Source organism: Pseudomonas khavaziana (assembly GCF_036704165.1).
Lineage (GTDB): Bacteria > Pseudomonadota > Gammaproteobacteria > Pseudomonadales > Pseudomonadaceae > Aquipseudomonas > Aquipseudomonas khavaziana.
This window is the reverse complement of the sequence record NZ_CP129946.1, coordinates 2423751-2481214: the sequence shown is the minus strand read 5'-3', so window position 1 is coordinate 2481214 and position 57464 is coordinate 2423751. Positions and strand designations below refer to the sequence as shown.

Annotated in this window: 53 protein-coding genes and 1 tRNA gene (2 of these 54 cut by a window edge); 31 read left to right on the top strand and 23 right to left on the bottom strand. The window is 59.8% G+C overall.

Annotated elements, in window-relative coordinates:
* From tssF to QYQ93_RS11075, 15 genes are all read left to right on the top strand, one after another.
* A protein-coding gene (tssF, locus tag QYQ93_RS11145) for a type VI secretion system baseplate subunit TssF (RefSeq protein ID WP_338476915.1) crosses the window boundary here: on the top strand, positions 1–1446 show its 3' portion. The gene continues 321 nt to the left of window position 1, outside the view; only the last 1446 of its 1767 coding nucleotides appear in the window; its start codon lies off the left edge, out of view; its stop codon occupies positions 1444–1446.
* Positions 1410–2432, top strand: coding sequence for a type VI secretion system baseplate subunit TssG (gene tssG, locus QYQ93_RS11140; protein ID WP_338476914.1), 1023 nt, complete (start codon positions 1410–1412; stop codon positions 2430–2432). Before tssF ends, tssG begins: the two co-directional genes overlap by 37 nt.
* Positions 2429–3778, top strand: coding sequence for a type VI secretion system lipoprotein TssJ (gene tssJ, locus QYQ93_RS11135; RefSeq protein ID WP_338476913.1), 1350 nt, complete (start codon positions 2429–2431; stop codon positions 3776–3778). Before tssG ends, tssJ begins: the two co-directional genes overlap by 4 nt.
* Positions 3779–3815: 37 nt before the next feature.
* Positions 3816–5162: a type VI secretion system baseplate subunit TssK gene (gene tssK / locus QYQ93_RS11130; protein WP_338476912.1), complete on the top strand. Its 1347-nt coding sequence runs from the start codon at positions 3816–3818 to the stop codon at positions 5160–5162.
* Complete coding sequence (icmH, locus tag QYQ93_RS11125; RefSeq protein WP_338476911.1) at positions 5155–6000, top strand: type IVB secretion system protein IcmH/DotU; 846 nt, start codon at positions 5155–5157, stop codon at positions 5998–6000. Before tssK ends, icmH begins: the two co-directional genes overlap by 8 nt.
* A gap of 105 nt (positions 6001–6105) precedes the next feature.
* Entirely contained in the window at positions 6106–6627 is a 522-nt protein-coding gene (locus QYQ93_RS11120; protein ID WP_338476910.1) for an Hcp family type VI secretion system effector, read from the top strand.
* Between the two features lie 76 nt (positions 6628–6703).
* Positions 6704–6961, top strand: coding sequence for a PAAR domain-containing protein (locus QYQ93_RS11115; protein WP_338476909.1), 258 nt, complete (start codon positions 6704–6706; stop codon positions 6959–6961).
* A gap of 26 nt (positions 6962–6987) precedes the next feature.
* Positions 6988–9018, top strand: a complete 2031-nt coding sequence (locus tag QYQ93_RS11110; RefSeq protein WP_338476908.1) for a type VI secretion system Vgr family protein — start codon at positions 6988–6990, stop codon at positions 9016–9018.
* 350 nt (positions 9019–9368) lie between these two features.
* A complete protein-coding gene (locus tag QYQ93_RS11105; RefSeq protein ID WP_338476907.1) occupies positions 9369–9950 on the top strand; it encodes a hypothetical protein in 582 nt (193 codons plus the stop codon).
* Positions 9947–13273, top strand: a complete 3327-nt coding sequence (locus tag QYQ93_RS11100) for a T6SS effector BTH_I2691 family protein (RefSeq protein WP_338476906.1) — start codon at positions 9947–9949, stop codon at positions 13271–13273. The genes QYQ93_RS11105 and QYQ93_RS11100 overlap by 4 nt, the downstream gene beginning before the upstream one ends.
* 158 nt (positions 13274–13431) lie before the next feature.
* Entirely contained in the window at positions 13432–14232 is an 801-nt protein-coding gene (locus QYQ93_RS11095) for a DUF6708 domain-containing protein (RefSeq protein WP_338476905.1), read from the top strand.
* A gap of 85 nt (positions 14233–14317) precedes the next feature.
* Positions 14318–15091 (top strand): DUF6708 domain-containing protein, encoded by a 774-nt coding sequence (locus QYQ93_RS11090; protein ID WP_338476904.1) that lies wholly within the window; start codon positions 14318–14320, stop codon positions 15089–15091.
* Between the two features lie 85 nt (positions 15092–15176).
* Positions 15177–15980 carry a DUF6708 domain-containing protein gene (locus QYQ93_RS11085; protein WP_338476903.1) on the top strand — a complete coding sequence of 268 codons (804 nt, stop codon included), beginning with the start codon at positions 15177–15179 and terminating at the stop codon, positions 15978–15980.
* A 128-nt stretch (positions 15981–16108) separates the two neighbouring features.
* Positions 16109–16576: a hypothetical protein gene (locus QYQ93_RS11080; RefSeq protein WP_124377384.1), complete on the top strand. Its 468-nt coding sequence runs from the start codon at positions 16109–16111 to the stop codon at positions 16574–16576.
* Positions 16577–16588: 12 nt separating this feature from the next.
* Positions 16589–16780, top strand: coding sequence for a hypothetical protein (locus tag QYQ93_RS11075; RefSeq protein ID WP_124377383.1), 192 nt, complete (start codon positions 16589–16591; stop codon positions 16778–16780).
* Between the two features lie 590 nt (positions 16781–17370).
* On the opposite strand, the gene QYQ93_RS11070 is transcribed toward QYQ93_RS11075, so the two are convergent.
* Positions 17371–17631 carry an XRE family transcriptional regulator gene (locus tag QYQ93_RS11070; RefSeq protein WP_124377382.1) on the bottom strand — a complete coding sequence of 87 codons (261 nt, stop codon included), beginning with the start codon at positions 17629–17631 and terminating at the stop codon, positions 17371–17373.
* A gap of 416 nt (positions 17632–18047) precedes the next feature.
* Here QYQ93_RS11070 and QYQ93_RS11065 point away from each other — a divergent pair, with 416 nt between their 5' ends.
* A complete protein-coding gene (locus tag QYQ93_RS11065) occupies positions 18048–18347 on the top strand; it encodes a hypothetical protein (protein WP_043050238.1) in 300 nt (99 codons plus the stop codon).
* An 87-nt stretch (positions 18348–18434) separates the two neighbouring features.
* Here the strand turns inward: QYQ93_RS11065 and QYQ93_RS11060 are convergent.
* The 5 genes from QYQ93_RS11060 to QYQ93_RS11040 all read right to left on the bottom strand — a co-directional run bounded on the left by QYQ93_RS11060 (position 18435) and on the right by QYQ93_RS11040 (position 22147).
* Positions 18435–18510 (bottom strand) — tRNA-Gly (locus QYQ93_RS11060).
* A gap of 60 nt (positions 18511–18570) precedes the next feature.
* Positions 18571–19131 carry a CDP-diacylglycerol--glycerol-3-phosphate 3-phosphatidyltransferase gene (pgsA, locus tag QYQ93_RS11055; protein ID WP_043050237.1) on the bottom strand — a complete coding sequence of 187 codons (561 nt, stop codon included), beginning with the start codon at positions 19129–19131 and terminating at the stop codon, positions 18571–18573.
* 32 nt (positions 19132–19163) lie between these two features.
* Complete coding sequence (gene uvrC / locus QYQ93_RS11050) at positions 19164–20987, bottom strand: excinuclease ABC subunit UvrC (RefSeq protein WP_043050236.1); 1824 nt, start codon at positions 20985–20987, stop codon at positions 19164–19166.
* Between the two features lies 1 nt (position 20988).
* The gene (uvrY, locus tag QYQ93_RS11045; protein WP_003190387.1) at positions 20989–21630 is read right to left on the bottom strand and encodes a response regulator transcription factor GacA; all 642 of its coding nucleotides are present in this window, start codon (positions 21628–21630) and stop codon (positions 20989–20991) included.
* 151 nt (positions 21631–21781) lie between these two features.
* Positions 21782–22147 (bottom strand): helix-turn-helix domain-containing protein, encoded by a 366-nt coding sequence (locus QYQ93_RS11040; RefSeq protein ID WP_043050234.1) that lies wholly within the window; start codon positions 22145–22147, stop codon positions 21782–21784.
* 82 nt (positions 22148–22229) lie between these two features.
* Here QYQ93_RS11040 and QYQ93_RS11035 point away from each other — a divergent pair, with 82 nt between their 5' ends.
* The gene (locus QYQ93_RS11035; protein WP_046072005.1) at positions 22230–22469 is read left to right on the top strand and encodes a DNA-binding protein; all 240 of its coding nucleotides are present in this window, start codon (positions 22230–22232) and stop codon (positions 22467–22469) included.
* Between the two features lie 35 nt (positions 22470–22504).
* Here the strand turns inward: QYQ93_RS11035 and QYQ93_RS11030 are convergent, their stop codons facing one another.
* Both QYQ93_RS11030 and QYQ93_RS11025 read right to left on the bottom strand, forming a co-directional pair.
* Positions 22505–22951 carry a GNAT family N-acetyltransferase gene (locus tag QYQ93_RS11030; protein ID WP_043050232.1) on the bottom strand — a complete coding sequence of 149 codons (447 nt, stop codon included), beginning with the start codon at positions 22949–22951 and terminating at the stop codon, positions 22505–22507.
* Positions 22952–23701, bottom strand: coding sequence for a carbon-nitrogen hydrolase family protein (locus QYQ93_RS11025; protein ID WP_338476902.1), 750 nt, complete (start codon positions 23699–23701; stop codon positions 22952–22954). It abuts the gene before it with no gap.
* A gap of 617 nt (positions 23702–24318) precedes the next feature.
* On the opposite strand from QYQ93_RS11025, the gene QYQ93_RS11020 reads away from it, so the two are divergent.
* Entirely contained in the window at positions 24319–25401 is a 1083-nt protein-coding gene (locus QYQ93_RS11020) for a 3-deoxy-7-phosphoheptulonate synthase (RefSeq protein ID WP_043050230.1), read from the top strand.
* Positions 25402–25628: 227 nt separating this feature from the next.
* On the opposite strand, the gene QYQ93_RS11015 is transcribed toward QYQ93_RS11020, so the two are convergent.
* The 7 genes from QYQ93_RS11015 to QYQ93_RS10985 form a co-directional block, all read right to left on the bottom strand.
* Positions 25629–26051 carry a chemotaxis protein CheY gene (locus tag QYQ93_RS11015; RefSeq protein WP_043050229.1) on the bottom strand — a complete coding sequence of 141 codons (423 nt, stop codon included), beginning with the start codon at positions 26049–26051 and terminating at the stop codon, positions 25629–25631.
* 134 nt (positions 26052–26185) lie between these two features.
* Positions 26186–29758, bottom strand: a complete 3573-nt coding sequence (locus QYQ93_RS11010; protein WP_043050241.1) for a transporter substrate-binding domain-containing protein — start codon at positions 29756–29758, stop codon at positions 26186–26188.
* 43 nt (positions 29759–29801) lie between these two features.
* Positions 29802–30428 carry a response regulator transcription factor gene (locus tag QYQ93_RS11005; protein ID WP_043050228.1) on the bottom strand — a complete coding sequence of 209 codons (627 nt, stop codon included), beginning with the start codon at positions 30426–30428 and terminating at the stop codon, positions 29802–29804.
* A gap of 287 nt (positions 30429–30715) precedes the next feature.
* Positions 30716–31432, bottom strand: coding sequence for an MgtC/SapB family protein (locus QYQ93_RS11000; RefSeq protein WP_043050227.1), 717 nt, complete (start codon positions 31430–31432; stop codon positions 30716–30718).
* A gap of 129 nt (positions 31433–31561) precedes the next feature.
* The gene (gene mgtA / locus QYQ93_RS10995) at positions 31562–34267 is read right to left on the bottom strand and encodes a magnesium-translocating P-type ATPase (RefSeq protein WP_338476901.1); all 2706 of its coding nucleotides are present in this window, start codon (positions 34265–34267) and stop codon (positions 31562–31564) included.
* A gap of 617 nt (positions 34268–34884) precedes the next feature.
* Positions 34885–35229, bottom strand: coding sequence for an antibiotic biosynthesis monooxygenase family protein (locus QYQ93_RS10990; protein WP_043050225.1), 345 nt, complete (start codon positions 35227–35229; stop codon positions 34885–34887).
* Entirely contained in the window at positions 35226–36386 is a 1161-nt protein-coding gene (locus QYQ93_RS10985) for a cytochrome P450 (RefSeq protein WP_043050224.1), read from the bottom strand. Before QYQ93_RS10985 ends, QYQ93_RS10990 begins: the two co-directional genes overlap by 4 nt.
* 74 nt (positions 36387–36460) lie before the next feature.
* Between QYQ93_RS10985 and QYQ93_RS10980 the strand changes: the two genes are divergently transcribed.
* The gene (locus tag QYQ93_RS10980) at positions 36461–37198 is read left to right on the top strand and encodes an ArsR/SmtB family transcription factor (protein ID WP_043050223.1); all 738 of its coding nucleotides are present in this window, start codon (positions 36461–36463) and stop codon (positions 37196–37198) included.
* Between the two features lie 12 nt (positions 37199–37210).
* Here the strand turns inward: QYQ93_RS10980 and QYQ93_RS10975 are convergent, their stop codons facing one another.
* Positions 37211–37810, bottom strand: a complete 600-nt coding sequence (locus QYQ93_RS10975; RefSeq protein WP_338476900.1) for a GNAT family N-acetyltransferase — start codon at positions 37808–37810, stop codon at positions 37211–37213.
* Positions 37811–37821: 11 nt separating this feature from the next.
* The gene (locus tag QYQ93_RS10970; RefSeq protein ID WP_046071995.1) at positions 37822–38166 is read right to left on the bottom strand and encodes an FKBP-type peptidyl-prolyl cis-trans isomerase; all 345 of its coding nucleotides are present in this window, start codon (positions 38164–38166) and stop codon (positions 37822–37824) included.
* Between the two features lie 397 nt (positions 38167–38563).
* Between QYQ93_RS10970 and QYQ93_RS10965 the strand changes: the two genes are divergently transcribed.
* Positions 38564–38809: a DUF6124 family protein gene (locus tag QYQ93_RS10965; protein WP_057024179.1), complete on the top strand. Its 246-nt coding sequence runs from the start codon at positions 38564–38566 to the stop codon at positions 38807–38809.
* A 667-nt stretch (positions 38810–39476) separates the two neighbouring features.
* Here the strand turns inward: QYQ93_RS10965 and QYQ93_RS10960 are convergent.
* Both QYQ93_RS10960 and QYQ93_RS10955 read right to left on the bottom strand, forming a co-directional pair.
* A complete protein-coding gene (locus tag QYQ93_RS10960; protein WP_338476899.1) occupies positions 39477–40097 on the bottom strand; it encodes a hypothetical protein in 621 nt (206 codons plus the stop codon).
* Positions 40098–40175: 78 nt separating this feature from the next.
* Positions 40176–41144: a hypothetical protein gene (locus tag QYQ93_RS10955; protein ID WP_043050217.1), complete on the bottom strand. Its 969-nt coding sequence runs from the start codon at positions 41142–41144 to the stop codon at positions 40176–40178.
* A 203-nt stretch (positions 41145–41347) separates the two neighbouring features.
* On the opposite strand from QYQ93_RS10955, the gene QYQ93_RS10950 reads away from it, so the two are divergent.
* Both QYQ93_RS10950 and QYQ93_RS10945 read left to right on the top strand, forming a co-directional pair.
* The gene (locus QYQ93_RS10950) at positions 41348–42844 is read left to right on the top strand and encodes a PAS domain S-box protein (RefSeq protein ID WP_043050216.1); all 1497 of its coding nucleotides are present in this window, start codon (positions 41348–41350) and stop codon (positions 42842–42844) included.
* A 102-nt stretch (positions 42845–42946) separates the two neighbouring features.
* Positions 42947–43219 carry a DUF1652 domain-containing protein gene (locus tag QYQ93_RS10945; RefSeq protein WP_043050215.1) on the top strand — a complete coding sequence of 91 codons (273 nt, stop codon included), beginning with the start codon at positions 42947–42949 and terminating at the stop codon, positions 43217–43219.
* 35 nt (positions 43220–43254) lie between these two features.
* Here the strand turns inward: QYQ93_RS10945 and QYQ93_RS10940 are convergent, their stop codons facing one another.
* The 3 genes from QYQ93_RS10940 to QYQ93_RS10930 form a co-directional block, all read right to left on the bottom strand.
* On the bottom strand, positions 43255–43563 hold the full coding sequence (locus QYQ93_RS10940; RefSeq protein ID WP_043050214.1) for an RcnB family protein: 309 nt from the start codon (positions 43561–43563) through the stop codon (positions 43255–43257).
* Positions 43564–43814: 251 nt separating this feature from the next.
* Positions 43815–44306 (bottom strand): REP-associated tyrosine transposase, encoded by a 492-nt coding sequence (locus tag QYQ93_RS10935; RefSeq protein ID WP_422394045.1) that lies wholly within the window; start codon positions 44304–44306, stop codon positions 43815–43817.
* Positions 44307–44514: 208 nt separating this feature from the next.
* A complete protein-coding gene (locus QYQ93_RS10930; protein WP_235387848.1) occupies positions 44515–44925 on the bottom strand; it encodes a DUF4440 domain-containing protein in 411 nt (136 codons plus the stop codon).
* Here QYQ93_RS10930 and QYQ93_RS10925 point away from each other — a divergent pair.
* From QYQ93_RS10925 to QYQ93_RS10910, 4 genes are all read left to right on the top strand, one after another.
* Entirely contained in the window at positions 44924–45481 is a 558-nt protein-coding gene (locus tag QYQ93_RS10925; protein ID WP_338476897.1) for an XRE family transcriptional regulator, read from the top strand. The genes QYQ93_RS10930 and QYQ93_RS10925 overlap by 2 nt on opposite strands.
* An 11-nt stretch (positions 45482–45492) precedes the next feature.
* Positions 45493–46839, top strand: coding sequence for a glutamine synthetase family protein (locus tag QYQ93_RS10920; RefSeq protein ID WP_338476896.1), 1347 nt, complete (start codon positions 45493–45495; stop codon positions 46837–46839).
* A gap of 21 nt (positions 46840–46860) precedes the next feature.
* Entirely contained in the window at positions 46861–47961 is a 1101-nt protein-coding gene (locus QYQ93_RS10915) for a DNA alkylation repair protein (RefSeq protein ID WP_338476895.1), read from the top strand.
* Between the two features lie 147 nt (positions 47962–48108).
* Positions 48109–49965: a DUF3857 domain-containing transglutaminase family protein gene (locus QYQ93_RS10910; RefSeq protein WP_338476894.1), complete on the top strand. Its 1857-nt coding sequence runs from the start codon at positions 48109–48111 to the stop codon at positions 49963–49965.
* Between the two features lie 133 nt (positions 49966–50098).
* On the opposite strand, the gene QYQ93_RS10905 is transcribed toward QYQ93_RS10910, so the two are convergent.
* A complete protein-coding gene (locus QYQ93_RS10905) occupies positions 50099–50992 on the bottom strand; it encodes a LysR family transcriptional regulator (protein WP_043050208.1) in 894 nt (297 codons plus the stop codon).
* A gap of 129 nt (positions 50993–51121) precedes the next feature.
* Between QYQ93_RS10905 and QYQ93_RS10900 the strand changes: the two genes are divergently transcribed.
* From QYQ93_RS10900 to QYQ93_RS10875, 5 genes are all read left to right on the top strand, one after another.
* Positions 51122–52789: a GMC family oxidoreductase gene (locus QYQ93_RS10900; protein ID WP_043050207.1), complete on the top strand. Its 1668-nt coding sequence runs from the start codon at positions 51122–51124 to the stop codon at positions 52787–52789.
* A 113-nt stretch (positions 52790–52902) separates the two neighbouring features.
* Entirely contained in the window at positions 52903–54525 is a 1623-nt protein-coding gene (locus tag QYQ93_RS10895) for an MFS transporter (protein ID WP_043050206.1), read from the top strand.
* Positions 54526–54744: 219 nt separating this feature from the next.
* Positions 54745–56694, top strand: coding sequence for a DNA topoisomerase III (locus tag QYQ93_RS10885; RefSeq protein ID WP_338476893.1), 1950 nt, complete (start codon positions 54745–54747; stop codon positions 56692–56694).
* Between the two features lie 129 nt (positions 56695–56823).
* Complete coding sequence (locus QYQ93_RS10880) at positions 56824–57264, top strand: CBS domain-containing protein (RefSeq protein WP_043050205.1); 441 nt, start codon at positions 56824–56826, stop codon at positions 57262–57264.
* A gap of 8 nt (positions 57265–57272) precedes the next feature.
* Positions 57273–57464, top strand: the 5' end (the start) of a protein-coding gene (locus tag QYQ93_RS10875) for an NAD-dependent protein deacetylase (RefSeq protein ID WP_043050204.1). 651 nt of this gene lie beyond the right edge of the window; 192 of the gene's 843 nt are visible here — the first part of the coding sequence; its start codon is at positions 57273–57275; the stop codon falls past the right edge of the window.

The following is a 57464-nucleotide window of genomic DNA, read 5'->3' as shown; positions in this document are numbered from 1 at the left end:
CCGCTGTTTGCCAAACCGATGGATGGCATCTCTTGCCAGTTTCGTACCTGCACTGACGTCAACCTGTACCCATTGGCGTTGCAGGAAGTCAGCGATGCCCACAGTCGCGAAGCCTCGGTGATGCGCATCGACCTCAAGGTGTTGACCGAGCAACCGCTGACCAGCATGGCCTGCGACCAGCTGGATTTTCATCTGGGCGGGGACAACGCCACTGCCATGACGTTGTACCTGTGGCTCGCCCACTACTTGGACAGCGTCACGTTGCACATTGATAAGCAAAGCTATCGCCTGCCAGCCAAGGCTATCGGCTTTCCCGGTTTCACACCCGACGAGGCGCTGCTGCCCTACCCGCGCAATGTGTTCGATGGCTACCGGATCCTGCAGGAGTATTTTGTGTTCCCGCAGCGTTTTCACTTTTTCAGCCTGACCCAACTGGCGCGCGTCTGGCCGGCGATCAGCACCACCAGCCTACGCTTTGAATTTCAGTTCAGCCGGCCCATGCCGCCTGATATCCGCCTGCGCACCAGTGACCTGCACCTGTACTGCGCGCCGGCGGTCAACCTGTTCCGTCACGACGCCAATCCGATTGCGCTGGATGGGCGCAGCCTGGAACGGCGTATCAGCCCCAGCGGCAACCGCCCCGAAGCCTTTGAAATTTTCAGCGTCGACAAGGTGGCCGGTTGGGATGCCGCCGACAAGGAGCGCAAGGGCGATCCGTTGCGGCGCTTTACCCCGTTCGAGTCGTTCCAGCATGAGATCGAACACGCGCGGGGCCGCACCGCCCTGTATTTCCGCACGCATATCGAAGATTCCCATGGCCGCGAGGGCTTGCGTCATCGCATCGCTTTCGTGCGCGGCGATGAAAGCCTGTACATCGGCGAGCATGAAGCAGCATCCATCGAGTTGACTTGCAGCAACCGAGATTTACCGCAGTTGCTGGGCGTGGGAGATGTATCGCTGTCCACCGAAGTCACGCCCTCGTTCGCCACCTACACCAACCTGATCGCACCGACCCGAAGCTACCGGCCGGTGCTGGATGCCAGCCTGCACTGGACGCTGATTTCCAACCTGTCGCTGAACTACCTGTCGTTGCTGTCGGCCGAGCCGCTCAAGGCGGTGATCCGCGCCTATGACTTCGCCGCCCTGCACGACCTGCAACAGGCCCGCGCTACCCGCAAGCGCCTCAACGGTATCCAGAATGCCGTGACCACCCCCATCGACTGGCTGATGAAGGGCCAGCCGGTACGTGGCGTGCAGACCCGTTTGCAACTGGACCAGAACGCCTTCCTCTGCGAAGGCGAGCTGTACCTGTTCGCCAGCGTGCTTTCGCACTTCTTCGCCCTCTACGCGAGCATCAACTCCTTCCACCGTCTGGAAGTGATCAATACCACTAACAACGAGTGCTACGAATGGCCACTGTTGACCGGCAGACAACCCGTGATCTAGCCGATGCGCTGCTGGCCGACGCGCGGAACTACTCGTTTCACCGTCTGCTGGAGCATCTGCACGCCTTGCACGGCGATGACCTGGAGGCGCAGCCCTTGAGTGCGGCGGCGAGACGCCGTGTGCGCCTGCAAAGTCATGCGGGGCTGGGTTTCCCGGCCTCCGACGTGGTCGAGGCGGCACGCATTGAGGAGGACTGCGAAGAGGTGCGCTATCGCTTGCAGACCAGTTTCTTTGGCCTGCACGGTACCGACTCGCCCTTGCCCGGTTATTACCTGGATCGCCTGGCCTACGAGCAGGCCCAGGAGCGCGGGATTCGCCCGGCGTTCATGGATTTTTTCAATCATCGCTTGCTGACCCTGCTGCACACCAGCTGGCGCAAGTACCGCTACTACATCCGCTTTCAGGCCGAGGCCAGCGATCGCTTTTCGCGCTACGTATTCTCCATGGTCGGGCTGAACGACAACGACCTGCGCGGTGCGACGCCGTTGCCATGGGGTCGCCTGCTGAGCTTTGCCGGGTTGATCGCCAACCGCAGCCGCTCGCCCTCGGTGGTGTCCGGCATTGTCGAGCATTGCTTTGATCTGCACGGCGTGTACATCCGCGAGTTCGAGGTGCGCTCGGTAAATTTGCCGCAGCGTCAGCGCCTGGCACTGGGCAAGGGCAACGGCACCCTGGGCAGCGATTTTGTGGTGGGTGACCGCAGCAAGACCCGCGCCAGCAAGTTCACCCTCGTCATTCCCAACCTGACCCAGACGCGATTTCGGCAGTTTTTGCCCAGCGGCGATCAGTTCGGGCGATTGCGCCAATTGATGGATTTTCTGCTGCGCGATGCCACCGCCTACGACCTGGAACTGGGGCTGCGCGAAGAAGATGTACCACCGTTCAACCTGCAACGCGCCAGCGGCACCCATCTGGGCTGGACCAGCTTTATCGAACATCAAGAACACCGTCATCCCGCCGTGGTGCGGATTCGGGGGCGCGCATGAAGCTGACCCTGGTTATCAACAATCCCGCGCAGTTGCTGCACGGGTATTTGCCCCTTCACCGGTTTGGCCCCCAGGGCGGCAGCATCGGCAGTGCCGCGGTGGACTGGCGCCTGGAAGATCGCCACAACAGTGTACGCCCCAACCACTGCGACATCCGCGTCATCGAAGGGCGCTTCTGCGTGATCGACCGCAGCGGTAGAACCTACGTCAACGGCCACGATCTGCCGCTTGAGCGCCATGTTGCGATCAGCCTCAACGACGGTGATCGGCTGCAGATTGGTGCGTATCAGGTTGCGGTGCAGTTGGGTGAGCACGCCCCAGGGCAGCATTCGCTCGATGAGCTTCTCGGCGAGCATCCTGAGGGCATGCACGTGTGGCACCAGCAAGATCTGCCGAATCGGCCACAGGTGGATAAGCGACCTGCCACCTGCCCGGGGTTCGAGCGTCTTTGCCAAACCGTGGATTTAACCGAGCAAGGCGACCCGCTGCGAGCGATGCATAAGGCGCCGCCGTCCGAAGCGCTGGCGGATATTCGCGCGCCTGCACATAAGCGCAGCGTCAGCCTATTCAGCAACCTGCGCCTGGGCACCTTATTGCTCGCCTGCCTGGCCCTCGGCGGCTGCACCATGCTCGGCAAAATCGGCCAAGTGATCTGGACGCCGTCGATCCCGGTCGGCGGCCCCGACGATCAGCCCAGCCGCTACTCCCTGAGCCTGTACGCCAGCGACGACGTCAACCCACGCCTGATCAGCACCGGCACGGCACTGGATGAAGACGCGAGCCGCTCGCCCTACACCCTCAACGTGCAGGCAACCAGCCCGCAGGCGCTGACGGACAAGGTACAAACCCTGCTCAACCACCTTTACGAAAGCGTGCCGGCCCAGTCGCCACTGAGCGAGGAGCCAGCAACCATCGTGCCGATGTCGCCTATCGAAGACGCGCTGTTGGGCGACTACGACGCCCAAGGCGTCAGCCTCACCACGCCCTGGGGCAACCCGGCGCTGGCGCATGTTGCCACGCCCATTGCCTTCAAGGTCTTGCAGTTGACCGACGACTCGCTGCTGGTCAACGCCAGCCCACAAGCCATGGCCGACGACCTGAAAAAAGCCCTGGGCAGCACCTACATCCGCGCCGACGACTACCTGCTCAACCCCGGCCAATTCAAGTTCATCGACCTGCGCGCCCTGGATGAAGACACCCGTTTTATCGCAGTGATCGCCAATTACCACAGCACCGATGTCGGCCAGTGGAAACAGCGCCTGCGTGTCGAGCCCAAGGGCCGCCAGTACGCCGTACTGGTGCTGTTGGATGCCGCCCAGGTCAGCCTCAAAGGAGAAACCCGATGACGCCTTTTTCAGCCGCTTTTGCCCCGAGTAACCACCAATGAGTTCACGCAACCCCGTCATCTGGCATGAAGGTTTGTTCGTCAAGCCCCAGCACTTCCAGCAACAGGCCCGTGCCGCCGAAGCCGCCGTGCACCAGCGCCTGCACAGCCTGAACGATGCGCTCTATGGCTTCAGCGAGCTGGCGTTGAACGACGAATACCTGAGCTTCGGCAAAATCGCCATCACCCGGGCACGCGGGATCATGCCCGACGGCAGCGTCTTCGACATTCCCCACGACCTGGCACCGCCCTCCCCACTGGAGATCGCTGACAGCAGCGCGGTCGGCCAGGTCGTCTACCTGGCCCTGCCGCTGCGCTCCAACGGTGCCCTCGAAGTGCGCTGGCCCGACCAGTACGGCAACAGCCGCTACATCGCCCGGCGCGAGGAAATCCGCGACACCCACAGCGATGACGGCGACCAGGTCGGCATGGACCTAGCCGTGCCCAACCTGCAACTGATGCTCGAACGCAGCGACCGTAGCGCCTTTACCGGTATTGCCCTGGGCAAAATCAAGGACAAACGCCCGGACGGCAGCCTGGTGATGGACGAGCATTTCTACCCCACCAGCCTGTCCCTGCAAGCGGTGCCGGCGTTGCATCGCTACCTGGGTGAAGTGGCCGGATTGATGCGCGAGCGGGCCAAAAACCTGGCCCAGCGCATCGGTTCACCGGGGCAGTCTGGCGTCGCCGATGTCACCGACTTCAACCTGCTGCAGACCCTCAACCGCTTGTTCCCGTTGTTCCAGCACCTGGCACGCCAACGTCAGGTCCACCCGGAGCGGCTGTACATCGCACTGGCCCAAGCCTGCGGTGAACTGGTGACTTTTACCGATGAAGGTCACCTGCCCCAGGAATACCCGGCCTATCAGCACGACAACCTGCGCGAGTCGTTCCAGATGCTGGAGCACACCCTGCGCCGTGCCCTGGGCACCGTGCTGCAACCGCGTGCGGTGTCGTTGCCGATCGTCGATCAGCAGTACGGCGTGCGCAGCGCCGCGTTGAACGACAAGCGCCTCTTGGAGAACGCCGAATTCATCCTCGCCGTGCGCGCCGAACTGCCCGCCGAGACCCTGCGTCAGCAACTGCCCCGGCAGATCAAGATCACCTCCACCGAAGGGCTGGAGCAACTGGTCAGCCTGCAACTGCCGGGCATTCCACTGCGGCCACTGCCGGTGGCGCCGCGCCACCTGCCGTTCCATGCCGGCTTCAGCTACTTCGAGCTCGACCGCCATCACCCGGCCTGGCAAAGCCTGAGCAGCGGCAGCGGGTTCGGTTTCCATATTGCCGGTGAATTCCCGGAGCTGGAGTTGCAGTTCTGGGCGATCAGGAGTGAGAGAGATGAGTGATGTAACGCCCACCGAAACCACGCCACCTGCGGACAACCATCAGCTTCTGGGGTATTGGCAACAGGCAACCGGCAGCAAAGACCCGAACCCCGTTGAAGAGCAGGCCAAGCCAAAGCGGCCCGTGCTGCTCGCCGACCCTGAATACGACTTGCGCGGCGTGGCCTGGAACCCGCTGTGCGATGCCGCCACGCCGCTGATCGGCCTGGTCATCCGCCTGCGCCGTCTGGACCACCACGACGACGTGCCCGCGCTGTACCAAAGCGTCAGCAACCAGATCACCACGATCATGGAAGAAGTCAGCCAGCTCGACTACGACGCCGGCATGCTCAAGGCCTACTCCTACAGCCTGTGCCTGTTGATCGACGAGGTGGTCATGCGCACCACGTGGGGCAGGCTCTCCAGTTGGAGCGCACGCTCGCTGCTCAGCCAGTTCCACGGGGAAACCCAAGGCGGCGAAAAATTCTTCACCGTCATGAACAACATGATCCCCGAAGCGGCCCGGTACCAGCATGTGCTGGAGTTCATGTACCAGTGCCTGATTTCCGGCCTCAAGGGCAAATACGGCGCCCATATCAAGGGCGATGACGAAATACAGAAGATCATCGACCAACTGCACGGCCTGTTGCGCCCCCTGCGCGGCGAGACGCCCAAGCGCCTGACCGACCCGCTGAAAAACGTCGCGCCGCGCAACTACCGGATCAAACGCGCCTGGCCGTTGTGGACGCCTTGGGCCATGGCCGCCGTCGTGCTGACGGTCGCCTACACGATCTACTCCATCCGCCTGAACGCCATCACCCAGCAGGTGCTGGTGTCGCTGGAGCGGGTGCTGCACCTGTAACCGATTTTCAGCGCGCTCATCCCGAGCGCCTGCAAAGCCATGGCCGTAAAGGCCATAACCCGCGACCCCATGGGTCGTTCACTTGATCGCGACAAGGAGCTTGTCATGCCAACACCCGCGTACATCAGCATCCACGGCAAAAACCAGGGCCATATCACCAAGGGCGCCTTCACCGCTGACTCGGTGGGCAACGTCTTTGTGGAAGGCCACGAGGACGAAATCCTCGCCCAGGAAATCGACCATCAGATTGGTGCCCCAACCGACCCACAAAGCGGTCAACCCACCGGACAGCGCGTGCATAAACCGCTGACCTTCACCAGTGCGCTGAACAAAGCTTCACCACTGCTTTACCAAGCCCTGGCCACCGGCGAAATGCTGCCGACCGTTGAGGTCAAGTGGTTCCGCACCTCCACCGATGGCAAACAGGAACACTTCTTCACCACCAAACTGGAAGAGGCCACCGTCGTCGACATCCACACCGTGTTGCCTCACGCCCAGGACAGCGAGAACGAAAACTACACCCAGCTAATCAAGACCAGCCTGTCGTACCGCAAGGTCAGTTGGAGTCATGTAGTAGCCGGCACTGAAGCTTCGGACGACTGGCGCAAGCCGGCAGCAGCGGGTTAAGCGCGTACCCTGCGCCGCCGCTGCGGCTCGTGCAGCGGCGGACCCTTCACTGACTTGAAACCTGTAAGGAGGCTCTATGCCTGCCGTCGTACTGGTCGGACACGACCATGATTGCCCTTTGTGTGGCCCCACCACCGTCGATAGCGGTGCCTGCAACATGACCGTCAATGGCAAAGCCGTCGCCCGTGTCGGCGACACCCTCGGATGCGGCGCCGTGATCACCAGCGGCTCACGCTCTATGACCGTCGAAGGAAAAGCCGTGGCCCGGGTTGGCGACACCACCGACCACGATGGAAAACTGGAAAACGGTGATGGCAGCTGGTTGATCGACTGACACTTACATACTGAAATGGAGGCCCCATGCCCCGCCAATGCGACTTGCGTTTTACCTTCGTCCCCTTGAAAGGCGATGCCTTCGACGTGGTGTCCTTCACGCTTGAAGAAGGCCTGTCCCAGCCGTTCAAACTGGAACTGCAACTGGCCAGCCACAACGCGGCCATCGACTTCAATCGGGTACTCGACCTGGCGGGGCTGTTCACGATCTGGCGCGGCGAAACTCCAGTACGTTACGTCCACGGCCTGGTCAGCCTGTTCACCCAAGGCGACACCGGCTTTCGTCGCACCCGCTACACCGCCGTCATCGAACCGACCCTGGCGCGTTTCGACCTGCGTTCCAACTGGCGCATCTTCCAGGCCCAGACTGTGCCCGACATCATCACCAGCGTGCTTGCGGAGCAGAAACTGACCGACATTCGCAGCGAAATCTGCTTCGAACACCAACCCCGCGAATACTGCGTACAGGCCGGCGAAACCGACCTCGACTTCATCGCCCGCCTCGCCGCCGAAGAAGGCCTGCTCTACACCTTCGAACACCGCGCCGACGGACACACCCTGGTCCTCACCGACCGCGTCGGCGGGCTAGGCACCATCGGCACCCATACCGACTGCCCGGTGATCTACCAATCCATGGGTGGCGGCGACTCCATGGAGCCGGCGTTGACCCGCTTCCACTACACCGAACAAGTGCGCACTGCCGTGCAGGTGCAGCGTGACTACACCTTCACCCACCCGCGCTACAACCAGCAGCACACCGCCACCGGCAACCAGGACCTGAACAACCAGCACAAGGACTACGAACGCTACGACTATCCCGGCCGCTACAAGCGCGACATCGCCGGCAAGCCCTTTACCAAGACCCGCCTGACCGCGCTGCGCAACGACGCCAAGCTTGCGCATGTGGCCGGTGACGATGCGCGACTGCAACCGGGGTTGGCGTTCGACCTCAACGAGCATCCCCGTGAGGATTTCAATGATCGTTGGCGCACCATTGCTGTTACCCACGAAGGCAAACAGCACAGCAGTCTGGAGGAGGAAGCATTCGGCAGCGACAGCGGCACTTCCTACGAAATGAAGGCCAGCGCGATCCACTGGATGTCCGACTGGAAAGCGCCGCTGTGCGACAAACCCTGCATCGACGGCCCGCAGATCGCCACGGTAGTCGGCCCGCCAGGGGAAGAGATTTATTGCGATGAATGGGGCCGGGTCAAGGTGCAGTTTCCGTGGGATCGCTCGGACAAAAACAACGATCAGAGTTCGTGCTGGATCCGTGTGGCTCAGGGCTGGGCCGGGGCGACCTGGGGTGCCATGGCCATTCCTCGCGTTGGTCAGGAGCTGGTGATCAGCTACCTGAGCGGCGATCCTGACCAACCGATCGCCACGGGCCGCACCTACCGCGAGACCAACCTGCCGCCATATGAGCTGCCCAAGCACAAGACGCGGATGACCATCAAGAGCCGTACACATAAGGGCGAAGGCTTCAATGAGCTGCGTTTTGAGGATGAGCGTGGGCAGGAAGAGTTGTACATCCACGCTGAAAAGGACAAGAACGTCCATATCAAACATGACAACACAACGTTTGTGGGTAATAACCGCAAAGAGCAAGTAGGCAATGATGAACAGATCACAATCGGGAACGACCAGTCCCACGAGATCGGGCGAGACCACACGCTCTCCACCGGACGTGACCATGAGGCAACTATTGGCCGGGATCGCAGTGTGCAGGTCGGCAATAATCGCTACGACACCACCACGGCCAACCACCAAAGCGAAGTGGGCGGTCACAGCCAGCAAACGATCTCAGGGCAACATCGTCTAACTGCTGGCCAAGGCATGCACCACACCACCACGGTCTATCAACTGCAAGCCAGTGAGCGTGTGGTTTTTCAAAGTCCCGGCGGCAGCCTCACGTTGGATGCGCAAGGAATCCACCTCAATGGCGTAGCGATAACCCTACGTGGTCCGGTGAGCTCTACGGCCCCAGGCAATGGCCACGCCTTGGCGCTGCAGTTGCAACCTGAATCAGGTCAGAGCTGTGTGGAGAAAAAACGATGACCCCGGCTAGCGTCCATGCGTTCGTGGCCGAACAGCATGCACCCGATGCAACGCTGTACGTGTTACTCGACCTCTTGGCCGACTGCGCCGCAGACGATCCGTTACATATCGAGGCATTGCGTCAAACGCTTGGCAATGACGCCGTCATGCCTCTGCATCGGCCCGATCTAATCCATACGCCATCGGCCTGCCCAGTGCTGGTGGCCCTCGCCACGCCCGGGACCTCACCGTCGCAAGAACTATTGACGCTATCCGCCTTACGCGCTCATGAAGATCTGGAGCGTTACAAACGTTACGTGTGCGGCTGGCTCAGTAGCAGCGCTCCATCCCGAGACCTAAGTGCCCACATCGTGTCGCTCGGACAACTTCCCGAGGAGCAGGGCCGAGCGTTTTTTCCGGTCCATGAGCCCCTTCGCCTGGAGTTGCTGGCTGGCACCTTCCGTAGCAATGAGGGGCCTTGGTGGCCGATCCGTCACTGGCTGGTGCCCACCAGCAGCGGTACCGGTAGCGTTTTGGTGGGCAAACCCGAACATCGCACCGCCATGGGTATCTGCGCGGCGGCCGTGCAGTTGGACGCCCTCATGGTGTCCTCCTTACTGAATAGTTGGCGACGCGCCCTTCGCTTGCCGCTGGCGTATGCCCCTGCGCGCTGGAGCGGCCCTACTGCACTCCCGCCTCAAGCGGCGGCACAGGCCTATATTCAGATCCAGCAAGCCCGCCAGCTTGGGCTTAGCCACCAGGACGACATCCTTACATTAGCCTTACATCGCCTGATGCTGCATCCGCACCTGCACCAGCACACCGGCGTTCGAGCGTTGATTGAGCAAGCGGTCCAAGGGCAAGCGCCGCTTAGCCAATTGCTGGCCCCCTACAACGACAACGCCTGGCAGCGGGCCGTGTCGGATCTGACCCATGCCGGAGCACTTCAATGACCTTGGGCACTCAACTGAGCATCGCCATAGCCGAAACCGCCGTTTCAAACGATCAATGCAAGGCCTGTCAACGTATAGGGCTGCCCATCCTGCCATTGCGCCACGCCCTGGTGCCGCGCTCACCGAATGAGCCGGTGCGGCCGGATACCGTGCACATTGATACGCGCCTGGGCTTACGCACGTTGCGCGCCGGCTACCTGTATGTATTGCTGGATCGCAAAATCTGGCAGGCATATCAGGTCAGCCCGGACGGGTATCTACGTCAATTCAACCCCTACGCACCTGCGCCAGCCAACGAGACCCCGCTGTCCGATGCTTGCGTCTCGGCCAATCACGATTGCCCGGCATCGTTCCTCAACATCGACACCAGCAAACACACTCAAGCGTGGCTGGCCTTTGCCAATGACCCGTGGCCTGCTAGCGTGCTGGACGCCTACAAGGCCGGTCATGCTTCAGAGCGATTCCAGACACTCGACCTCGCCAGCGCACGCGACAACCCTGCCAGCGTTGGCCTGGCCATGACGGATGAAAATCTGCGGGTAGACAAGCAGGTCTACGAATATCAACAACACCCGACGAGCCCATTGCCCCTCTCTACCGAAACCGACTGGCGCTTTTATGAGCATCCGCCGCAAGAGGTAGCGCCAAGATTCGACAGCGTGCATGGTTTCCATAGCCGCGCCCATCGCCTGAGCGCACTGAAGGGCTTCCTGCGCAACGCCATCCCACAGCATCAACTCCAACAAGGCGTCCTTGCGTTTGTACTGGATGACATTATTGGTCTGGTGCAGGAGCTCAACGACACCCGCAACCGCTGGGTCCAGCAGCGCCAGGCCTGGATGAACGACCCGGACCGAGCTTATCAATATCAGACCTCTCAGTTACTGCTGGCCATTCGCGAAGTCCATCGCGAACAGGCAGAAGGCCAGACGCCCCTACCGGCGTCTGTAGAGCCTGTGACCGGTGATGGCCCACCGGTATTTTCCAGCCCTGAGCAGCAACGCGAGCGGATCGTCCAGAAGCGCACACTCGCCCACAACCAGAAACTGGAAGAGCGCTACGATGAACAGAGCCGTGCCCTGTTTCACCAACTGTATGAGCAGGAATGGGCCAATTATCAGCGTTACATCGACCAGAGCGCGCACGCCTACGCGGCAGCGTGTCGCTCCAGTCTGTTTGCATGTGTAGAGCAAAATGACTACGACGGTAATGACCGCCCATCAGGGCGGGCCTACAGCCAGACGATGGCGCTGTGCCTGGAGGGCGGCATCAGTGAGGTGCCCGCGACTCAAGATGACGGCCATACCGCCTCCCTGTGGAGTGAATGGCTGAACGACCCACAGAGCCCGATCTACCGCGCCCTTCTCTTACGTGACAAAGGCTTGCTGGCCGATCTGTTGCCCAGTTTCAATGCCACAGGTGATAGCGACTGGAACGACAGCGAAAAGCTCTATTCCACCATTACCAAGCTCATCGCCAACGACGACTTCAAGCAGCATGTCCGCCCCCGTCTACAGCATGCCATGGCGCAGCTTCTCGGCGCCCTCAATGCCGCTGCCGCCCGCTTGCAACCGTCACTCGGCCCTGGCGTGGGGCGGGCGGTTTCGCGTATCAACAGTGCCAGCCAACTGCTCTACAACGGTATTCATCTGACCGAACTCAAGGTGAAGATGAAGCTCGGTGAATACTACGCCCTGCAATGCGAGCACCTGCGCAACCTGCAACGCAAAGCCGCTGATGCCATCGACCGCACCTGGGAAGGCCTCAAGGACGAGCTGGGCAAAATCGACGATGAGGCCCGCAAGACGCGCAAGCAAGTGCGCCCGCTGATCCAGGGCGGCCTGCTCAGCCTGGCGGTGCTGGACCCGAAAATAGCCAACCTCAGCGTGACCCTCAGCGTTTGGGTGGAAGGCCAGGTCACCCAACTGCAGGACAGCCTGATGCGCCAGACCAACCTCGGCGTGGATCAGCTGGGCAAAGGTGCCCACGCTGCGCTAGTCGAAATCGCCGTCGGGGTTGGCACCCTGGACCCGCAGGCGCGCAAGGTGCTGCAGGGGGTCAAGGTGTCCTCGTACCTGGCGGCTGGATGGGTTCGCAGCGGCTTTACCGGGTTGCGTGGCGTGGTCGGCAGTAGCGAGTTTTTGATGGCGATGGGCGGGATGTACCTGCTTAGCGACTCGCTGAACAAAAGTCTCAAGGAAGCGGAGAAAGCCATGGGCGAAAAAGCCGTTGAGGCCAGGTTGGCGTTGTATGGCAGTAGTTTGGGGGTGCTGGGTGGAGGGGTGGAAATTGTAGGCATCGCCTTGGAAAAAGGGGCGGTGCAGATGCAGAAGGCGGGCAGCTTGTCTGCCCAGGCGATGACTGCCGCAAGATCGACTGCACGTGTGGGCAACGTATTCATACGGGCTGGGGGGAGTATTGGTGCTGTGGCGGGGCTGTACGATGCTACGCGAGCGGGGTTTGCTGCTAGTCGTACTTGGAAGGGGGGTGATACTTCCGCTGCATGGGGATATGGAATCTCCACGCTGCTTTCAGCAGTTGGCTCAGGGTTTGGTGTCTGGGCTGCCGCCACCGCAGCCAGCACGCTGCTCGGTCCACTTGGTATAGCCATATTTCTCGGTCTAGCTGGATATGGGTTGTACAAATGGGCAGAGGGGGAAGAGTCAACACCTCTCGATCGCTGGGCACGCCGGTGTTATTTCGGTAAACACAATGAAGATCCTCCCATTCATTGGAACAAACCTGAACATGCCCATATCGCCATCGCCGAACTGAATGCCGCAACCTTGGGTGTAGAGGCGGGTGTCAGCTTCCGCTTACGAATCGTCGATAGCGGCTCACATAGCTGGGGTGGCCCCATGGGTAGTGTGGGCGCACAGGTCCATGAACTGCACCTCGAATATCGCCTGGTTCTGCCGTTCTTCGACGCCAACCGGTCGGCCTATCGCTGGTCACTAACGGTTCATCGCCACGGCGACGGCTCGGCCAACCAGTACACCGGCGGCGAAGTGCTGGCCGAAGGCGAGTTGGATCCCCCCACCCTGGCAACCGCAGCCAGCGAACGCCGAGCGGCGCTGGCGGTGCCCAAACGCCCGAACAAGCCTGACTACCGGGCCGACAGCACCCTGCCCACGCAGGAAGTTCGCACCGTCTCGTTGCCCGATAACCGTACCTCGCAGCTCAACGATATCAAAGGCGCGGTTGTACTGTTGCCCGACCGCCGTCGGCACAACATTGAAGCGGCGACCTTGTCGGTAACCTACTGGCCCGATCGCGACATTCACGATGCCTATGCCGAGCTCATCTTGATGGATAGCTTGTAAACCACAGCCTTGGGTGAACTTGGCATGGGCATTTGCCTACTTTTCCCCTAGCAACAATCGCTGGTGATCATCAACAGTGTGCCTGCTTATTGGTTGCCTGCTGCCCGCTTGAAGCGAAGGTAAAAAAACAGCTCTCAACCCCAACTGGAACTACTCCAATGCTATTCACAACACCTTTACTCGACAAACCTGCTCCTGGCTGGAAGCACGATCTGCCGGGTCCAAACGAATCGCCCTCCAGTGAGCCGTGTCCTCCCGTACTTTCGAATCCGCCCAATCATGTTGACGATGTGTACCTTGAGCTGGCGCGTGCCACTTTAAGGGTTCGCGGGGTTAGTGTTTGGTTAACTCCTTTTATGTTCTCGCTTGCAATAGCTGCCCCCGTCATGTGTATCGCCTACATATTAAAGGAGGGAGCGCCACCGCTTATCCCAAGCATTTTCTTGGTCTTGGCATTTACTGCTGCACTGTGGGGTGGCGTCTATTTCTGGCGAATGGACACCGAAGCTCCCCGCGACGAACCCATCCGCTTCAACCGTTTCCGACGCAAAGTCTATGTCTACCGCTTTTACCGCGACGGCCTTAGCCCCTTCAGCCGCACCGCCTGGGGCGTAAGGACCGAAGTCTATGACTGGGATAACCTGCGTGCCGAAGCTTGCAGCGTGTACGGCCCCATGGGCAGTGGCGGCCTCATCGAAACCGTCACCCTCGCCGTGGTGAAACCTGGCACCCACCAGGTAATTGATCGCTTTCATTTCGCCCACGAAATTCAACAAGGCGAAATGTACTGGGCCATGGCCCAACTGTTCATGCAACAAGGCCCACAAGCCCTGCCCACTTTCCCCACCCCGCCCCGTGACTGGAACAACGAAGACGTGACCTTCAATCTCGCGCGTCGCTTGGCCCCCAAAGTGCGATGGCCAGCCGAAATAGACCTGGAGTCACGCACAGCGCCCTGAATACAAGCCATCAACCGAAGCAGCCTTAATACGACGACCGGCTAAAGATACAAGCGGCGATCACCCCGAACTGGAACTGCTCATCATGGTATTTAAAACACCTTTACTCGACAAACCTGCTCCTGGCTGGAAGCACGATCTGCCGGGACCAAACGAGTCGCCCTCCAATGAACCGTATCCTCCCGTACTATCGAATCCACCCAATCATGCTGACCATGTGTACCTTGAATTGGCACGGGCCACAGTAAGGACTCGTGGGGTTGGTGTTTGGATAGCTCCTTTTATATTCATGATGTCCATGGCTTTTCCGATCAGTTTGATTATGTTTGTTGTGACGGAGCAAAGCGCGCCCCCCTTAGTACTGATTTTTTTTGGGCCTATTGGATTTATCACAGGCATATGGCTGGGCGTTTACGCTTGGCGAATGGACGTTGCCCCTCCCCGCGACGAACCCATCCGCTTCAACCGTTTCCGACGCAAAGTCTATGTTTACCGCTTCCACCACGACGGCCTCAGACCCTTCAGCCGCACCGCCTGGGGCGTTCGCGCCGAAGCCTGCAGCGTGTACGGCCCCATGGGCAGTGGCGGCCTCATCGAAACCGTCACCCTCGCCGTGGTGAAACCTGGCACCCACCAGGTAATTGATCGCTTTCATTTCGCCCACGAAATTCAACAAGGCGAAATGTACTGGGCCATGGCCCAACTGTTCATGCAACAAGGCCCGCAAGCCTTGCCCACTTTCCCCCGCCCACCTCGTGACTGGAACAACGAAGACGTGACCTTCAATCTCGCGCGTCGCTTGGCCCCCAAAGTGCGATGGCCAGCCGAACTAGACCTGGAGTCACGCAGCGCGCCCTGAATAAAAGCCATCAACCGAAGCAGCCTTAATACGACGACCGGCTAAAGATACAAGCGGCGATCACCCCGAACTGGAACTGCTCATCATGGTATTTAAAACGCCTTTACTCGACAAACCTGCTCCTGGCTGGAAGCACGACCTGCCAGGACCAAACGACTCGCCCTCCAATGAACCGTATCCTCCCGTACTATCGAATCCCCCCAATCATGTTGACGATGTATATCTTGAACTGGCACGCGCTACAGTGAGAATGCGTGGCGTGGGCATTTGGTGTGCCGCATTCCTGTTTGCAATAACACTGTCCTTAACAATGTTCCTAATAATGATCCACGCCAGTTCTCCATCCCCTTCGTCTTTGTTATCCAAATTATTGGAGCTTATCCCGATAGGCATCGGCATATGGCTGGGAAGTTACTTCTGGCGAATGGACGTTGCCCCCCCCCGCGACGAACCCATCCGCTTTAACCGTTTCCGACGCAAAGTCTATGTATACCGCTTTTACCGCGACGGCCTCAGACCCTTCAGCCGCACCGCCTGGGGCGTGCGAATCGAAGTCTATGACTGGGATAACCTGCGTGCCGAAGCCTGCAGCGTGTACGGCCCCATGGGCAGTGGCGGCCTCATCGAAACCGTCACCCTCGCCGTGGTGAAACCTGGCACCCACCAGGTAATAGATCGTTTTCATTTCGCCCACGAGATTCAACAAGGCGAAATGTACTGGGCCATGGCCCAACTGTTCATGCAACAAGGCCCGCAAGCCTTGCCCACTTTCCCCCGCCCACCTCGTGACTGGAACAACGAGGACGTGACCTTCAATCTCGCGCGTCGCTTGGCCCCCAAAGTGCGATGGCCAGCCGAAATAGACCTCGAGTCACGCACCGCGCCCTGAATACAAGCCATCAACCGAAGCAGCCTATATCCCTCACGACCTGGCGCCGCCCTACTCGCTGGAAATCGTCGACAGCAGCGCGGTCGGCAAAATCGCGTATCAGCATCCACGGCAAAGAGCAGGGCCCGGTGATCTACCAGCCCATGGGTGGCGGTGATGCTACGGAACCGGCATTGACCCGCTTCCACTCTACCGAACAAGTGCGTACTGCGCGCCAGGTGCAGCGCGACTACACCTTCACCCACCCGCGCTACAACCAGCAGCACACCGCCACCGGCGACCAGATTGGCGCGGTCCGAGGCAGCCAGGTCGGCCAGGACGAAACCATCACCGTCAGCCGCACCCGCATCACCTGCGAGAACTTCAACATCACCCGGTTCTCTCAGGCACCGCATAGGACCCGATCCGCGGTAGCGCCCCTCATCGCGTGTTTTCCACCTCCATTGAAAGATCGCTCCTACACCTTTGCCAAGCACTTCCGACGGCCCCATCTGAAATACTCAGCAGTCACGAAAAATGACGAGCCCTTTTCTACAATAAACGTTATGTATTCAGTTGTTCTGGGCAAGAAGCCCACGCGTCCATTCATCTCATGAAGAACTTGGATCATGCTAAATAATTCGTTTTTTCCCTCACTGCGTACCGCCCTCGGTACATCCCTGCGGCCCCGACAGCTCAACCCAGAGGAAGAGCGACTGATCCGCTACTACCGTTTATTGTCAGAACAGGATCGTGAAGCTGTGCGCTGTCTGTTCTTTGCGATCAAGGAAACCAGCCGGGCCGAACACCCGAAGCAGTAGGAAGAGACACAGGTACCTGTCAGCGAACAATGAAGCACCTGTGGGGTTGAAAACGTTGCCGGGAGCCTGTTGCCAACACCTTCCAGATGGAGTTTTCCTACCCAACTGAAGCGTACTTGCCGACCCCACAAGCCACGCCATTACGCACGTGTTTGTGACCGCGACCTCGCCGCCGAAACGCTCTGCCTTTCTAGAGTATGAAACCCTATCGCCGTGGCGGATCTGCATATCTCCATGCCCGCCTTCGTCACCCCGCAGCCTCGATTTCCTTCGGTAGCCTGACCATCTCCCGCTGTGTCGACGCCCTGATCCGGCAGGATCTGCTCGACCCGCTGCCATTGCTCTTCAAAGGCAGCGTCCTGAAGCCTGTGCTGGCTAGGCTATCGCCAATCAATATTCCGTCATTCTGGTCAAGGACCCAGGCGTCTACCGGCTCGCCGAGCGCGATGTACGTCAAGCCAATGGCCGCCAGAAGTTGATTACCGTTGCGAGCCGTCACGCCGTAAGCCAATCACATAGCTGACTTTTAGCCCCCGTCTGCCTGGGCCTCTCTGCTGTGCGCTCCAGCTCTTGTCGCCAGGAACCACTCCTCAGCCTCCTGTTTTCAGCCAGTGGGCGTTGACGCTCAACAGCCGTGCGATCCTATCAAGCTGCGAGTGTGGGATGCCCCGCGCAAACCAGTTGTTCAGCCGCTGGGGGCTGATCTTCAAAAACAGCGCAAAATCCATTGGCGAGATCTTGCACTCACTCAACACCGCCCGCAGACGCCCTCCGGAGCATTCCGCGCTGACATTCAGAAGCGCCATTGATTGTCGCTCCGTACACGCTTCTTTCCTTTGCCCAATGGCCATTCCTTGCTCCTTGTGTAACTCCCTGCTTTTTTCCCGTTCACAACGCGGGCTCACTGAGTATAAACACGACGCTCACCTAGCCCAATTTCCGCGCTGCAAAGCCCCGTCGGTTGAACACGACAATGCGCTGATTTCAATCGAACAGGGGCCGCGTCCATAGCTTGATCAGTCAGCGTGCACCCGCGTGGCCGATAAGCAACAACGGGCCGCTAGACCCTGCTGTAGCTGATCTCCTACAGATCCAGAAATATCTGCCGTGGGTTCCGTCTCGATTTCGTCCAAGTGATTGTGGGAGCAATTACGTGTTCCTAGACTCCGCAGCCGTAGGGCAAATCCCTGTCCCTTCGAAGATTCGAACAGGCGGCATGTAGCAGAACGCCCTGCTCGCTGCCGCCGCCACTCGCAAGGAGCCACCCGTGACCAAAACCTCAACCACCCTCTTACTGCTGGTACTGGCCAGCCTGCTAACAGGCTGTTCCACCACCCCCAATGTTCTGCAAATGCACAAAGTCACCGCCGAAGCGATCGGCCTCGCCTCAACGGATGAGCTGACCATGGGCCCAGTGACCAAAGGCAAGGAAGACTTCCTGGGTGGTGCTGAACTGACATTTAAAGCCACGACAGCAAAGGGCCGCGTATTCAACTGCTCGACATTCATGACCCCGGGCATCCTGCTTGAGCCGCCGACGTACTCGCGGCTGACCTGCACGAAGTAAGCCCGACATCCGGACGCCAAAGCGTCTATTCCCCAAATCGCAGGCAAAAAAAAGCCACTCGTTAGAGTGGCTTTTTTCTTTAATGCTTGGAGCGGGAAACGAGACTCGAACTCGCGACCCCGACCTTGGCAAGGTCGTGCTCTACCAACTGAGCTATTCCCGCTTGGTGATGCGCATTCTATAGAATCCTCAGCACCCGTCAAGCCCTTGATTCAAAAAAGTTTTATTTCTTTTCCACGGTGGTGCGCAGATGCGGCCAGGCGGCGCGCAGGTATTGGAGCATGGACCACAGGGTCAAGCCGGCGGCGATCAGCAGCAAGGCGTAGCCCGTAAGGACCCAGAACGAGAAGTCCGATGGATTGCCCAGCAGGATAACCAGCGCGAGCATCTGCGCGGCGGTTTTCCATTTGCCCATGTTCGAAACGGCGACGTGGGCGCGGGCGCCGATTTCGGCCATCCATTCGCGCAGGGCCGAGACGACGATCTCGCGGCCGATGATCACCGCAGCCGGCAGGGTCAGCCACAGGTTGCCGTGTTCCTGCACCAGCAGCACCAGGGCGACGGCCACCATGAGCTTGTCGGCCACCGGGTCAAGAAACGCGCCAAAGGGCGTGCTCTGTTCCAGGCGGCGCGCCAGGTAGCCGTCGAGCCAGTCGGTGGCGGCTGCGAAGGCGAACACGGAGCTTGAGGCTACATAGCTCCATTCATACGGCAAATAGAACAGCAGAATGAAAATCGGGATAAGCAGGACACGTAGAACGGTAATCAGATTAGGGATATTCATCGGCACAACTGGCTACGAGGTGAGAAGGCATTCTATTCGCTGTGCAGGTTTGCATAAATCAGCTCAGCGAGCTTTTTACTGATACCGGGTGCTTTGGCTATTTCGTCAATGCTGGCACGGGAGAGCTCCTGCAAGCCACCAAAATGTTTAAGCAAGTCGCGACGCCGTGTCGGGCCAACCCCTGCGACCCCTTCCAGGGTTGAGGTTCGCCGGGTTTTTCCACGCCGAGCCCGGTGGCCGGTGATGGCGAAACGGTGGGCTTCGTCGCGGATCTGTTGAATCAGGTGTAACGCGGGTGAGTCGCCCTTCAAAGTGAACTCATGGGCGGCATCATTCAAGTACAACGTCTCGAAACCGGCCTTGCGCGTGGTGCCCTTGGCCACGCCAAGGAGGATCAGGTCGGGCACAGCCAGTTCGTTGAGCACGTCACGGGCCATGGACAGTTGGCCCTTGCCGCCGTCTACCAGCAGGATATCGGGCAGCTTGCCCTCCCCGTCCTTTAATTTGCTGAAACGCCGCGTGAGCGCCTGGTGCATGGCCGCATAGTCGTCCCCGGCGGTAACGCCTTCGATGTTGTAGCGCCGGTAGTCTGACTTGATCGGCCCTTCCGGCCCGAACACCACGCAAGAGGCCACCGTGGCTTCACCGCTGGAGTGGCTGATGTCGTAGCACTCCAGGCGTTGAGGCGGCTCGTCCAGGTTGAGGACCTCGGCCAAGGCTTCGAAGCGTGCGGCAACATGCTGACGATTGGCCAGGCGTGCGCCCAGGGCCTGTTCGGCGTTGGTCACAGCCAGTTGCTGCCAGCGCGCGCGGGTGCCGCGTACGCGGTGGCTGATGTCCAGCTCACGGCCGCGAAGCTCATGGATGGCCTCGATCAAGGTGGGGAAATCTTCGTGCACCACGTTGACGATCAGCTCCGACGGCAGGTCGCGCTCGGGGCTGCTGACGTAATACTGACCAAGGAACGCGGCCATCACCTCAGCGACGTCTTCGTCGATACCGGTCTGCGGGAAAAAGTTCTTGCTGCCCAGCACTCGGCCAGCGCGCACGCTGATCAGGTGCACACAGGCCCCCCCCGGGTTGACGAAGGCGGCGATCACATCGACGTCGCCGGTGCCGCCTTCCATGCTTTGCTGGTCCTGGACCCGGCGCAGCAAAGAGATCTGGTCGCGCAGTTCGGCGGCCTTCTCGAAATCCAGGGTGCTGGCGGCTTGCTCCATGGCCACGGACAGCTCATCGGTGAGCGCATTGCTGCGCCCTTCGAGGAACATCACCGAGTGGCGCACATCCTCGGCGTACTCTGCCGGTTCCACCAGGCCTACGCAGGGCGCCTTGCAGCGCTTGATCTGGTATTGCAGGCACGGCCGCGTGCGGTTCTTGTAGAAGCTGTCTTCGCACTGGCGCACAAAAAAGGTTTTTTGCAGCAGGCTCAGGCTTTCACGAATCGCGCCCGCGCTGGGATAGGGGCCGAAATACTTGCCCTTCTGCTTCTTCGCCCCGCGATGAATGCTCAGACGTGGGAAATCGCCGTCCGATAGAAACACATAGGGATAGGATTTATCGTCGCGCAGCAGGATGTTGTAGGGCGGCCGCCATTCTTTGATCAGCGTCTGCTCAAGCAGCAGCGCCTCGGTTTCATTGGCAGTAATGGTGGTTTCGACCTGGGCGATACGCGCCACCAAAGCGGCAGTTTTCGGCGCCAGGCCGGTCTTGCGGAAGTAGCTCGCCAGACGGTTCTTCAGGTTCTTGGCTTTGCCCACGTACAGCAGGCGCGCCTCGCTGTCGAACATGCGGTACACGCCGGGGCGGCCACTGCAGGTTGAGAGAAAGGCACTTGGATCAAACGGCGTGGTCATGTCAGGCGCTGGCGTCCACCATGCCGTGGCGCACCGCGAGCAGGGTCAATTCAACATCACTGCTGATGGCGAGCTTCTCGAAGATACGATAGCGGTAGGTGTTGACGGTTTTGGGCGACAGGCACAGCTTGTCGGAGATCGTCTGCACCTTCTGGCAACCGACGATCATCAGGGCAATCTGGATTTCCCGCTCCGACAGCGCATCGAACGGCGAATCGCTGGTGGGCTGGAAAGACTTGATGGCCAATTGCTGGGCAATCTGCGGGCTGATATAGCGTTGGCCGGCAAACACCAGGCGAATGGCTTGCACCATCTCCGCCAGGCCCGCGCCTTTAGTGAGATAACCGGCTGCACCGGCCTGCAGGAGGCGAGTCGGAAACGGGTCTTCCTCACACACCGTCACCACAACGACCTTGATGTCGGGATGGCTGCGCAATAATTTGGTCGTGGCGCCCAGGCCGCCGATGCCCGGCATCTTGACGTCCATCAACACCACATCGGGTTTTAACTCTCGGGCCTTGATCAGGGATTCCTCCCCGGACTCGGCCTGGCCGACTACTTGCAGGCCGTCGATGTCAGCCAGCATTCGTGTAATGCCTGTACGAACGAGATCATGGTCATCGACTACTAGCACCCTAATCAAGCAGACACCTCGCGATATGGTCTTATAGATTGCTGAACACCTTAGCAAAAAACCAAGGCGCAGACCTAGGTGCAAGTGGCATATATATAGAGTTTTGACGCGCTGCGGCTGTTCGCCGGGGGGCAAACAGCGCTGTTTCCTGGGTGAAAGGTCAGGAATCCGGGGCGGTGGGCTTGGATTTTCCGTTCAATACGGATGAATGCTCGGCCAATGTGCTGGTCAAGCGACGGATTGCATCCTGGTCTTCCTTGAGCATCGCGCGATAGTTGCCCAGTACTTTTTCTTCGACCTTGCTGAGGTTATCCAGTTGGATCGGCGTTGGGCTGCCGGTCAACACGTACAGGATATCCACGCCCCTTTCGGCGACACGAGACAGATAGTCCGCCTTAGGCGCACGACCGCCATTTTCATATTTGCCTTGTGCGTTGGCTTCCACGCCTCCGATTTCACCAAAAACTTTCTGCGACAGGCCAAGCCGCTCTCTTTCTTGCCTTAAGCGCGAACCGATTCCACTCATTTGGATGTATGATCCTAAATTGGCACACCCCAAGAGGTGATACACCATCACTTCATTAAACAAACTTGAACGGTTTTGAACTATGCCCGGTATCCGCACTGCTGCACAAGCCAAGGCTTGGCTTGAACACCAAGGAAAATCAGTTCAAGCGTTTGCCCGGGAGCATGGCGTGGACCCGGCAACCACCTATCAAGTGCTCGCTGGGCGAAAAAAGGGACGGCGTGGAGAAGCCCATAAGGTGGCGGTCCTGTTGGGCATGAAAGAAGGGATTATCGTGGATGAGCCCGAAGCTCGAACCCAAGATCAGCAAGGCGTTAACTGACGGCAGTATGCGCTTATTCGTACGGCGTGACTGTTTTAGTCCGAGGTGGGTGCCCGGCATTCACACTCCATGCGCCAGAAGCAGTCCTCTTCACCCACAATACTCAACCCCTGGCGCTGATATAGCCTTCTTGCCGGGTTGGTCTTGAATACGGTCAAGCGTAGCAAGCCCAGGCCCTCGGTATGTGCCTTGAGCGCCATCTGCTCCAGCACCCAACTGCCCGCCCCCTGCTTGCGGCAGCACTCCAGCATGTGCAGCTCGCGGATATACAACGCCTTTTCGTCGCGACTCAGGCTGACAAACCCCATTACGCCATCATCGTTGCACACCAGCCAGTTCTCGCGACCCGCCCACGCAGTATCGAAGCCGGCGTTGGACCACAGCAAGCCGTACTGCAGGTAGTAGCGGTTCATGGCTTCATAGGTGAGGCTTCGGGCAAAGGGCAGGTCCTGGTCCGTCGCCTGGCGCAAGTGAAACGTCATTCAGAGGGCTACCACTTGGCCAGTCCACAACCCGCCTTCGCGATGGGCGATCACCAACGCATCGCCGACACCGGGCGCAGCGGCAAGCAAATTGCCGTCTGCGGTCCAGACCGCGCTGCGGCCGGCACAGGTCCAGCCTCCCGAAGGGCCACCATGATTAGCCATCAGCACCAGCATGCCATGCTCCGACGCATACCCTTGAAGCAGTGCGCTGTCTGCCGCGTAGCCACCCTCGCTGACCAGCACGCCGGCGGCATATGCCGTGGCGCCCGATTCCGCCGCCAGGCGTGGGTGGCTGGCGTGGGAAAAGTCCGCGCACACCGCCAGCGCAATGCGCTCACTTTCCCAATCAAGGATCTCGCCACCCTGCCCGGCCGTAAATGCCAGTTCTTCTCCAGAATGCAGATGCTGCTTGGTGTAGACGCCAATTGAACCGTCCGCTCCCAGCACGAGCGCACCAATCAGTACACCCGCTTGTGGCGCCAGCCGCACCGGCATACCCACCACAGCTGTCAAACGCAATTCCCGCGCCATTTCACGCAACGGAGCCAATACGTCACTCTCCGGGGCGATAGCCAGGTCCGCCGCCAGGAATGGTTCATAGCCCGTCAACGACAGTTCCGGAAACACCAACCATTGCACACCGTGCTCGGCCGCAGCCTGCATCATGACCAGGTGCCGTTGGATATTGGCCGCAACATCGCCCGGGATGGAAAAGGTTTGTGCCGCAGCAAGGGTCAAGGCAGTCATGGTCGCGTCCTGGCAATCATTGTTTAAGTGTCGTCAGCATATCGGCACACACCCATAGCCGTAAGTCCCCCCACGCCATAGAAATTACTGATTGAATCCTCCCATACGCCTCTAGTAAGCTCCCCCCAACATTTGGAGAGCTACTCATGTTGCAACTCACCCACACTCAGGTTTGCCCTGCTGCCAGCGCCTTGCGCTCGGTGTCGGCTACCTGCGTGAACGGTTCGAGCGCACTGGCTGGCTTTTATTTTGGGTATTGGTTTAGCCACTGGCGCGCCTGATACCTGAAATCGGCGCCCACTACTCAAGGGGTCGCCTACCAGAGAAATCTAAACCCCCGGTCGGCTCCCCGACCGGGGGTTTTGTTTTTCAGCCTCTTTTTATTTTGTTTGATCAAGAACTTAAAGGAACCGCACCATGAACTACACCACTTATTACCGCTACGACACTTGCACTGCATGGCGATTTAGCCAGCTCCGTTCGGGACAGCCTGCCGCCTCCGACCGGTCACCTCTTGGTGGCAAGCCAACACGTACAGCCGATACGGCCAATTGTCGAACACCCCAGTAGGCCAAGCGTGCGGGAATCGCCCGCCGCTTGCCCAGGAAGCCTTGAATATGAACTCCTCCGTCGCCGCTTTGCCCGTCTCTGCCCTGAACAGCGCCAATGAAGCCTTGACCCAGCGCCTGCCCAGCTCCCTGGAGCTCAAGCATCAGTTGCCCCTCAGCCCGTTCCTCAATGAACAGATTCACGCCCATCGCCAAGCTGCGCGCGCCATCCTCAATGGCCAAGACTCACGCTTACTGGTGATTGTCGGTCCGTGCTCGATCCACGATCCGGAATCGGCCATGGAATACGCACGCAACCTGAAGAAGCTCGCGCTTGAAGTCAGCGACCAGATGCTGCTGGTAATCCGTGCCTACGTCGAAAAACCCCGCACCACCATCGGTTGGAAAGGCCTGGCTTACGATCCGCACCTGGATGGCAGCGATGACATGGCCGCCGGCCTGAGCCTCTCGCGGGAGCTGATGCGCGAAATGCTGCGCCTGGGCCTGCCGGTCGCGACCGAGCTGCTGCAACCCATGGCCGCCGGCTACTTCGATGACCTGCTCAGTTGGGTCGCGATTGGTGCACGCACCACCGAGTCGCAGATCCACCGCGAGATGGCCAGCGGCCTGGGCATGCCCGTGGGCTTCAAGAACGGCACCGACGGCGGCGTCGCGATTGCCTGTGATGCGATGCGCTCTGCCTCACACCCCCATCGCCACTTCGGCGTCGACAGCCAGGGCCATCCGGCGATCATCCAGACCCCGGGCAACCCCGACACCCACTTGGTGCTGCGCGGCGGTCATCGTGGGCCGAACTACGATGCGCAAAGCGTCGCCCAGATCAAGCATGACCTGGCCAAGTCCAAGGTGGCAGCGCGGATCATGGTTGATTGCAGCCATGCCAACAGCGGCAAAGACCCGTTGCGTCAACCGGCAGTATTCAACGAGGTACTGGAGCAGCGCTTGCAGGGCGATACATCGCTGATCGGCATGATGCTTGAAAGCCACCTGTTCGAGGGTTGCCAGCCATTGAGTGCGTCGATGAAATACGGCGTGTCGGTGACCGATGGTTGCCTGGGGTGGGACGCTACCGAGCAGCTGCTACGCAGTGCGGCAGAGCGCTTGCGCGAACACCACAAAACAGCGGATTGACGCAGGGCAAAATGTGCGGCGTGCCCTGATGCAAATCATTTAGAACTTTTTGTAGGAGCGAGCTTGCTCGCGAAAAACTCACCGGTGCCGCGTTCATTCAGAAAGCACGCGTTATCGTTGACGTTTTTTCGCGAGCAAGCTCGCTCCTACAGGACTCGCCAGCTGATTGCCGCCCTGCAGCTTGGCCATCGTTTGACCAGCCCCGAGGGCATCGCGCCGATGTGGGACTAGGCCCCTGCCACCGGCATACGGGACAACTCCCGCAACCACGGTAATACCCGCAGGCCTTGACTGGCTTCCGGTGGGTCGATGATATCCATGAAGTGTTCGAGATTGAGGTTGTCCGGCATCCCGGGCAGGCGTACCCGCAGCCCTGGCATTACGCCCGTGGGTGCATTCGATTGCGGGTGGTCATAGACCAGCACGTGGCGCACTTGGGCCTGGGCCCCAAAGGCATGAGCCATCAGCCTCGCGTTGATGATCAGTACATCGAAGGGCTCGGCTGGAATGGCGGTCAGAATCTGTACCTCTTCGAGCGTTTGCACCGGCACAATCCGGTAATACCCCAACTGGTTGAGCATTTTCTCGATGTATAAACGTTGCAGATGCTGCTCATCGGCAATCAGGATAGTCAGTGCTTTGTTCGGCATGGCAAACCCCTGGACAGGCTGTGCTCGGCAGTGAGCGCGACCCATTTTCCAGACATATGCCGACGACAAAATCAGGCATATTCCCCGTTCACGTAGGAGTTCTCCCAAATTCTCCGAATGGCGATCAACCGCAGTCAAGACAGATTGCAATAAACGCTCAGACCATGATGTAAGGTTTCAATCGCTTCACCCACGCCCTCGACCGTCGACCCCAATGCCTGGCGGTCCTGCTGTTCACACACCTGTTCCAATGCCTCACAACAGCTGATCAGCCCGTAAGCCTTGACCATCCGAGCGCCGCCTTTGGCGCGATGGGCCAGGTCGTGCAGCTTGGCGAAGTCTGCCTGGCTTTGCAGCGGGGACAGCAAGGCACGATCGGCCTTCAGGCTCTCAAGCAACGGCGCCAGCAACTCGATAAGCGCGGGGCGGTCATCCCCTGTCAACGCAATCAGGGTACTTAAGTCAAAAGCTGCCACGCGCAGCAGGGCAGTGTCCGCCGCGCGCGACGCCAGCGCTGAACGCAAATCGTCAAGCCCGGTAGGCTTGAACAAACAGCCATCCATGCCTGCTTGCCGACAGCGGTCGGTTTCTTCCGGTTGTGCGTTGGCGGTGAACCCCAATAGCAGGCAAGGCGACAATCCCCACTCGCGCTCTTGTGCACGGATATCCTGTGCCAACTGATAGCCGTTCTTGTAGGGCATATTGCAATCGGTAATGACGCAATCGAACTGACCACTGCGCCACTGTTCGAGCCCCTGTACACCATCCTCGGCGGTGATGATACGGTGCCCGAGGAAACTCAATTGCCGGGCCAGCAACAGACGGTTGGCCGGGTAGTCGTCGACCACCAGAATGCTCAGCGCACGGTTCGGGGGGGGCAAGTTTTCCATCGGTGCTGCCTGCGCGGGCACTGCATTGGTCATGGCCAATGCCAACGTCACATCCACCCGGGTGCCTTGCCCCAGCACACTGTTCAAGTGCAGCTGGCCACCCATCATTTCGCACAAATTGCGGCTGATCACCAAACCCAGCCCAGAACCGCTACGCGCCGACTGTTCGTTGTTGCTACCCTGGATAAAGAGGCTGAACAAACGCTGCTGGTCTTGGACACTGATACCGATACCGGTGTCCTGCACCCACAACTGCAAGCGCAATCGCTCGCCTTCCAGCCCTGCCTTGGCCCCAAGTGTTACCTGGCCATTGGCCGTGAATTTAATCGCATTGCTCAGCAGGTTCGACACCACCTGCTTGAAACGTAGCGGGTCGACCAGCACCACCCTATCAATCAATGGGTCGAGTTCAACCTGCAGCGCCAGCCCCTTGGCCCGCGCCAACCCTTCGAACACACGGGCCACCGAGGCCAGCAGTTCTTGCAGATTGGCTGGTTCAAGGGCCAGGGACAAATGCCCGGCCTCGATTCGCGCGATATCGAGAATATCGCCGATCAGTTCCAACATGCCGCGCGAGGCCACCGATGCCACCTCCAGCGCATCCCTGTCGGCCCGCCCCTGCTCGGCATTTTTCAGGGCCAGCTCGATCATGCCGATCACCGCATTCATTGGCGTGCGGATCTCATGGCTCATGGTTGCCAGAAAGGTCGTCTTGGCTCGGCTGGCAGCATCGGCATCGTCCTTGGCTTCCTGCAACTGGCGAAGCAAGCGTTGTCGCTCGCTTACATCCACCCAGCCGGCAATCATGCCCACTACCTTCTCGTCACCATCGCGGTACGGCAACATCCACTGGTAAATCGTCAGGATCTCGCCACTGGGCACCTTGAGTATCCGATCATGAATCTGCGGTTCGCCGCCGGCCATCAGGCGCAGATAATCCTCATGAAACGACTGGGCCTGGGGCAGATTGGTGGTGTCGGTTTCCACCACGGTCCTGCCGATCACGTCTTCGAGCTTGTACCCGAAAACATCAAGATAAGCGTTATTGCAAGCCATCAGCCGCCCTTGGCGGTCGCGCACATAAATCGGGTGCGGGGTGCCATCAATCAATACGCTCATGAACCGCATCTGGTCGCTCAGCGCCCGCTCGGCCTGCACGCGTTTATGAATCAGACTGCGTAGATAGATGACCCAACCCAGCGTGATCACCAGCAAGAGTGCCGCCAGCCCGAAACCCTGGAGAATGACGTTGCGATGGCGCAGCCAATAGCTGTCCTCGATGATGATCTCACTGCGCCAATGTCCGATCAGTTCGTCCATTTCTTGCGGGGTGATGCTCAGCAGCGCCTTGTCCAGGATCGAATAAAGCTCCAATTGACTGCGATTGACTCCAAATGTCACGCGTGCCGGCTCGGTGCCGACGGTACTGGCGATACGCAAACGGTCGCGATAATCCCGGGCTATCACATAACGCGCGCTGATCAGCGAGTTTACCGCGCCGTCGGCGTCGCCTTTGGCCACCAACGCCATGGCTTGCTCCGGGTTTTCTACGTCCACAAACGTGATGCCTGGAAAATTCTGCGCGATTTCATCGTGCAAGCCGTTGCCAGTCACCATTGCCAGGCGTTTGCCGAGCATATCTTCCAGGGTGGCCGGGCTGTAATCCCCACTACGTGTCACCAGCACAAAGGGGTTGGTGAGGTAGGGTCGGGTAAACCGTACCTTCTCGGCGCGCTCGACACTGGGGGTCACGACCGCCAGCATATCCGCCGTACCCGCATTGACGATATTGATCTGGCGCGGTAGCGAGGTGCCCGGGACCACATCGAACTTCAAGCCGGTACGCAAACTGACACGCGCCAACACCTCGGCACTCAACCCCTCGAACTGCCCCTGGTCATTGATGAATGACAGCGGCAGGAAGTTGTTCAGCACTGCGACCTTGATCCGTGGGTTCTTCTGCACCCAGCGCTGCTCACTGGCACTCAGTTGCAACCGATCGACGCCGACGATACCGAGGTTGCCCCCACTCCAACGGCGCAGGATCTCCATCTGCTCACTGGCAGGAATCGCCTCCAGCGCGGCGTTCAGGATCGGCAACAGACGGGCATTGTCACGGGCCACGGCGAAGGCAAACGGGTTGACCTCCAGGGTCGAAAAATCGGCCATGCGCACGTTATTGAGGTGGTTACGGTTGATCAAGTAATTGGTGCTGATAGCGTCGCCCAGATACACATCGGCACGACCGAATGCCACGGCTCCGATGGCTTCGAAGGTCGATGCAAACAGCTCCAACTGGGCATCGGGGTAAAAGGCGCGAACAGCGTCGGGCTGCATATAGTGGTACAGCATCGCCACACGCTTGCCCGCCAGGTCGTCACTCAACACCTGGCTTTCACCGGTGCGGGTGACCAGTGTCGGTTGATCATTGGCGTAGGAGCGAGACAGATGCAGTTGCGGGTCGGCCGCTTCGTAGCCGTTGGCCGACCCGAGAAAATCCACGGCCCCCTGCTTGAGGGCTTCGATCACTTCGTCGCGGGTATCGTAGCGCCGGACTTCGATGCCGATATGCAGCGCCTGGCCGATCAGTGCGGCAAAATCGGCAGTTATGCCTTCGAGTTCGAGGTTGTTATTGGTCAGGTCAAAAGGCGCGTAATCGGGGGCGGAAACTCCCATCAACAGCGTGCGCCGCTCGCGCAGCCAACGCCAATCAGCCTCGTCCAGCGTCACTTCGGGAGTTTCGATATGAGAATGCCCCAGCAGACGCAAAGCGTGGGGCTCGTCAAGGGCCACCGCGATCAGGGGTAACAGGCTCATCCAAAGGATCGTGGCGAACCTCGTAAACGCGGTGGTGATCATTTCAGATCAGATGGTTGCGCTGGGCAAACTTGGATAAATGCACTACCGAGGACATACGCAACTTCTCCTTGAGTCGAGTCTTGTAGGTGCTGATGGTCTTATGGCTCAACAGCATCTGCTCGGCAATTTCCTTGTTACCCAGCCCCAGGGCCAGCATTTGCAGTACGGTCAACTCACGGTCAGACAGGCATTCGATCATCTGTCGCTCCGTTTCTTGCAGGTCGTCACGGCGTACCGAGCTGGTCGGCAGACTGGGAAAGCAACTGTAGCCGGACATAATTGCCTTGATGGCCTTTTGCAACTCGTCCAGCTCACCTGTCTTGGCCACAAACCCCATGGCTCCGGCGCGCATACAGCGGGTGGAGAAAAACACCGCAAGGTAAGAGGTGAGTACCAGGATGCGGCACGGCAGGCCCTGGGTCTTGATGCGGTGGATCACTTCCAACCCACCCAGCTTGGGCATCGCCAGGTCGAGGATGATCAAGTCCGGACGTTGTTCCCTTGCCAATTGCATGGCATCTGCACCGTCACCTGCCTGATAAATGTCGTCGAACCCTTCCAACTGCAGTAGATGCTTGACCGTTGCACGGATAAACGGGTGGTCATCCACAATTAATGCTTTGCTCATAAACTTCCCTATACGGACAAAATACCCTTACACATCACATCGGACCTTGGTACCTGTGAGAAATGACAGTTCCGACCAACGGCACTGCGCAAACTCAGGAAGATAACCAAGCGATGCCTGGCCCATTCAATTGCAACACCACACTTCCAGCAGCCGGGCCATGGGCCCATCAGCTGTAAGTGCCCAACCTTAGCAACGCATAAATATTTAGATTGAAGGGATAATCCGGACTGTTTGTAGGATTTTTCCACGATTAAGTTTAGCCAGTCGTGGCCTATCCATAACGTTCAGTCAGTGGTACTCGGGCTCCAGAACGCCTGTACCACCAGTGTCGAGGTCGAGATGCGCGCCACCAGTGCATCCAGCTCGTCGCCATCGACCGACGTCGCTGCCAGGGTGGCCTCGATTTCCACTTCTTCGCTGCCGAACGGGCGCACGTCGACATCGCTGGCCGGGTAGTTGCAGCGGGCCAACTCGGCTTCCAGCAACACCATCACCGCCTGTTGCTGACTGCGCCGGGCAATCACATAGAGGATGTTGGTGACCTCCGCCGACACCACGTCCAACGGCTGGCGGTTGATGTTATTGACGATCGGCCGCAGCAAGGTATTGGCCGCCAGAACAAACAGCGTGCCCAGCAAAGCCTCGAGGATCAGGTCGGCACCGGCACAGGCACCCACCGCCGCCGAGGCCCAGAGGGTAGCGGCCGTATTGAGCCCGCGCACATTGCCTTCTTCACGCATGATCACGCCGGCGCCGAGGAAGCCAATACCCGACACTACGTAGGCGACCACGCGTACTGCGCCTTCCGCGCCGCCCAGGCGGTTGGCCATGTCGACAAAAATTGCCGCGCCGACCGCCACCAGTACATTGGTGCGCAAGCCGGCGGTGCGCTGGCGGTATTGGCGCTCGAAGCCGATCAGGCCACCTAGGATAAACGCCGCGCTGAGGCTGACTACGGTGTCGACCAGGGAGTTGAGGTTGATGTTGTTGATTGCCTGCATAAAAAGATCTCCATGACCTGATGACCTGTAGGAGCGAGCTTGCTCGCGAAAAACCTGAGGGCGGCGCGGTCCGTCAGAAGGCCCGCGTCATCGTTAACGATTCTCGCGGGCAAGCCCGCTCCTACAGGGTTATTGCCAGCCGAACCGGCGGATATAAAAGCCCTTCACCGCCTGGGTCAGTGCCATGTACGCCAGCAGGATCACCGGCAGAAATACGAAGTACAGCGACGGCAGCGCCTGCAATTTGAAATAGTGCGCCAGCGGCCCCATTGGCAGGAAAATCCCCACGGCCATGATCACCCCCGTCATCAACATCAACGGCAGCGCCGCACGGCTTTGCAGGAAGGGAATTTTCGGAGTACGGATCATGTGCACGATCAGGGTCTGGGTCAGCAGCCCCACCACGAACCAGCCGGACTGGAAGAGGGTCTGGTGGTCTGGAGTGTTGGCATCGAACACATACCACATGAGTGCGAACGTGGTGATGTCGAAGATCGAACTGATCGGCCCGAAAAACAGCATGAAGCGCCCCACCTCCCCTGGTTGCCAGCGTTGCGGCGTGGCGAGCATTTCGTCATCGACGTTATCGAACGGAATCGCAATCTGGGAGATGTCATACAGCAGGTTCTGCACCAGTAAATGCATTGGCAGCATTGGCAGGAACGGGATAAAGGCACTGGCCACCAGCACCGAGAACACGTTGCCGAAGTTGGAACTGGCGGTCATCTTGATGTACTTGAGCATGTTGGCGAAGGTACGCCGACCTTCCAGCACGCCCTCCTCCAGGATCATCAGGCTCTTTTCCAGCAGGATGATGTCAGCCGCTTCCTTGGCGATGTCCACCGCGCTGTCCACCGAAATACCGATATCGGCCGTGCGCAACGCCGGTGCGTCGTTGATGCCGTCGCCCATAAAGCCCACCACATGCCCGTTGGCCTTGAGCAGGCGCACGATGCGTTCCTTGTGGCTGGGGGTGAGCTTGGCGAACACATTGGTGGTTTCCACAGCCAGGGCCAGTTCGGCATCGGTCATGGCTTCGATATCGTTGCCCATCAGCAAGCCTTGTTGCGCAAGACCCACTTCGCGGCAGATCTTCGCCGTGACCAGCTCGTTGTCGCCGGTCAGCACTTTCACCGCCACGCCATGGGCTTTCAGGGCCTTGAGGGCGGGTGCGGTGCTTTCCTTGGGCGGGTCGAGAAACGCCACATAGCCGATCAGGGCCAGGTCGTTTTCATCCGCCAGGCTGTAGGTGTCACGCCCGGCTGGCATCGGCTGCGCCGCCACCGCCACCACACGCAGCCCTTCCTCGTTAAAGGCCGCGGTCACCTGGCGAATGCGCGCCAGCAGTTCCTCGCTCAGGGCTTCATTGACGTCGCCGTGGCGCACGCTGGTGCACACCGACAAGATCTCCTCCACCGCACCTTTGCAGATCAACAGGTGGGGCCGGTCCTGCTCGGCCACCACCACTGACATGCGGCGGCGGTTGAAGTCGAAGGGGATCTCATCGACCTTATGGAACGCGGTGCCGACTTTCAGCTCGCGATGGATTTCCACGTGCTCAAGCACCGCCACGTCCAGCAGGTTTTTCAGGCCGGTCTGGTAGTAGCTGTTGAGGTAGGCCATTTCCAGTACGTCTTCGGACTCCTCACCCCACACGTCCACATGGCGTGCCAGGAATATCTTGTCCTGGGTCAGCGTGCCGGTCTTGTCGGTGCACAAAACGTCCATGGCGCCGAAGTTCTGGATCGCGTCCAGGCGCTTGACGATGACCTTCTTGCGCGACAGGAATACCGCGCCCTTGGCCAAGGTCGAGGTGACAATCATCGGCAGCATTTCGGGGGTCAGGCCCACGGCAATCGACAGCGCAAACAACAGCGCCTCGGTCCAGTCGCCCTTGGTGAAACCATTGATGAACAGCACCAGCGGCGCCATCACGAACATAAAGCGGATCAGCAACCAGCTGACCTTGTTGACCCCGTGCTGGAACGAAGTGGTCGCGCGATCAGTGGCGGTGACACGTTGGGCCAACGCACCGAAATAGGTGCTGTTGCCGGTGGCCAGAACCGCTGCGGTGGCGGCGCCGGATACTACGTTGGTGCCCATGAACAGAATGTTCTCCAGCTCCAACGGGTTGCGGGTATGGGCATCCTGCTGATAGACGAACTTCTCCACCGGCATGGACTCACCGGTCATCGCCGCCTGGCTGACGAACAGGTCCTTGGCGCTGAGCACGCGGCAGTCTGCGGGAATCATGTCACCGGCCGACAATACAATCAGGTCGCCCGGCACCAGTTGCTTGATCGGCAGTTCAACACGCTTGGCAGCATCGCGGTGCAATACGGTGGCCGTGTTGCTCACCATGGCCTTCAAGGCGTCGGCCGCCTTGTTCGATTTGGCCTCCTGCCAAAAGCGTAACAGGGTCGACAGCACCACCATGGAAAAAATCACCGTGGCGGCCTTCATGTCCTCGGTCAGCCAGGAGATCACTGCCAGCAACGTCAGCAGCAGGTTGAACGGGTTCTTGTAGCAGTGCCACAGGTGCACCCACCACGGCAGCGGCTGCTCGTGTTCGACCTCGTTGAGGCCGTATTGCACACGCAGGGCGTCGGCCTCCTGAATAGTGAGCCCCGCCGAATGACTGCCCAGCACACCCAGCAACTGCACGGCACTGCCATTGGCCGCAGCCACCAGGGTGTGCGCCAGGTTCGGCGGGACTTCGCGGCTGACGCTGGCGTCGGTAACGGTTTCAAGCATCGCCAGCCGGCGAAAATGCCGGGCGATATGCCGGGTCCGCAGGAAGCCGGCGAAGAACTCTTTGAGCAGCGTGAGGTTCATGGTGTTACTCCTGCGCGAGGAAAACCCGTCGTGCAGGTACTGCCCATCCGCACCGCGCCCGTCACACAGGCACAGCCGAACCTGGCCCGCCCACCGTAAAAGGCAGGCGCGTCCGTAGCATCCAGGCGTACCCAGGTGCTGGTCAGCGTCGATGAGAGGGATTCAGGCAGGCGCCAGGACGGGCCACTGCCGGGATGCCGCTTCTCGCTTTGTGAGGCGAGACAACGGCATCTGGAAAATGCGCGTTATCTTGCCAAGTATGCGCCGGTTACCGAGACCGGCCGACAACTGTCACTCGAACAAGTACCCACTGAGGGTCTCCGCTATTGATGAAAACGCGCGAAGCTTACGCCGCGATGTTGGCAGAGTAAACCGTAGGAAAGTGCCCGCATGGAGAATAAGAAAATTCTTCAGGATGGGTTCAGGTAATGCCAGTCAGTTAAGGATCTTTTGTAGGAGCGAGCTTGCTCGCGAAAAACTTACAGGCGCCGCGTTCATTCAGCAAGCACGCGTTATTATTAACATTTTTCGCGAGCAAGCTCGCTCCTACAGAAGACGATGACCACTTAACAGGCTTGCATTAAGGCAACTGCACCTAAGAATTCGGTGTGCTGCTTTCACTCATGAGCCTGCCTGCTATCGGTCGGCGCTTGAACACGATCCTCGAGACTGTAATCGCGCACTACATGGGCAATACGCAGGTGGTAGTCAGCAAAAACCTGCTTACGACCTGTTAGTTGGGCGGCTCGATGTAGTTCAAGGCGTCGCCACCGCTGGATAGCCTCCTCGTCACGCCAAAATGACAGAGATAGCACTTTTCCTGGTTCACTCAGACTCTGGAAACGCTCAACTGAAATGAAGCCATCGAGTTGAGCAAGCAGGGGTTTGAGTTCGGCAGCAAGGTCGAGATAGCGCTGGTATTGCTCCTCGTGTGGCCAGGCTTCAAAAATAACGGCGATCATTGCTGAATCTCCCCATCACGGCAGAACTGCGGGATACGACCATTAAGCGAAGGCAAATAACGCCAGCGATAAGCAGGAGCTGGTGAGGTTGGCTGTCGATGCAAAAACGCGAAAACCACCTCTGAAGCAATTGCCAATGCTAATGGCTGGCCTGGACATTTATGTCTTCCTGAGCCGAAGCTGAAGGTTCGTCGTTGCGCTCGCTTGAGCAAGAAGCTGTCGGGTTCTGGGTTGGCGCAGGGGTCTCGGTTGGCAGCAGCGAGCAATAACAGAATGGTATCGCCCGCCTCTAAAACGCTGTCGCCTATCGCGCATCGCTTGGCAACAAACCGCCGAGTGTTTTGTACCGGTGAATCGTGGCGCGCTACCTCTGCCACCCACTCAGCGGCAAGCGTCGGTGTGACTTGCATGCCTTCAAACAGCTCAGGCTTACGTTGGAGCGCTATAAGGGTGTTGCCGATCAGCCCGGCGGTGGCTTCGCAGGTCTGTGACAATAGCCCGATCAGATTCGCTATCAATGCATCATCGTCTTCCCAGGCTGAAGCGTCGTAATCGCTATAAAGACGGCCCAACACACCACTACCTTTATCATCGTTACTCAGCAGCGTTTGGAACATTTGGCTCAGCCGTGCCGCCGCGCAATGGGCTTTACTGAGTTGAGCCTCGTCACTTAACGGCGACAGACAGGCAACAAAATCCCGTGTCATCTGCGCGACTTCCTGTAGCTGGTTGGATGTGAAACCTATCAAGGTCGCAATGACCGAAACCGGTAACGTGAACATCCACTCATTCGGGTTATCGCCCGAGATCTCAAATGTCTCGACAACCTGCGCCACGAGGCCTGCGATGTTTTGCGTGCCCATCGAGGCCAAGATAGGCTCGATAACCCTGCGCGGGCACTGGTGTTGCGCCCCCTCGTTCATGCGCATCAAACGACCAAAAATATGGCCTGCGGCGCCTTGCGCAAGGGCAGCCGGAATCGGCTCGTGCAGTGGACGAACAAGGCAGTCGGGATGTTCCAGAATGGCCTCGACAACGCCGGCGCCACTGGCAATCCATACTCCAAGATCTGCATCGAATAACAATTCCCTTTGCTGCCTGAGGCGTGAGTAATAAACGTAGGGATCGACATGCGTGGCGGCTTCAAACGGCGTCATTTTGGCAGTCCTTTTCACAAAGAACGGCTACTATCGAGCAATCCTCACCCCCACAATTCGCTCAGGAACGAAATATGGATTCCCAAAGCAATGACACTGCTATTTCCCGTGTCGCAGGCGCCATTGCGGAGCCCGCGAGGACGAAAATGCTTTGTTCGCTGATGGACGGTCACGCCCGTACCAGTACCGAATTGGCTGTCATCGCCGACGTCAGTGCATCCACGGCGAGCGCGCACTTGGCAAGGCTCAAAGAGGACGGTTTGATAAAACTGCACACGCAGGGCAGGCACCGCTACTTCAGCCTGGCAGACGCGCACGTGGCCCAAGCTATTGAAGCACTCATGGTGATCAGCCGAAACGCGCAGACCCAGTTCGTTTCGACGGCCCCCAGTCGATTGCAGTTGGCGCGGACCTGTTATGACCACATGGCAGGATCCCTGGCTGTACAACTGCACGACTATTTCATCGACGCCGGCTGGTTGAGCATGCCGGTCGCTGGTGACGGTACGTATCAGCTCAGCGTGGAGGGCGAAAAAGCGATGACGGGGCTCGGTGTCGAGATAGAAACCGTAAGGGCACAGCGACGTCGTTTCGCTTGCTCATGCCTGGATTGGAGCATGCGCCGCCCTCACCTCGCCGGCGCACTGGGGGCCGCTGTTCTACAGGCCGTTATAAGCCACAAATGGGTGATCCAGGACCTTGATAGTCGTGCGTTGGCATTGACGCCCAAAGGGCGAAAGGAGCTGTACCGCAGATTTGGGATCATGGTTGAAAGCAAGGAGCTGGAGAAATCAGGCGCCGCGCGCCCATGAGAGCGGTAGGTGCTACAGGCTGATGGGCCGGTCCCGCTCAACCAACGCCAGGTAGCCGTCAATGGTCCCGTTGCCGAGAGGCTTGACCTGGATCGACACCCTATTCACCTGGCGCCCCATGGTGATGCCCTCGCGAGTTCGTACCTGTACATACCCAAGCCTGGGCCAAAAACGCTCGGCCCTGGTATTGCCCACCACCACCGTCAACCGCAGCCATTGGGCACCCTTCGCCGCCGCCCATGCCTCAAGGTCCGAGTGCAAACGCTGCGCCAGCCCGCTGCCGTGCCAGCGCGTATGCACCAGCAGCAAGCCGATATGCCATACCCCCGCGGCGAGCAAATCTGCGGCGATATTCACCACGGCGACCAGTTGGTCCTGCGTATCGCGGTAGCCCAGCCAGTACATGCGGCTGCACTGCCAGCCAGCGGGTAACTGGCCGTATAATTCTTCCCGTGCTTCACTCGGGGTAGCCGGTTCGCCATTCACCGCGATGAAGTAACCCGGCGCCTGTTCAAAAAACTGCTGCAGCTCAGCCTCATCGCAGCCAAGCAGTTCAACCACCCTAACGTCTTTGAGGGAGCAGCCAGGCAACACCTGTGGATCAACGTCCATGTTCAGTCTCTTCAATCATCCCGCGTCAGCACTTCCAGCAATTCAATCTCGAAACGCAAATTACTGTTGGGGTTGATATGCGCGCCCATGGAACGCTCGCCATAGGCCAGGTGCGCTGGCACATACAATGTACGTACCCCGCCGACCTGCATCCCCATCAAACCCTGGTCCCAGCCCTTGATCACGCGACCGGTGCCAATCACGCACTGGAACGGCTTGCCCCGCTCCCACGACGAATCGAACACGGTGCCATCTTCCAGGGTGCCGGTGTATTGGGTCGTGATCAGCGCGCCCTTGACCACGGTTTTTCCAGTGCCCGGGCGGATGTCGGTGATCTGCAGTTCGTCGTTGCTCATGGGGGTCTCATTGAAGGGGTGGAAGGCTGGGGTTTTCCCAGAATCGGCTGGGTTTGGCAAGTGTAGGAACAGTCGGAACAATGACATTTCCCTTTAACTTGAAGGACGTTTCCGAGAGAATCCCAACCGCTTGCGCCGCTCACATTGCGTGGCTAGTCTTCGTCGGTCACTGCCAATTCAGTGACTCGGGGTTTGGTAGACCGCGAATGATTAGGCGCTAAGCGCCCCCTTCTGCAAGGCGCTTTTTTTCGGCCCTGCGTTATGGCGGCCGTGCGCAGGGCACCTTCGGGTGCACCGGGTCCTAATCACCGGTCTACCAATCTGCGTACGGCCACCACCCTATAAAGTCGTTTGGTAGCGATGGTGGTGGCCTTCTAACTTAGATTAGGAGTCAACCATGGAAAAGCTCGTCCCCGCACCACCCGCCCCAGAACTGCAATTCTTCGCCACCACACCCGACCTCAGCTTCGAAGACGCCCTGGCCCATGCCAGCAGCGTATTGCGTTGCGCAGCCGTTGCCGCGCAGACAGCGGGTGAGCAGTTGGATGGCACTTCCCGCACCCTGGTGATTTCGGTCATGCACCTGGTGGAAATGGCCAGCGTGATGGTGGACCGTTCGCTGGAATGCATACTGCCGCGTTAATGCAAAACTAAATGTGGGAGGGGGCTTGCTCCCGATAGCGGCGCATCAGCCACCTCATCATTGGCTGACACTCTGCTATCGGGAGCAAGCCCCCTCCCACATTTGGATCGCAGGGCATCAGCCAGATAGCCGTCGGCTGTCAGGCTGCAAACAGCCTCGCCACAGATCCAGCGTCGTACCGCAATCTACTGTGGGAGGGGGCTTGCTCCCGATGGCGGCGCATCAGCCCCCCCATCATGGCTGACACTCTGCTATCGGGAGCAGCCCCCTCCCACATTTGGATCGCAGGGCATCAGTCAGATAGCCGTCGGCTGTCAGGCTGCCAACAGCCTCGCCACAGATCCAGCGCCGTACCGCAATCTATTGTGGGAGGGGGCTTGCTCCCGATGGCGGCGCATCAGTCACCACTTCATTGGCTGACAACCTGCTATCGGGAGCAAGCCCCCTCCCACATTTGGACCGCAGGGCATCAGTCAGATAGCCGTCGGCTGTCAGGCTGCCAACAGCCTCGCCACAGATCCAGCGCCGTACCGCAATCTATTGTGGGAGGGGCTTGCTCCCGATGGCGGCGCATCAGCCACCCCATCATGGCTGACACTCTGCTATCGGGAGCACGCCCCCTCCCACATTTTGATCGGTGTGCATTAAGAGGTCGTTCTATCAGCTTTTACAACCAATGCCAGAACCGGCTCCAGAACCCACGCCCCAACTCATTCTTGCACCCGGCATATTGCCGCGCATACATCTGCGAGCGCGCCTGTACCTTGCTCGCTACCGGCGGCAGCCAGGCTTTGCTGGCGTAGGTGCGCTGGCGGTAGCCGCCCCAGCCTTCGTGGTAGTTCAGGTATTGGCCATAGGCGTCGTATTTGTAGACGCCGTTGATGGTGTAGGTCTTGTCCATGTACCAGCCGATAAAGTCGATGGCGTCGTCGAAGTCTTCGCGATCAGCGCCACTGCGGCCGGTGGCTTTGCGGTAGTCGTTCCACACTTCATCCTTGGCCTGGGCGTAGCCCGCAGCGGTGGACACTCGGCCCCAGGGGATGATCCACAACAGGTATTTACGCGGGGTCTTGGCGTCGTAGCGAAAGCCCGACTCCTGATACATGATCGCAAACGGCACCTGGATCGGCACGCCCCAGCGCTTTTGCGTGACCTTGGCGGCGTCGTACCAGTCATCTTTTTCGCGAAAGATGCCGCAGATATCGTTGGGCGTGCGTGGCGGCGAGGTGCCGCACGCCGCCAACAGAGAGGTGAGTAATAACAGTCCTACGGCTTTGCCTGCGCTCAAGGGGCACCTTTGCGGGATACGGGTAAAATGCCAGCATTTTACCCGTTCACACAGGCGGCGTCCTTGCCGCAGACAGTTTTAAGCCAATGGCACGCGACGGGTCGTCAGCGCGATACGACCGATAAAGAAGCTCAAGGCCGCGCCCAACAGCAGCATGGCCAAGGTGCTCCAGGCAGCGCGGGACAGTTGCTTGGCCGCTACTTCACCGGCTTCACGGGCTTTCTGCTCAGCCTGCTGCTTGAGTTCCTCGACCTTCTGCATGGCTTGCTGATAAGCCTGGGCATAGTTATCGACGATCTGCGTGGCTTCTTCTTTGCTCTTGCCGGTACGGGCGGCAACGATGTTGACCAGTGCTTCTTTATCCGCCGCATTCAGTGCCGGCTCGCCGGAGGCTTTGACACGTTCGAACCACTGCTTCAACTCATCGCCGGCCTGGGCTGGGTTGGTCGCTGCATCGGTGGCCGATTGCTTGCCATCAGCGCCAGCCTGGTCGGCTTTCTGCTCGATATTGGCCGGGTCAAGCTCAGCCTTGCCACTCTGCTTGAGCAAGGTGTCCAACTGGCCTTGCAGGCTGTTCCAATCGAGTTGGATGCCTTGTTCGTTCAACTGCTGCTTGAGGCTGTTGCCGATCCCCGGCGCAGCGGCGGCGATGCCACTGCCGGCAGCTGACAGGCCTTTGCCCACTACATTGCCGGCAGTGCCGACAACGCTGGCAGCCAAACCGGCCAGCAGCCAGGTGGTGAGCAAGGTGGTCAAGGTCCAGGTCAATACGCCGTGCAGGCCACCACGGTCGGGTGCGGTGCGCCCGGCCACGAAGGCACCCAGTGCAACAGCCACCAACGTCGAGACAAACAGCCAGATGCCCGCTCCGGTGCCGAAACCGTTCAAGGGGTTACCCGCTTCCATAGGGTCCACAGCGCTGGCGCCAATAGCCGTACCCAACACACTCAATACCAAGTAGGTCACCAGTGCGATTGCACTACCGGCCAGTACCGAACTCCACGACACACGGAATAGCGATCGATTGGTTTCATAGACAGTGGTCATACAAAGGTCCTTTTCAATTTCAGGAGCAAGGCAAGGCGCCTTGTTGAGTGGGAGTGTGGCGAAACGACATACGTTCAGTCGTGGCCCATATGCACCAGGCCAGCTGGTGCATTCGCACTGCCCCTGGGTTAATCGCTCTGCACTATCCTGAAGCCGGGATGTCGTAGTCCCATGCGCCCTAGACACGCCCTCACGGAGAAGTTATGACCCAGGATGTTCTCGCCAAAGAAACCAATCGCCGTCAATTGCAGCAGATCATCTCCGGGCTGTCCGACGGCGTGATTCTGGCCGAGGTTGACCAGACCATCCTCTGGGCCAATGAAGCCGCGCTGGCCATGCATGGCGTCAGCGAAGTCGAGGAGCTCGGCGCCAACACCGAGGCGTACGCCAAGCGTTTCGCCTTGCGCTATCGCAATAATCATCCGTTGCAGCTGGACAGCTACCCCTTGAGCCGCGTAGCGGCCGGTGAAGAGTTCAGCGATGTGGTGGTGGAGGTCACCCCCGCCGCCGATGAAAGTCGTTACTGGGTACACCGTTTGCGCAGCCTGGTGTTGACTGACGCCAAGGGCGAGCCGGAGCTGCTGGTGTTGATCCTCAGCGACGCCACCGAATGGGCCAGTGCCGAGCAACGCTTCGAGAAAACCTTCAACGCCAACCCGGCGCCCGCAGTGATCTGTCGCCTCAGCGACTTGCGCTATATCAAGGTCAACCAGGGCTTCCTGGAGATGACCGGCTACAACCGCGACCAGGTCATCGGCAAATCCGTGTATGAACTGGATGTGCTGGAACAGGCCGAGCGCAAGGACCTGGCCATCGAGCGCCTGGGCGAAGGCGCGACCATCCCGCAGATGCAGGCCGAGCTGCGACTGCCCGAAGGCGGCAGTAAACTGGTGATCGTGGCCGGCCAGCCGTTGGACATGAACGAGGAAGACTGCATGCTGTTTTCCTTTACCGACCTGGAGCCTAGGCGCAAAGCGGAAATTGCCCTGCGCCAGAGTGAAGAGCGCTTCGCCAAATCCTTCCGCCTGACGCCAGTGCCGACCCTGGTGTGCAGCGCCGTCAACCGCCAAGTAGTGGATATCAACGAAGCCTTCATGACGATCACCGGTTATATCAGTGAGGAACTGATCGGTAAATCCATCGAAGAAATCAACTTTATCGACAGCCCCCAGGCCGGTGCGCAACTGTTTGCCACTCTGGAGAAAGCCGGCAACCTCGACGGCCAGGACCTCAAGGTGCGCAAGAAAGGCAACGAGGTGATCGATTGCGTGGTGTCCGCCGATACCGTGATCATTCAGGACGTGCCCTGCTACCTGATGGTGCTGATGAACATCACCGAACGCAAACGCTCTGAGCTTGAGCTGGTAGCGGCCATTGAGGAGGTGATGCAGGACGCGTCGTGGTTCAGCCAGACCCTGATCGAAAAACTGGCCAACGCAAAAAGCGTCAATAGCCCTAACCTGCCCAATGTAGCCTTCACCGACCTGACCGCCCGGGAGCGTGATGTGCTGGGCCTGATCTGCGAGGGTCTGGCCGACAAGGAAATCGCCTCGCGCCTGAAACTGGCACCCAACACCGTGCGTAACCATGTAGCCACGGTGTATTCAAAGCTGGGGGTGCACAGCCGCAGTGCGGCCATCGTATGGGCCCGCGAACGCGGGCTGTTTGCCGGAGAATTGCGGGTTAAAAACAAGCGCTGAACATACAAATGCACTAGTCCAGCTAGTGCGAATTCGCCTTATTGGGCGGGGGTGCAATCAATAACCTTCAAGGGATCGTACTTTTGCCTTGAAGGAACCCGCATGTTTACCCTCTCCCAACTGCGCAACTGCATCGAAGAAGGCCTGTCACCGCTGACGTGCGAATTCACCTTGTGCCGGGATGCGTCATTGACCCTCAAGGTCTACGACGCCGAGACCGGCCGGGTCGACCTGGTGGTCACCGGCATCAGCACTAACCGCCTGCAGACCCCACAAGAAGTGGAAAAGATGGTGGATGAGCTGCGTTACGAGCTGCAGAGCAACAACGTCGGCAAGCTCACCCTCGATGATTTGCCTTCATCGACGCGGCAATGAAATAGAACACCTGCAAAGCAGCAGGTGGTGGTGGATTATTTCTTCACCGGGGTGATCTCAAGGATCGTGCCGTTAGTGGTCTTGAGCAGCACGAACTTGTCGCCCACCCGCGCCCATTGGCTGTCTTCCTCTGGCTGTTTGAGGCCGCGTTTTTTCCAGTCACTGACCGCCGACTCCTTGCGCATCAGCATATCCGGGGCGCGGTCACCTTCTTTCAGGTCCCGGGCATTGATATTTGAAGGTTGCACGGTTTCCTGAGGGGTATCACCGGCCTGCACGACAAAGCTGGCGGTGGACAGGCTCGCAGCGACGAGAACACAGGCAGTTAGGGTTCTGGATTTCATGGGTGCTCCTTCAATTTGGGATACGTACCCAGATTCCGACCGCGGCGGCGCGGAATCATTCAGCCTGCTGACCCTGCAGCGGTCCGCCTCCGCCGACGAATGATTCCCCTGCGGCGAGGGAGCTTGCTCCCGCTGGGCTGCGCAGCAGCCCCAAGAAGTCCCGCCGCGTACTGCCTGGACGTGATCAGTGAATGGTGGGGCAGCTTCGCTGCCCAGCGGGAGCAAGCTCCCTCGCCACAATGGGTACATAATTACAGCCAAGCAGCATCCCAGAGCGAGTAGTCGCCGACATGATCGACCAGTCCGGCTCGCAGTGGGTTGGCAATAATGTAGCGCGCGACCTTGATAAGGTCTTCTTCGGCTCGCACCGCGCGATCATGGTATCCGCTCTGCCAGAACGCGCCGTGCGTGCGACGGGCGCGATTGATAGTCAGCGTGCTGCGCGACTTCACTCGCCTCATCACCTGAGATAACGTCGCCTCTCGCAGCTCAAACAACCAGTGGAGATGGTCCGGCATGATGGCCCAGGCCAATGAGTCCACCAGACCTGAATCGTGGGTTTGCTTGAGCTCTGCAACCAATAACCGCCCCAGATGCAAGTCATTGAATACTGGGCGCCGCTGATAAACCACGACAGTTACCAAGTAAGCTCGCCCAGACTCTGAATAACGACCACGCCGTAACAAATGAGAATTAGGCTTTTGAAGCAATCCTTTGCTCCCTTGAATGGACACATGACCCATTCAACTTAGCAAAGGCCAGCAGTGCTCCCCCGCTTCATTCAATTTCCTCATGTGTCCCAGCTCCCCCTGTGGCGAGGGAGCTTGCTCCCGCTGGGCTGCGCAGCAGCCCCAAGAAGTCCCGCCGCGTACTGCCTGGACCTACTCAGTGAATGGATTGGGGCAGCTTCGCTGCCCAGCGGGAGCAAGCTCCCTCGCCACAAGGCGTGACTCAGTGAACCGGTGTGCCTTGGTGAAACACCATTCGCCACTGTCCTTGCTCTTCGCGCCACACCGAACTGCGCAATGTATCTCCCACGCCTTGGCGATGACCGCGATAGGTCACCAGCACCACCTTAGCGCTGAGCAATTTCACCGCAAATTCACTCATGCGCCGTTCGCAAAAGACCTCATCCTGCAGTCCGGCAATAACCTCGGTTTTACTACCCCAGACAGTGCCACTGGCACCAAACTCAACAAAATCATCTGACAATAGTTGCCCCAGCCGACCCGCATCTGAGCGCGTCGCACAACTCTGCAGCGCCTGTTCCAGCGTGAATAAATGCACATCCAATTCCATGCCCATTGCTCCTGTGAAATTAATCCTGTAATTTTTCATGAAATTATCCGATACAAATTTCATGACGCCACAAGAAGAACTCGCCGCCCTCGCAGCGCTGATCCACGATCTGCGCAAGCACAAGAAGCTCACCCTGGCCCAACTCGCGCAAAAAATCGAGCGGTCGGTGGGTTTCCTGTCCCAGGTCGAACGCGGCCTGTCGCGCCCGACCGTGGCCGACCTGACCGCCATCAGCCACGCCCTTGACGTACCCACCACCTATTTCTACAGCCTGCCCAAACCCAAGGCCGTGGACTGGGTCACCCGCCCTAACGAGCGGCGCACGGTGTATTACGCCAATGGCATCACCGACATCCTGGTGTCGCCGAGCATGAACGGCGCGTTCTCGATGCTCGATAGCCTGCTGGCTCCCGGCGCCAACAGCGGCGAACAAAGCATGAGCGACCGCGCCGAACAGGCCGGCTTTGTGCTGGAGGGCGAACTGACCCTGTGGGTGGACGATGCGGCCGACCCGGTCACCCTCGGCCCCGGCGACAGCTTCCACCTGGCCAGTTTCGCCCACTGCCGCTACGCCAACCTGACCGACCTGCCCGCCCGCGTCCTGTGGGTCTACAACTAGGAGCTGCACCCGTGAAAAGCCATTCCTCCACGTTGCTGGCCGAAGTACGGACCTTTCGCCAGAACCACCCCGACGTGCGCTATGTCGACCTCATCGCCCTGGACATCCCCGGGCATTTCTATGGCAAGCGCTACCCGGTGGAGATGCTTGAGAAAGTCGCCGCCGGCAGCCCATTGAAGTTGCCGCAGAACGCCGTGTTGCTGGGGGCCCAGGGTGGGTTGTTCAAGATCGGCGACTACTGCTTCAACGACGGCGACCCAGACGCCAATCGGCGACTGGTGCCCGGCACGCTCAAGCCGGTGAGCTGGGAAGCGCTGCCGCTGGGGCAAATGCTCATCACCTCGGACGGCACCGAGGCACCGATTGAATTCGAACCCCGCGAAGTTCTGGCCAAGGTATTGGAACGCTTGCAGCACAAGGGCATTCACCCGGTGGTGGCGTTTGAACTGGAGTTCTACCTGTTCGATAAAAAGCTCGACAACGGCCTGCCGCAATTTGCCCGTGACCCGCTGAGCGATGATGCCGATGACCAGCCCAACCTGCATATCGAACGGCTCTCGCGTTTCAGCGAAGTGCTGGACGACATGGCGCAAACCGCCAAGGACCAGGGCATCGACATCACGGTAATCACCGCGGAAATCGGTCCCGGCCAGTTCGAAATCAATTTCGGCCACTGCGATGACGGCCTGCGCGCCGCCGACTGGGCCGCCCTGTTCTGCCGCAGCACCCGTGGCGTGGCCCTCAAGCACGGTTACCGCGCCAGCTTCATGGCCAAGCCCTACCTGCAATTTCCCGGCAGCGGCATGCATGTGCATGTCAGCCTCTACGACGCGGCGGGTAATAACCTGCTTGCGGCCCATCAGCAGCAGGCGTTGCGCCATGCGGTGGCCGGTTGCCTGGAGTTACTGCCCCACTGCATGCCAATCTTCTCGCCCAACCACAACGCCTTCCGCCGCCTGGGTGGCACCGTCAACGCCGCGACACGTGCCAGCTGGGGCTTTGAAGACCGTGACGCCTGCGTGCGCATCCCCGAGTCTGACCCGCGCAACCTGCGCATCGAACACCGCCTGGCCAGCGCCGATGCCAACCCGTACCTGGTACTGGCGGCGATCCTGGCGGGGCTCGAGCACGGGCTCGAAGCCAAGCGTGAACCCATCGCACCGCTGAACGAGGACCGCAGCAGCGGCGCCGACTTCCCGGTGGAAATGCTCGACGCCGTACGCGCCATGCAGCAGCAACCGCTGTTGCGCGATAAGCTGGGTGCGGAATTTGTCGATGTGTATTGCGAAAACAAACGCCAGGATCACCTGGCCTTTCAGCAGGAAATCCATGCGCGGGAATACCGCTGGTTTCTTTGACTCAACCCCATGGAAACACCGATGACCGACCAAAGCGCCCCGGCCCTCAAGGAACTCTTCAACATCGAACGCCTGCAACACATCGCCACCGAGATGAGCGCGGTGTACCCGGCATTCGATGCCAGGGGCTTTCTCACGCACGCCACATCCGGGCTGGCCGAGCTGTCGGTGATGCAACGCATGGCGCGGGTCAGCGAGAGCCTGCACGCGGTGATCCCGCTGGATTACGCGCAAACCCTCAAGCACCTTTACGCCTTGGCGCCGCGCATCAACAGCGGCTTTGTCAGTCTGTTTTTGCCGCATTACGTGGCGAGCTATGGCCTGGGCGATTTCAAGCGCTCCATGGCCGCGTTGAAATTTTTCACCACCTTTGGCTCGGCCGAGTTCGCCATTCGTCATTTCTTGCTGCACGACTTCGAGCGCACTCTGACGGTGATGCAGCAATGGTCGCTGGATGCCAACGAACACGTACGCCGCCTGGCCAGCGAAGGCTCACGCCCTCGCCTGCCCTGGTCATTTCGCCTGGCCAACGTGCAAGCCAGCCCCGAACTGTGCGCGTCAATCCTGGATAACCTCAAGGCCGACAGCAGCCTCTATGTACGCAAGTCGGTGGCCAACCACCTCAATGACATCACCAAGGACCACCCGGAGTGGGTGCTCAGCCTGATCGAAGGCTGGAACCAGGATAACCTGCACACCGCCTGGATCGCCCGCCATGCGTTGCGCAGTCTGATCAAACAAGGCAACACCCGCGCACTGACGATCATGGGTGCCGGGGCCAAGGCCGAGGTGACCATTGACCAGTTGAGCGTCACCCCGGCGGCGATTCGCCTGGGCGAGCGCATCAACCTGTCGTTCAACCTGACATCCACCGCTCCCCAAGCGCAAAAACTGATGGTGGACTACGCCATCGATTACATAAAGAGCGCCGGCCATAGCGCGTCCAAAGTATTCAAGCTCAAAGCCTTTACCCTGGGCGCAGGCGCACGGCAGCGTATCAACCGCGAGCAGCACATCCGCGAATTGACCACGCGCAAGCACTATCCCGGCACGCACCGGGTGCATGTGCTGATCAACGGCGAGCGCCTCGCCAGCACGGAATTTGAACTGTTAAAACCCTGACCTGAATCAAACAAAAGGCTCTAGAACGGGCCTTTCAGCCGGATAAATTGTCGAACAATCCTGGCTTTCGTCGTTGAGACCCATTATCATCTGGCGCCTTCTCGCTACCCGCAGGGTAGTTGTTTCAATGTGTCACCCGAGGCGCCCATGTACCGTTTTTCGTTTCACCGCCCTTTGATTGCGATCAGCCTGGGGCTGGTCAGCCATTCTGTCTGTGCTGCACTGCAGCCCATGGCCGAAGCTCCGCTGGCCAGCGACACCGAGCTGCACTGCCACTTCAACCGCGACGCCAGCACCGACTGCACCACCACCGAGCATTACACCATCCTCAAGCCCAGCGGCCGCGAAATGCTTTCGCGTATCGACTTCGATTACTCCGAAGGTGACACCTTTAAAGTGATCAGCGCGCAGTCCACCCAGCCCGGCGCCAAGCCGGTGGCCCTGGCCGACACGCAAATCGACACCCGCACCGCCCCCAACCCGGACCAGGGCTTCAGCCGCGACAAGCAAACCTCCCTGGCCTTCCCCAACCTGCGGGTGGGCACACAGATCCGCTACACCATACGCCAGCACTACCCGGCCAAGCCGCTGGTGACCCAGTTCCACTATGTGCTCAAGTTCGGCCCCGGCGCGGCTCGCCGCGATCGCTTCAAGGCGCGCTTCACCGCCGAACGGCCGATCCAGTGGCGCAGTGAAATGTTCGACGGTTTCAAGGTCACTCCTTCGAGCAACGGCAAGACCCTGGATGTGGTGCTTAAAGCGCCGATCTACGTCAACTACATCAATGAATCTTCCGCCGCCGCACTGCTGCGAATCCCACGCCTGGAAGTGGGCAGCGCCGTGGAACGCCAAGCCTACTTCGGTGGTTTTGCACAGCGCTACAACCAGATCCTCGGGGCCAGCCTGCCGGCGCAAGCCGCCGCCGTGTCCGCCGCACGCAGCCTGGCGCCGGCCGAACAAGTGGCTGCGCTGATGCAGCACATCAATGATCACTACCGCTACCTGGGTGACTGGCGCGCCACCGAACGTGGCTACGTGCCATTTAGCCTGGCGGAAATCGAGCAGCACGGTTACGGCGACTGCAAAGACCTGGCAACCCTGCTGACCGCCATGCTCAAGGCCAGTGGTATCAAGGCCGAAACCGCGTGGGTGAGCCGTGGCGATGTGGCAGCCGCCTTGCTGATCCCAGGCCCCCAGGCACCAAACCACGCCATCGTGCGTGCCGAAGTGGATGGGCAAGTGTGGTGGCTCGACCCGACCAACCCGGTCTTCGCCCCCGGCCAGACCATGCCCGACATCCAGGACCGCTGGGTACTGGTCAACGATGCCCAGGGCCAGGTGCGCGAAGAACACATCCCACTGGAGCGCCCCGAGGTCGCGGTGCGCCTGGACAAACATGTGCAGTTCGGTAAGGAGGGCGATGGCGCCGTCAAGGCCACCGTCACCTTCAGCCGCCTGTCGCTGATGCAATTGAGCGTCGCCGACCGCCAGCAAGGCACCACCGCCACCGACCAGAACATCTGCGCCAACTTCGGCAACGACATCAGCGACTGCCAGATCACCCGCGAACCCACCGGGTTTGTGGTGCAGGACGGCTACCGTGTCACGGCCCGCATGAACGACCAGCGCGCCCTGGATCAACTGGGCAATGACTACGTCTATACCGACCCGTCATTGAAAGACCGCTGGGAGGGCTATATCAACTATCGCCGTCACGGACAACAGGCCGACCTCTACCTGGGCAATCCTGAAACTTATGACTACACCTATACCCTGGCAGGCGGGAAGATGGAAAAAGCCGTCCCCGGCTGCAAAGTCCGCTCGCCATGGTACGACCTCGACCTGGATGGGAAGCTGGAGGAAGGTTCGCTGCGCTATCACTATCGCCTGAGCCAGAAAAAGCGCTGGCTGACCCATGCTGAAGTGGCCAGTGATGCGTTCGGCAAGATGATTGAAGAGGCTCGGGCCTGTGCCGAGCAGGTGCATCAAGTCGTGAAGCTCTAAGATCTCTCTGGAATTACGCAACCCAAATGTGGGAGGGGGCTTGCCCCCGATAGCAGTGGTTCAGTCACAGCTGCATTGACTGATACACCGCCATCGGGGGCAAGCCCCCTCCCACATTTTGCTCCCCGTTCCGTCAGTCGGATTCGCCGAGCAGCAAACCCTGCTCCCGGGCACACAACTCCACCACATAATCCCACAACACCCGCAACCGCACCGACTTGTGCAGTTCCCGGCGCGAGCTGATCCAGTAGCTGCGCTGGATGCTCTCCCCCGGCAGCAATGGCACCAGGTCCGCGTCGCCAGCCGCCATGAAGCACGGCAGCACGGCGATGCCCAACCCCGAACGCGCCGCCTGGTGCTGGGCAATCACGCTGGTGCTGTGGAACACCACTTTGGGGTTACGGCAGAAGCTGCTGAGGAATTTCAGCTCCTGGCTGAACAACAGGTCGTCCACGTAATCGATCCAGGCATGGGCGGCGAGGTCTTCGCGCTTTTCGATCGGCGGGTTGCGCGCAAGGTAAGCGCGGCTGGCATATAGCGCGAGGCGGTAGTCAGTGAGTTTGCGCGTCACCAGTTGATCGACGCTGGGGCGTTCCAGATGGATGCTGATCTCGGCTTCGCGGTTGAGGATGCTGACAAAGCGCGGCACCGCGACCAGCTCCACTTCCAAGCCCGGGTAACGTTCGAACAATCCCCCCATGCGACCGGCCAGGAACATCACGCCCAAGCCTTCGGCCACACCCAGGCGGATCTTGCCCAGGGGCGCAGCGGAGTGGGTGAGTTCGTCCTCGGCCAGCAACGCTACGTTTTCCATGGCTTCGGCATGCTTGAGCAGCGCTTCGCCCGAGGGCGTCAGCTCATAGCCCTGGGCATGCTGCACGAACAGCGCAGTGCCGAGGCTCTTCTCGATGGCCTCGATATGCCGGGCCACGGTGGCATGCGTGGTCTTCAAGCGTTGCGCGGCGGTAAGCAGGCGGCCACTGCGCTGCAACTCGAGAAAAAACCGCAGGTCATTCCAGTCGAACATGTCGCCTCCCTTGCCAGAACCCGGCCCACACTGTTTAAAAACGCACAGCAGCTGGGTAAAAACTAACATTTTTAAGACGAAAACTAACAACTAGGATGGGGGCAATAAGAAAAACAAGCGAGACCCCAGATGCCCATTGCAACTGCTGAATACGATTACATCGTGGTCGGCGCCGGCCCCGCCGGTTGCCTGCTGGCCAATCGTCTGTCCGCCAACCCCGCCCACCGCGTCCTGCTGCTGGAAGCTGGTGGCCGCGACAATTACCCCTGGATCCACATTCCCGTCGGTTACCTGTTCTGCATTGGTAACCCGCGTACCGACTGGTGCTTCAAGACCGAAGCCCAGGCCGGCCTGCAAGGGCGCGCCTTGAGTTACCCAAGGGGCAAGGTGCTGGGCGGCTGCTCGTCGATCAACGGCATGATCTACATGCGCGGCCAGGCCCAGGACTATGACGGCTGGGCGGCAGAAGGCAATCCGGGTTGGGCCTGGAAAGACGTACTGCCGTTGTTCAAGCACAGCGAAAACCACTTTGCCGGCGGTTCTGAGTTCCACAGCGATGGCGGCGAGTGGCGGGTCGAACAACAACGCCTGTCGTGGCCGATCCTCGATGCGTTTCGTGAAGCGGCAGCCCAGAGCGGCATCGCCAATATCAATGACTTCAACCAGGGCGATAACGAAGGTTGCGGCTACTTCCAGGTCAATCAAAAAGCCGGTGTGCGCTGGAATGCGGCCAAGGCGTTTCTCAAGCCGGTCCGCCAGCGGCCCAACCTGACCGTGCTGACTGACGTGGAGGTTGACCGGGTGCTGCTGGAAAACGGCCGCGCGTCGCAGGTGCTGGGCCGTCAACAAGGCCAGCAGCTAAGCTGGAAAGCACGCAAGGAAATCGTACTGTGCGCCGGCGCCGTCGGCTCGCCGGGCATTCTGCAACGTTCAGGGATCGGCCCCGCCAGGGTGCTTAAACCGCTGGGCATTGAGGTGTTGCATGAACTGCCTGGGGTTGGCGGCAACCTGCAGGATCACCTGCAACTGCGGCTGATCTACAAGCTGGAAAACGCCCGCACCCTCAACCAGATTGCCGGCACGCTGTGGGGCAAAATGGGCATGGGCCTGCGCTACCTGTATGACCGCAGCGGCCCGCTGTCGATGGCGCCGAGCCAACTGGGCGCATTTGCTCGCTCCGGCCCGGAGCAGGCCTCGGCCAACCTTGAATACCATGTGCAGCCGCTGTCCCTGGAGCGCTTTGGCGAGCCGTTGCACGGCTTCCCGGCGTTTACCGCATCGGTCTGCGACTTGCGCCCGCAAAGCCGCGGCCGCGTGGATATTCGCTCGGCCAATCCGGCGGATGCGCCGCTGATACAACCCAATTACCTCAGCCATCCCGAGGACCTGCGCGTAGCCGCCGACGCTATCCGCTTGACCCGACGCATCGTCGCCGCGCCGGCCCTCAGCCAGTTCAAACCGGTGGAATACCTGCCCGGCGATGCGCTGCAAACCGAAGAACAACTGCACGAAGCCGCCGCACGTATCGGTACTACCATCTTCCATCCGGTTGGCACCTGCCGCATGGGCAATGACCAGGACGCCGTGGTCGATAGCCAACTGCGCGTGCATGGCATTCCCGGCCTGCGCGTTGCCGATGCCTCGATCATGCCGCGCATCACCTCCGGCAATACCTGCTCACCCACGCTGATGATCGCGGAGAAGGCCGCGCAGCTGATCCTTTCACCGACTACTGTAGGAGCGAGCTTGCTCGCGAAAAACCCATCTGCACCGCGCACTACAGGGCACCCCGCGTAACACTTGACGATTTTCGCGAGCAAGCTCGCTCCTACAATAGATAGAAAAATCGCGGCGCTGAGGCTGGCGCCGACAGTGGAACAACAATAAATAATCACTGTGAGGGACACCCGATGTCAGAACATGCTCAACCCCTGGGCTCGGCGGCCAGTGCAAGCACCGCCAACGAATCAAGAAAGGTCATCTTCGCCTCGTCCCTGGGGACGGTGTTCGAGTGGTATGACTTTTTCCTGTATGGCGCCCTGGCGGCGGTGATCAGCAAGCAGTTCTTTGCCGGCGTCAACGACACCACGGCGTTTATCTTCGCCTTGATGGCCTTTGCCGCCGGTTTTGTGGTGCGGCCGTTCGGTGCGTTGGTGTTCGGCCGCCTGGGCGACATGATCGGGCGCAAGTACACCTTCCTCGTCACCATCATCCTGATGGGCGTGGCGACCTTCTGCGTCGGGCTGTTGCCCACCTACGCCAGCATCGGTATCGCCGCGCCGATCATCCTGATCGTGCTGCGCATGCTGCAGGGTCTGGCTCTGGGCGGCGAATACGGTGGCGCGGCCACCTACGTGGCCGAGCACGCGCCGCCGGGCAAGCGCGGGCTGCATACCAGCTGGATCCAATCCACCGCCACCCTCGGCCTGTTGCTGTCGTTGCTGGTAGTGCTGGCCTGTCGTTACTTTACGGGCGATCAGTTTGAAGTGTGGGGCTGGCGCATTCCGTTCCTGTTTTCCATCGTGCTGCTGGGCATCTCGACCTGGATCCGCATGAGCCTTCACGAGTCGCCGGCCTTCTTGAAAATGAAAGAAGAAGGCAAGGCCAGCAAGGCGCCGATCCGCGAGTCATTCGGTAAATGGGAAAACCTCAAGGTGGTGCTGATCGCGCTGTTCAGCATTAACGGCGGGCAGGCCGTGACCTTTTACGCCGCGCAGTTCTACGTGCTGTTCTTTCTCACCCAGTTCCTGAAGATGGACCCGGCCCTGGCCAATATGCTGTTGATCATCAGCGTGGTGATTGGCGCGCCGTTCTTTATCCTGTTTGGCTGGCTGTCAGACAAAGTCGGACGCAAACCGGTGCTGATGCTTGGCCTGCTGCTGGCGACCGCGCTGTACTTCCCGATCTTCAAGGGCCTGGCGCACTACACCAACCCGGCGATGGACCAGGCCAGCCGTCAAGCCCCGATTACCGTACTGGCCGACCCGGCCACCTGCACCTTCCAGTTCGACCCGGTGGGCAAGGCGCGTTTTGACAGCCCGTGCGACAAGGTCAAGACCTTCCTGGTCAAACAGGGCCTGCCCTATAGCAGCGCCGCCGCCCCAGCGGGCAGCCCGGTGCAGGTGAGCGTGGGCGATGTGCGTATCGACGGTTTTGATGAGGCGGCCCTGCGCGGCGCCGTGGCCCTGGCCGGCTACCCGACGTCGGCGGACGTGGCCCAGGTCAACAAGGTCATGGTGGTGGTGCTGATCGTCGTGCTGATCCTGATCGCAGCGATGTGCTACGGACCATTGGCGGCGTTGATGGTGGAGCTGTTTCCGACGCGCATCCGCTACACCTCGATGTCCCTGCCCTACCATATCGGCAACGGCTGGTTTGGCGGGTTCCTGCCGACGGTGTCGTTTGCCCTGGTGGTGTACACCGGCGATATCTTCTATGGCCTGTGGTACCCGGTGGTGGTGACGGGGGTGAGCCTGGTTGTCGGGTTGTTCTGCCTTAAAGAAACCCGGCATGTGGATATCGATAACAACTGATACCTCTTCCCTGTAGGAGCGAGCTTGCTCGCGAAGAACCTGAGAGCAACGCGGGGCGCCAGGCTCCCCGCGTCATCGTTAACGACCTTCGCGAGCAAGCTCGCTCCTACATCGGTGTACGGCGCTCACATATTGCTGTACATCCATACAGATAATGGTTGCTCAAATCCCTCCGACTGAGCATCCTGCAAGGCATCGATCCAATCTGATGGGATGACCATGCGGCTGTACCTCTGTGAAAAACCCTCCCAGGCCAAGGATATCGCGGCCGTGCTCGGCGCCAGCCGCCGCGGCGACGGATGCTGGCTGGGTAATGGGGTCACCGTCACCTGGTGCATCGGCCACCTGTTGGAAACCGCTCCGCCCGATGCTTACGACGCCAAGTACAAGCGCTGGGTGCTGGCCGACCTGCCGATCGTGCCGGAAAAATGGAAGATGCTGGTCAAGCCCAAGACTGCCAGCCAATACAAGGCGGTCAAGCGCTTGCTGGGGGAAGCTCAGGAGTTGGTAATTGCTACCGATGCCGACCGCGAAGGTGAGATGATCGCCCGGGAACTGGTGGAGCATTGTCGCTATTGCGGGCCAATCCAGCGCTTGTGGCTGTCGGCACTGGACGACGCCTCCATTCGCAAGGCTTTGGCTGCGCTCAAGCCCGGAGCCGAAACCTTCAGCCTGTATCACTCGGCCCTGGGCCGCTCCCGCGCCGACTGGCTGATCGGCATGAACATGAGCCGCCTGTTTACCCTGCTGGGGCGCCAATCCGGTTATCAGGGCGTATTGCCGGTAGGCCGTGTGCAAACCCCGACCCTGCGCCTGGTGGTGGACCGCGACCGCAGCATCGCCGATTTCGTACCGGTGGCGTATTGGGCTATCGATGTCGACCTGCGCCACGAGCGCATGACCTTCACCGCCCAGTGGCGCGCCCATGACGATGCCTGCGACGACCAGGGCCGTTGCCTCAACCCGCAACTGGCGCGTGACGCCGCCGACGCCATGCTTAACGCCGCCACTGCGCGGCTGGTGAAGCTTCGTACTGAGCGCATGCGCGAAGTGGCGCCCCTGCCCTTCGACCTTGGCACCCTGCAGGAAATCTGCTCGAAGAAGCTCGGCCTGGGCGCCCAGGAAACCCTGGATATCGCCCAATCCCTCTACGAAACCCATAAAGTCATCACCTACCCGCGCAGCGATTGCGGCTACCTGCCGCTGAGCCAGCACAGTGAAGCAGCAAAGATTCTAGCGGCCCTGGGCCGTGCGGATGCGGCAGTCAATGAGCTGATGCCGCACATCGATCCCCAGCGCCGCTCGCGGGCCTGGAACGACGCCAAGGTCAGCGCCCACCACGGCATCATCCCCACCGGGGCGGGTAAGGATGTGAGCCAACTGACCGGCAAGCACCGTGCGGTCTATACCCTGATACGTGCGCGCTACCTGGCGCAGTTCCTGCCCAACCATGAATATGACCGCACCCAGGCAGACTTCGACTGTGCGAGCCAGGCATTGCGCGCGGTAGGCAAAGTCATTGTCGAGCCAGGCTGGAAACGCGCATTGCCCGAAGCCCTGGCCCCCGCCAAAGGCCGAGAAGCACCCGCGCCACAGGCCTTGCCGACGCTGGTGCAGGGCCAGGACTACGCCGTAGCCAAAGTCAATCTCAAGGACCTGTGGACCCAACCACCCAAGCCCTTTACCGAAGGTGACCTGATCAAGGCGATGAAAAACGTCGCCAAGCTGGTGGAAGACCCACTGCTCAAGCAAAAGCTCAAGGACACCACCGGCATCGGTACCGAAGCCACCCGCGCCGGGATCATCCAGGGCCTGCTCGACCGTGGCTACCTGGTGAAGAACGGCAAGGCCCTGTCAGCCACCCCGGCGGCGTTCAGCCTGATCGACGCAGTGCCCCGCGCCATCGCCGACCCAGGCACCACCGCCATCTGGGAGCAGGCGCTGGACATGGTGCAAAGCGGCGAAATGAGCCTTGAGGAATTCGTCGCCAAGCAAGCGGCGTGGATGAGCAAGCAGGTAGCGCGCTGCAACGGCATGCGCATGACCATCACCGGCCCCGCCAGCCCCGCAGGCCGAGGCGCCACACCTTGGAAGAAGAAACGCAAGAGCGCCCCAGGCAAGACGGCAGCCAGCCCCAAGAGGGCGAAAAAACCGACAACGGCAGGGTAAAACCGGAAAAAATCCGGCAAATGACGTTTTTCGACGGGTTTAACGCCGCTTTGGGTCTTGCCCTGCCGTGGGCCGTCTAGGATTCTGTAGGGGATCTGGACTACCTACAACAAAACCGGAGTGGCCGCCATGAAGACCGTCGCACAATTGCTGAAAGCCAAAGACCAAAAAAACCAGGACGTCCACACGATCAAATGGGATCACACCGTCTTTGAAGCCTTGGTCCGGATGGCGGAAAAAAACGTTGGTGCGTTGCCGGTGGTCAAGGAAGGTGTGGTGGTGGGGATCATCAGTGAACGGGATTACGCACGCAAACTCATACTCAAGGGCCTGTCGTCGGTGACTACTCGGGTCACCGATGTCATGAGTTCGCCGGTAATCACCGTCGATACCCATAAAAGTGTCGAGGAATGCATGAACATCATGACCGACAGTCACCTGCGTCACCTGCCGGTGGTCGAAGACGGCAAACTGCTTGGCCTGCTGTCCATCGGCGACCTGGTCAAGGAAGCCATTGCCGAACAAGCCGCCTTGATCCAGCAGTTGGAGCAGTACATCCGCGGCGAATAGGGGAACCCATGCTCGACACCCTGGAACATCAGGAAGACCACCTCGATACCCTGCACCGGGCCATGGCCGGACGACGTTTTGTGGTGCTGACCGGTGCAGGGATCAGCACCTCGTCGGGCATCCCTGATTACCGCGACAGTGAAGGTGTGCGCCGGGGCAAGGCCCCAATGATGTACCAGGAATTCCTCGCCACCCCAGAG

Bases quoted from the DNA above. Each gene is read 5' to 3' on its own strand.
- QYQ93_RS10900 (WP_043050207.1), top strand. From the start codon at position 51,122: ATGCCCATTGCAACTGCTGAATACGATTACATCGTGGTCGGCGCCGGC.
- mgtA (WP_338476901.1), bottom strand. From the start codon at position 34,267: ATGAACCTCACGCTGCTCAAAGAGTTCTTCGCCGGCTTCCTGCGGACC.
- QYQ93_RS10950 (WP_043050216.1), top strand. From the start codon at position 41,348: ATGACCCAGGATGTTCTCGCCAAAGAAACCAATCGCCGTCAATTGCAG.
- QYQ93_RS11040 (WP_043050234.1), bottom strand. From the start codon at position 22,147: ATGAGTGGAATCGGTTCGCGCTTAAGGCAAGAAAGAGAGCGGCTTGGC.
- QYQ93_RS11075 (WP_124377383.1), top strand. From the start codon at position 16,589: ATGCTAAATAATTCGTTTTTTCCCTCACTGCGTACCGCCCTCGGTACA.
- QYQ93_RS10955 (WP_043050217.1), bottom strand. From the start codon at position 41,144: ATGACCACTGTCTATGAAACCAATCGATCGCTATTCCGTGTGTCGTGG.
- QYQ93_RS10925 (WP_338476897.1), top strand. From the start codon at position 44,924: ATGACGCCACAAGAAGAACTCGCCGCCCTCGCAGCGCTGATCCACGAT.
- QYQ93_RS11100 (WP_338476906.1), top strand. From the start codon at position 9,947: ATGACCTTGGGCACTCAACTGAGCATCGCCATAGCCGAAACCGCCGTT.
- QYQ93_RS10930 (WP_235387848.1), bottom strand. From the start codon at position 44,925: ATGAAATTTGTATCGGATAATTTCATGAAAAATTACAGGATTAATTTC.
- QYQ93_RS10990 (WP_043050225.1), bottom strand. From the start codon at position 35,229: ATGATCGCCGTTATTTTTGAAGCCTGGCCACACGAGGAGCAATACCAG.
- QYQ93_RS11030 (WP_043050232.1), bottom strand. From the start codon at position 22,951: ATGACGTTTCACTTGCGCCAGGCGACGGACCAGGACCTGCCCTTTGCC.
- icmH (WP_338476911.1), top strand. From the start codon at position 5,155: ATGAGTGATGTAACGCCCACCGAAACCACGCCACCTGCGGACAACCAT.
- QYQ93_RS10975 (WP_338476900.1), bottom strand. From the start codon at position 37,810: ATGGACGTTGATCCACAGGTGTTGCCTGGCTGCTCCCTCAAAGACGTT.
- QYQ93_RS11015 (WP_043050229.1), bottom strand. From the start codon at position 26,051: ATGCCGAACAAAGCACTGACTATCCTGATTGCCGATGAGCAGCATCTG.
- QYQ93_RS10910 (WP_338476894.1), top strand. From the start codon at position 48,109: ATGTACCGTTTTTCGTTTCACCGCCCTTTGATTGCGATCAGCCTGGGG.
- QYQ93_RS10935 (WP_422394045.1), bottom strand. From the start codon at position 44,306: ATGGGTCATGTGTCCATTCAAGGGAGCAAAGGATTGCTTCAAAAGCCT.
- QYQ93_RS10940 (WP_043050214.1), bottom strand. From the start codon at position 43,563: ATGAAATCCAGAACCCTAACTGCCTGTGTTCTCGTCGCTGCGAGCCTG.
- QYQ93_RS11070 (WP_124377382.1), bottom strand. From the start codon at position 17,631: ATGGCCATTGGGCAAAGGAAAGAAGCGTGTACGGAGCGACAATCAATG.
- QYQ93_RS11115 (WP_338476909.1), top strand. From the start codon at position 6,704: ATGCCTGCCGTCGTACTGGTCGGACACGACCATGATTGCCCTTTGTGT.
- QYQ93_RS10880 (WP_043050205.1), top strand. From the start codon at position 56,824: ATGAAGACCGTCGCACAATTGCTGAAAGCCAAAGACCAAAAAAACCAG.
- QYQ93_RS10895 (WP_043050206.1), top strand. From the start codon at position 52,903: ATGTCAGAACATGCTCAACCCCTGGGCTCGGCGGCCAGTGCAAGCACC.
- QYQ93_RS10945 (WP_043050215.1), top strand. From the start codon at position 42,947: ATGTTTACCCTCTCCCAACTGCGCAACTGCATCGAAGAAGGCCTGTCA.
- QYQ93_RS11095 (WP_338476905.1), top strand. From the start codon at position 13,432: ATGCTATTCACAACACCTTTACTCGACAAACCTGCTCCTGGCTGGAAG.
- QYQ93_RS11120 (WP_338476910.1), top strand. From the start codon at position 6,106: ATGCCAACACCCGCGTACATCAGCATCCACGGCAAAAACCAGGGCCAT.
- QYQ93_RS10965 (WP_057024179.1), top strand. From the start codon at position 38,564: ATGGAAAAGCTCGTCCCCGCACCACCCGCCCCAGAACTGCAATTCTTC.
- QYQ93_RS11090 (WP_338476904.1), top strand. From the start codon at position 14,318: ATGGTATTTAAAACACCTTTACTCGACAAACCTGCTCCTGGCTGGAAG.
- tssG (WP_338476914.1), top strand. From the start codon at position 1,410: ATGGCCACTGTTGACCGGCAGACAACCCGTGATCTAGCCGATGCGCTG.
- QYQ93_RS11005 (WP_043050228.1), bottom strand. From the start codon at position 30,428: ATGAGCAAAGCATTAATTGTGGATGACCACCCGTTTATCCGTGCAACG.
- QYQ93_RS11000 (WP_043050227.1), bottom strand. From the start codon at position 31,432: ATGCAGGCAATCAACAACATCAACCTCAACTCCCTGGTCGACACCGTA.
- QYQ93_RS11025 (WP_338476902.1), bottom strand. From the start codon at position 23,701: ATGACTGCCTTGACCCTTGCTGCGGCACAAACCTTTTCCATCCCGGGC.
- QYQ93_RS10970 (WP_046071995.1), bottom strand. From the start codon at position 38,166: ATGAGCAACGACGAACTGCAGATCACCGACATCCGCCCGGGCACTGGA.
- QYQ93_RS11035 (WP_046072005.1), top strand. From the start codon at position 22,230: ATGCCCGGTATCCGCACTGCTGCACAAGCCAAGGCTTGGCTTGAACAC.
- QYQ93_RS10905 (WP_043050208.1), bottom strand. From the start codon at position 50,992: ATGTTCGACTGGAATGACCTGCGGTTTTTTCTCGAGTTGCAGCGCAGT.
- QYQ93_RS10885 (WP_338476893.1), top strand. From the start codon at position 54,745: ATGCGGCTGTACCTCTGTGAAAAACCCTCCCAGGCCAAGGATATCGCG.
- QYQ93_RS11010 (WP_043050241.1), bottom strand. From the start codon at position 29,758: ATGAGCCTGTTACCCCTGATCGCGGTGGCCCTTGACGAGCCCCACGCT.
- QYQ93_RS11085 (WP_338476903.1), top strand. From the start codon at position 15,177: ATGGTATTTAAAACGCCTTTACTCGACAAACCTGCTCCTGGCTGGAAG.
- tssK (WP_338476912.1), top strand. From the start codon at position 3,816: ATGAGTTCACGCAACCCCGTCATCTGGCATGAAGGTTTGTTCGTCAAG.
- QYQ93_RS10985 (WP_043050224.1), bottom strand. From the start codon at position 36,386: ATGACGCCGTTTGAAGCCGCCACGCATGTCGATCCCTACGTTTATTAC.
- QYQ93_RS10980 (WP_043050223.1), top strand. From the start codon at position 36,461: ATGGATTCCCAAAGCAATGACACTGCTATTTCCCGTGTCGCAGGCGCC.
- QYQ93_RS11020 (WP_043050230.1), top strand. From the start codon at position 24,319: ATGAACTCCTCCGTCGCCGCTTTGCCCGTCTCTGCCCTGAACAGCGCC.
- tssJ (WP_338476913.1), top strand. From the start codon at position 2,429: ATGAAGCTGACCCTGGTTATCAACAATCCCGCGCAGTTGCTGCACGGG.
- QYQ93_RS11110 (WP_338476908.1), top strand. From the start codon at position 6,988: ATGCCCCGCCAATGCGACTTGCGTTTTACCTTCGTCCCCTTGAAAGGC.
- pgsA (WP_043050237.1), bottom strand. From the start codon at position 19,131: ATGAATATCCCTAATCTGATTACCGTTCTACGTGTCCTGCTTATCCCG.
- QYQ93_RS10915 (WP_338476895.1), top strand. From the start codon at position 46,861: ATGACCGACCAAAGCGCCCCGGCCCTCAAGGAACTCTTCAACATCGAA.
- uvrC (WP_043050236.1), bottom strand. From the start codon at position 20,987: ATGACCACGCCGTTTGATCCAAGTGCCTTTCTCTCAACCTGCAGTGGC.